This window comes from Kitasatospora sp. NPDC057738 (assembly GCF_042798815.1).
GTDB lineage: Bacteria > Actinomycetota > Actinomycetes > Streptomycetales > Streptomycetaceae > Kitasatospora > Kitasatospora lactacystinica.
Window position 1 is genome coordinate 1 of record NZ_JBHVJT010000086.1, and the last position, 41,697, is coordinate 41,697.

Sequence of the window (41,697 nt, forward strand, 5' to 3'; positions counted from 1 at the left end):
GCCCGGTGGATCCGGATCCACCGGGCCCCGGGGAGCGGCCGCCCCCGGCGTCCCGGACGGGCCGGAGTGCCCACCCGCGGGACGCGGCTCCGGGTCAGCCGGGCGCGTCCGCGAGCAGCGTGGCCGTCCGGGCGACCAGTGGTTCGTCCATCGGGGCCGCCTCGTCCGCCGGCTCGGTGGTCAGCACGGCGAGGAGGACGGGGGCGCCGGCCGGGGTCCAGGCGATGCCAGGCGGGTGACGCGGTCGCCGATCGAGCGGGCGAAGCCGGTGACGGCGGTCGGTCCGCCGAGTTCGCGGAACAGAATCCGGCGACGGTCCTGTCGCGGCGCGAACCGCCTTCCCGATCACCAGGACGCGGCGCGTTCGCCGATGGTTCGTCAACTGTGGTCATCCGTCCGATGGTTCACGGCCGGACGGCCACTGCGGCGTACAGCGAGACCTCCTCGGCGGCCCCGGGCGTCTCGTCCGGTGCGGGCCGCCACTGCGCGATGGGGACGAGCCCCGGGTCGAGGAGCGTCCAGCCGTCGAAGAAGCGGACGATCTCCGACCGGGTGCGGGCCTGGGCTGCGGTGCCGGCGGCCTCGTAGATCCGGGTCAGCCGGGCGATGTCCTCGGGCGCGAACTCGGGACTGACGTGGGTCAGCACCAGGGCGCTGCCGGGGACGAGGGCGGATTTGAGGCGCTCGACCAGCTCGTACGCGCCGTGGGTGTCGGGGACGAAGTGGAGCAGGGCGTTGAGGGAGAGCGCGACCGGGCGGGACAGGTCGAGGGTCTCGCGCAGGCCCGGGGCGGCGAGCAGTCCGAGCGGGTCGGTGACGTCCGCCTCGACGTACGCGGTGCGGCCCTCGGGGGTGCCGGTGAGCAGGGCCTGGGCGTGCGAGAGCACGATCGGATCGTTGTCGGCGTAGACCACGCGGGCGTTCGGCCGGATGCTCTGGGCGACCTCGTGCAGGTTGGGCGAGGTGGGGATGCCGGTGCCGATGTCGATGAACTGGTCGAAGCCGGCCTCGGCGAGCGCCCGGGTCGAGCGCTGCATGAAGGCGCGGTTGACCCGGGCGGCGGCGCGCAGCCACGGTGCGACGGCGAGGGCCTGTCCGGCGGCCTCGCGGTCGGCGGCGAAGTTGGTGAAGCCGCCGAGGAAGTAGTCGTACATCCGGGCCGAGTGCGGCACGTTCAGCCGCAGGTCCACCCCGTCGTAGAGACCCATCGCGCTCTCCCCCGGTTCCGCTCCCGACCGATCATTCCCGACCGATCGCTCCTGACCACGATAGGCGGGACCGGTCGCGTTCCGAACAGCTTCGGAGCATTCCAACCAACCGACGGCGCCCATGAGATGACCATCTGTATTCGGATTGCATCCTGGAGTGACGGGCCTGATGGAATGAGGATGGGCACCGACAGCCCGACCCTCGGGTGGCCGGGTGAGCAGCCGACGGCCACGGAAAGCAGGCTCGATGACGATCGACAGGGGTGCCCCGGCGCGCAGGTTCCGGGGCGGAACGGCCGTGGCGCACATTCACGGAGCGGAGACGGCGCCGGCGGCCGGCTCCGACCGCGCTCCCCGGTCCGACCCCGAACTCCGCCTGGGCCTCGCCTACGCCGCCTTCTGCGAGACGCACGAACCCGCCTGGCACGCGCTCGCGTTGACCCGGATAGGCAACCGGTCCGACGCGGAGCTGGTCGTCGGGGCGGTGAAGTCCGACCTGGCCCGCTGCTGGCCGCAGGTCCTGCGGTTCGAGGAACCGGCCGCCTACGCCTGGCGGTTGGCCAACCGGCACGTGTCGGACTGGGTGGCCGCCGAGGAGCCGGTGGAGGTGGAGGCGGTCACCTTCGCGGCGGTGATCGGAGCCTTCAAGCAGGTGGCGAAGGGGCTGCTGCACAGCGAGGCCGACGAGGTGCGGCTGTACGCGGCGATCCTCGAACTTCCGGACCGGCAGCGGGATGTGGTGATCCTGCGGTACCTGCTCGGCCTGCACGTCAAGGTGATCGCGGCGTACCTGGGGCGGCCGGTGGCGACGGTGCACTCCAACCTCCGGCACGCCCGGGAACGGCTGGCCCGCCGGCTCGGGGTGGGCGAACTCCCGGACGACGAGGGCGAGCTGTGACGGGGAGACCGGAGGGGGGCACCCCGGGCGGCGCGGCACCGGCGGACGGCGGCCCGGCCGGCGCGGCACCAGCGGACGGCGGCCGGACGGTGTTCCGCGTTCCCCGGTCCGAACGCGCCCACGCGGAGCGGGTCGCGGCGCTGCGCCGGGCCAGGCTCACCGCCGCGCCCGCCCACCTGCCGTCGGAGCACGAGCAGGCGGCGTTCGAACTCGGGCTGGTGGTGGCCCTGGTGCTGGGCGCGCCGGACGCCTCGCGCGGACTCGACCTGCTGGTGAACGCGCGCCGGATCGAGCCGGAGGGGGCCGAGGTGTTCGGCGCGCTGCTGTACGCCACCGGCAAGGAGGAGGGCGCCGAGTTCTGGTGGCGCTTCGCGGCGGGCTCGGGCAGCGGGACGGCCGCCTACTGCCTGCACCTTCACCACCTGATGCTCGGCGAGACGGACGACGCCGACTACTGGCGGGCCTGGTCGGACCAGCTGGCGACGGTCGAACGACCGCCCGGGCCGCGGGTGTTGCGGATGAACCGGCCGCTGCTGCCGGACGACGTACGGCGGGACATCCTGTCGCGGGTGCACCGGGGGCTCGCCCCGCAGCTGCCGCCGGCGCTGGTCGCGGTGATCGACCGGCTGCCGGTGCAGGACGGGGACGAGGAGGAGGTGCCGAGCCCGTGGGGGCTCACCTCGGGGGCGACCTCCGGCTGCTCCTGGACGGACCTTCCGTGGGGAGCCGGGGACGATCACGGCGCCCCGTGGGAGTGAGTGTCCCGCGGGCTGCCGTGATCATCCGTTCAGGTGAGCGCCGACAGCCGGGCGACGACGGCCCGGTCGCGCCCGCTCCTGGTCTCGGTGCGCTCCCCCGCCGGCGTGGTGTGCCGGACGACGTACCGGTGCGGTGCCATCGCGGTGTCACGTCCGGCCAGGGCGGCGACCACGGCGCGGTGGGCCTCGGCGGGGCCGAACGAGGGGTCGACGGCGGCCACCTCGGCCACCAGCCTTCCCTCGCTCACCGAGAGCCGGTGGTCCCCGAGCGCGGCGTGCAGGAGTTCGCGGACGGCCGCGAGATCGATCCAGGAGCCGTCGACCAGCCTCCAATCACCGCCCCGGCCGGCCCCCGGCGGCCCGAGCGCCGCGGGCAGGTCGGCCAGCAGCACCGGGCCCTCGGCGGCGGCCGCGAGCACGGCCGGCAGCGCCCGGGCGAAGCTCTCGGCCTCCTCGGGGTCGAGCACCTGGGGACAGGCGATCAGGGCGAAGTCCAGGCTGCCGGTGATCCGCAGGACGGTGAGCATCAGCCGGACCGGCAGCGGCGGGGCGGGCAGCACGGTGAGTTCGGGGTCGGCGGCCGGGGGCGGTTGGACGGCGGCGACGGAGGCCGGGATGGTGAGGCTCAGATCGTTGACGACCACCTGGCGGGCGAACCGGGCGCCGCGCACATGGGCCGCGTCGTCCACCAGCTGCCAGACCTTCTCGGCGTCCAGGGTGCTGTGCCAGTAGGCGCTCAGCGAGGCCGACTTGGCGCGGCCGATCAGCTGGTCGAGGTCGGCCGCGCCGGCGTCGAGCAGGATCAGGGCGTCCTGCGCGAGGGTGCCGACGTGGTCGATCAGGGCGGCGCGCTGACGGTTGGCGGACAGCGCCGAGAACACCAGCTCGGACCGGCCCGCGCGGTGGGCGACCAGCGCGGCGAAGGCGGCGAGCAGGACGACCGAGGGGCTGGCACCGGTGCGCCGGCAGACCGCGGCGAGGTCGTCGGCGGCGGTGCGCGAGCGGACCAGCAGGGCGCTGTGGTCGCGGGGCGGGCCGCTGATCCGCGCGTCGGAGAAGACTCCCACCGGGCCCGCGGTCAGGATCCGGGCCCAGTGCCGCAGGGCGGCCGCCGACCTGCGGCGGCCCTGGGCGCTCTGCTCCGCCACGGCGATCCCCAGCGGGGTCGGCGCGGTGACCGGCGGCAGCTCCTTCCCGGCGGCGAGGGCGCACCAGTCCTCGATCAGCACGGCGGTGGCGGCGCCGTCGGCGCCCGCGTGGCAGACCACGGCGACCAGCCGCAGCAGTCGCTCGCCCGCGGCGATCAGCGTGAACCGGATCCTCGGCGGCAGGTCGAGGCCGACCGGAACGGTGACATCGACCCGGCCCAACTCCTCGGCCATCGCGTTCAGTTCGGCGTCCGAGCGACAGCCGGCCTCGACCACGGAGACGGCGAACCGGCCCTGCCGGTGCACCACCTGGCGGTCCGGGAATCCGTCCGGACCGGGGCCCGCCGGAAAGGAGGTCCGCAACGACTCGTGCCGCTCGACCAGCCGGCGGAGGGCGACCAGCCCGGAGGGGACCGAAGTACCGTCGGGCACCGGCCAGACGGACTCCTTGTTGATCGCCTCGGGGGCACTGGCCCGGATGCAGCGGATCATGTTGTCCTGGCCGCGGGTGAGCGGTCCGGAGCCGCTGTTCTCGGCGGCGTACCGCACGGTGACCCGCCTGGTGGCCGGATTCGCGCCGCACGGTGTCGCGCTGAGTGACGCCGGGTCGTGCGGTGGAGCGCCGAGCAGCGCCGGGTCGTGCGGTGGAGCGCCGAGTGACGCCGGGTCCTGCGGTGGAGCGTCGTGCGGTGCCACGTCGTACACGCCTTTCGGCTTGCCGGGGAGGGCCGGGGAGGGCTCGGCAGGGGGTGTGACCGGGACGCTACCAGCGCGCTCGCCAGCTGGTCCAGACCAAACCGGAGCTGATCGAGCGTTTCGTCAATTCCCGTTCCACTCATGCGAGTTGACATGTATTGGCGATCCTCCGAGGGCGGCGACGGCAGCCCGGAACGGTTCCGCGACGGGGACGTCGCAGAGCCGGGCCGGGCCGTCGCCGAGCGCGCCCGGGTCGGCCACCAGCACCGGCGACGGACCGGCGACGGGCACGCCGAAGGACTGCACGACGCGCCCGCCGTACGCCTTGACGCAGGCCTCCCGGCGGCACCACAGCGCGGTGAACCGCGCCGCCCGCTCGGCCGGTTCCGCGGGCTCGGCGACGAACCACGCCTCCTCGACCGGGAACCAGCGGGCGGCCATCCGCTCGGCCGTCCGCGGGTCGTGGAGCCGTTCGACGTCGACACCGACCGCCCGCCCCTCGGCGAGGGCCAGCACCGCGACGGCGTCCGAGGCCGACCAGCTGACCCGCAGCGCGCCGTCCCCCGCCGGCTCGGGCTTGCCGTTCGGCCCGTACCGCCAGACCACGTCGGCCGGGTGCACGCCGAGCCGGGCGGCGACCAGCTGCCGGACCGCGCCGCGCACCACGGTGAAACGCTCGCGCGCCCAGGGGTCCATCCCGGACGCCCGGGCGCGCTCGCGCTGGTCGAGCAGCTGCCACAGCTCCCCGGCCGGAGCGGCCGGTTGACGCGTGTCGATCAGCCAGAGGTCGATCGCCGTCACGGCAGGGTCAGCGTGCTCAGCACCCCGAGCCGGCGGTCGAACCCGGCCAGCAGCGCGGGCCGGCCTGCCGCCCGCCACTGCGGCAGGTGTTCGGCCAGCTCCGCCCAGAGTCCGGTGAACGGCTGGGCCGACGGGGGCTCCGGCGGGCCGAGGCCGGGACCGAGCAGCAGTGCCGCCTCGGGCCCGAGTTCCCCGGCCGCGGCCCGGACCGACTCGGCCGGGGAGGCCGCGCCCCTGGTCTGCCGGACGGCCAGGCCCTCGCCGGGGGCCTCCTCGCAGACCAGCACCACCACCGCGTGCCGCTCCGGCAGCGGCACCGGTCCGGGCGGCTCGTAGTGCAGCGCGGTCTGTTCGGCCAGCACCACCACGGCCCGGCGGCAGCCGCCGGTGCGCTGGTGGCCGGCGGCCAGCCGCAGTGCGGTGAAGGCCGCCGCGCCGCCCTGGTCGCAGACCGCGAAGGCGAGCGGGCCGCCCGGGACGGACCGGCTGAGCGCCAGCGAGGACGGCGCGCCGGGCCGCACGTCCGGGGTGTCGAAGGCCAGGATCAGCAGGTCGGCCGGCTCGTCCTCGGCGAGCGCCTCGCGGAGCACTCCGGCGGCCAGTTCCTCGTAGGAGTGGCCGACGCCCTCGCCGAGCAGGTCCTCGCGCAGCGGCAGGCCGTAGGGGCGGACGAGGTCGGAGACGAAGACCCGCAGGTCCGGGTCGAGCGAGGTCTCCGAGCGGCCGTCGAACCGGCGGGCCAGCGCCCGGGTGATCCGCAGACCGGTGGGACCGGGGGCCACCCGGTCAGTCCTCGGGGATGACGTGCCCGGCGACGTAGTCGGCCAGCCTGGTGACCGACCGCAGGTCGTCCTCGGTGATCTGCTCGACGTCCACCTGGATGTCGAGCGACTCCTCCAGCTCCAGGATCAGCTCGATGGTGCCGGCCGAGGTGAGGCCGAGGTCGTCGAAGAGGCAGGCGTCCTGCGGGATCTCGGGCAGTTCGCGCTTGAGGACGCGCGGCAGGAGCTCGCCGATGCCGTGCAGGATGCGCTCGCGCAGTTCGGGGTCGGTGGTCTGGACCGCGGCTTCTGACATGGGTGTCCCGTCCCGTCGTACGTGGGATGTGTGCTCCGGGGCTTGCAGGCGCCCCGGGGCTCTGGGTGGTGTGGGAATCCGGCGTCACCGTGCGGACGGCGGCCGGCGGATTCGGCGGCATCGGCGGCCGGTGGCCGGCGGACCGTCAGTACCGCATCGCCATCGCGGAGAAGGTCGCTCCGACACCGGCGGCGGCGATCAGGTAGTGGTCGCCGCGGCGGAGCAGCCCCCGCGTGGTGGCGGTGTGGAGATTGATGAGGCTGTCCGAGGCGAAACTGTGCCCGACCGACCGCACGTTGTCCAGCACGACTTTCTCGACCGGATAGCCGATCCGGCGCGCGATCATCCGCCAGGACGCCTGGTTGACGTTGTGCGGCAGGATCGCGGCCAGGTCGGAGAGGTCCAGACCGGCCTGGTCCAGGGCGGCCTCGATCGCCTCCACCATCACGTTCGGGTACTCGCGCTGGTAGCGGGCGAGCAGGTCCGGGTCCTCGGCCAGCCGGCCGTCGAACTCCGGGCGCTGGCGCACCACGAAGGAGAGCATCCGGTGGCGCTCGCCACCGGCGCTGACCAGGCAGGCGGCGGCGCCCTCGGCGAAGATGCCGGTCTCGGGCACCACCTGGGCGTCCCTGGTGAAGGTCTTCTCGCCGGTCAGCACCAGGGCGAGCGCCGCCGGGTCGGGTTCGTCCGCGAGCAGCCTGCCGGCCAGGTCGATGGCCAGCAGGCCCACCGCGCAGGCGTGGTGGGTCACCGTGAAGGCGTTGGCGTGCGCCAGTCCACGGGCGTCGAGCAGGTCGTGCAGCGGGTTGAGCGGATGGGGCACCGCCACCGGCATGCTGCGGGCGTGGATCACGAAGCGGATGTCGGGTTCGCGTCCACGCAGCTCCGGCAGGTTGTCCAGGGCGGCGTCGAGCAGGTCGGGCAGCGTCCCGGTCGGATCCAGGCGCAGCTGGTCCAGGCCGTGGAAGCGGCGGAAGAGACGGAGTTGACGTGGGGTCAGGCCGATGAGCTCGCCCACAGCCTCGATGGGAACGGCGTGCGGGGGGAGGTGGACGGCCACTGCCTCCAGTGCGGTCACCCGGGCTAGTATTCCGACGCCCGCCGGGTCGCACAAGTGATCTCGGGCCCCCTCCGTCGCCGCCGCTCCCCGGAAGCCGGTCAACTTCCCCCCGGCGCGGCCGCGTTCACCCCCGTGCCGTCGAGCAGGTGGGAGATCTCTCATGTCGAACCCTGAACCCCCCTACCCCGGAGCCCCGTTGAACCAGGATCTGGTGGCCTTGCTGGTCGAGGTGGCCGGTGCGCCGCCCGGCTGGGCGCGTCACGTCACCCCGGAGGCCCGGCTGGACGGCGACCTGCTGCTGGACGAGGACGAACTCGCCGAACTGGCCGACCGGCTGCGCGGGCGCTTCGGCCCGCAGGCCGACCTGGCCGCGCTGCGCGCCGGGCTCGACCTGGCCGCCCTGGAGGCCCTGACCGTCGCCGACGTCCAGCGACTGCTCCCCGAGGAGGGCGCACGATGACCCGGTTCCTCCTGGTGATGCCGCCGTTGACCGGCCACGTCAACCCGGCCGCCGGCATCGCCGCCGAGTTGACCGCACGCGGCCACCAGGTCGCCTGGACCGGCACCGAATCGGTGCTGCGCCCGCTGCTCGGGCCGCAGGCCCGGGTGCTCGGCACCGGTACCCGGGCGTTCCGGGCCCAGGGCGGGCACGGGCTGGCCGCGTTGCGCTCGCTCTGGGAGGGCTTCATCGTCCCGTACACCAGGTTCACGCTGAAGCCGCTGGACGCCGTCGTGCGGGAGTGGCGGCCGGACGTGCTGCTGGTCGACCAGCACACTCCGGCGGGCGCGCTGGTCGCGCACCGGCACGGCCTGCCGTGGGCGTCCTTCGCGCCCGGGGCGATGGAACTGGGGCGCCCCTACCGGGCGTTGCCGCAGGTCGAGGCCTGGATGACCGGGCTGCTGCGGGGGCTGTGGGAACGCGCCGGGCTGCCCGCGGAGGAGTACCTGGACCCGCGCTTCTCCCCCGCCCTGGTCCTGGCGACCACCGGTCCGGCCCTGACCGGCTCGACCCCGCCGCCGGAGCACGCGCTCGTCGGGCCGGTGATCCCGGCGCGGCCGCACGATCCGGACTTCCCGTGGGAGCGGCTGCTGCCCGGTCGGCGCCGGGTGCTGGTCACCATGGGGACCCTGGCCGGCGAGCTGGGCGCGGACTTCCTCGCCCGGTCCGTCCGGGCGCTGGAGCTGTGCGGTGACGAGGTGCAGCCGGTGTTCGCCGCGCCGAGCGAGCTGCTGCCCGAACTCCCCTCCCGGGCCGTCGCGGTGGGGCGGGCGCCGGTGCTGGAGCTGATGGCGCGCGGCGAGCTGGACGCGGTGCTCTGCCACGGCGGGATGAACACCGTGGGCGAGGCCCTGGCGCACGGACTGCCGCTGGTCACCGCACCGATCCGGCACGACCAGCCGATCGTGGCCGGCCAGGTGGCGGCGGCGGGCGCGGGGCTGCGGGTGCCGTTCGCGCGCGTCACCTCGGTGCGGCTGGCGGACGCGCTGCGGGCCGTCCTCGACTCCACGGCCCACCGGGAGCGGGCGGTTCAGGTCGGGAGCCGACTGCTCGCCGGGGGCGGTGCGGTGGCCGCGGCGGACCGGCTGGAGGTGCTCGGCCGAGCGGGCCGGACCGGGCTCGTCCCACCCCCGGACCGCCCCCGATCCACCCCCGGAACCGCCCCGACCCGGCCCGGAACCGCCGCCCCTTAGCAGACCGGCCGAGGGTACGTCCATTGGTCTAGGCCATTGTTTCCGGGGCGGGGTTCGCCCTAGGGTGTCGCAGCGGCACCGCCCTCCGCAGGTGCCGAGCCCCGCCTTTCCAGGTGCCGTGGCAGCCCATCCCCGCACGGGAGTTCCGGTTGATCGAGACCGCGGGACTGCGCAAGTCCTACCGCAAGAAGACCTCCCGCCGCAGCGGCGAGAACCCCACCGTCGACGCCGTCCGCGGCATCGACCTGTCGGTCGCCGCCGGCGAGATCTACGGCTTCCTCGGCCCCAACGGCGCGGGGAAGACCACCACCCTGCGCATGCTGGCCACCCTGATCCGCCCGGACGGAGGACGGGCCACCATCGCCGGGGCCGACCTGTTCACCGACCCCGCCGGGGTCCGCCGCCGGATCGGCTACGTCGCCCAGGGCGGCGGCACCACCGACCACGTCAGCGGCCGCGAGGAGCTGGTCCTCCAGGCCCGGATGTACGGCGCGGCCAAGGCGCAGGCCGTCCAGGCCGCCGCGGACGCGCTCAAGGCCTTCGACCTGGCCGAGTTCGGCGACCGCCCGTGCGCCACCTACTCCGGCGGCCAGCGCCGCCGGGTGGACATCGCGCTCGGGGTGATCCACCAGCCCCGGGTGCTGTTCCTGGACGAGCCCACGGTCGGACTGGACCCGGCCAGCCGGGCGCACGTCTGGGAGGAGATCCGCCGGCTGCGCACCGAGGGCATGACGGTGGTCGTCACCACCCACTACCTGGACGAGGCCGACGCGCTCTGCGACCGGGTCGCCATCGTCGACCACGGCCGGGTCGTGGCCGAGGGCACCCCCGAGGCGCTCAAGCGCGAGATCTCCGGCGACGTCGTCCTGGTCGGGCTGGACGCCGCGGACGCCGCGGAGGCCGCCTTCGAGCGGGCCGCCGAGGTGCTGCGCGCGCAGCCGTACCTGCACCGGCTGGAGCAGAACGGCGACGAGGGGCTGCGGCTGTACCTGGAGGACGGCGCCGCCGCCATTCCCCGGCTGCTGCGCGCCCTGGACGCGGCGGGCGTGACGCCCGGCACCGTGCAGCTCCAACGGCCCAGCCTGGACGACGTGTTCCTGGCCCGCACCGGCCGCTCGCTGCAGCAGTCCTGACCCCGTACCGCCCGGACCCGCACAACCCCCTGGGGAGACCGTGAAGCTCGCCCGCGACACCTGGCTGGTCTTCCAGCGCCAGCTGCTGCTCATGATCCGCACCCCGATCTGGATCGCCGTCGGCATCATCCAGCCCGTGTTCTACCTCCTGCTGTTCGCCCCGCTGCTGAAGAAGGTGCTCACCCCGCAGGGCGCCGGCAGCTACGCCGACGCCTACCAGGTGTACGTGCCGGGCCTGTTGGCGGTGCTGTGCATCTTCGGCGGACTGTTCACCGGCTTCAGCCTGCTCGGCGAGCTCAGGGCCGGCATCATCGAGCGCTCCCGGGTGACCCCGGTGAGCCGGCTGGCGCTGCTGCTGGGACGGGCTCTGCGGGAGATGGTGGCGCTGCTGGTGCAGGCCGTCCTGATCACCCTTATCGCGCTGCCGTTCGGGCTGCGGGTGAACCCGCTGAACCTGCTGCTCGCCTACCTGCTGCTGGGCCTGCTGGCGCTGATGACCTCGGCGATCTCCTACGGCATCGCGCTGATGGTGCCGACCGACGCGGCGATGTCGCCGGTGGTCAACACCATCGCGCAGCCGATCGCGCTGCTGTCGGGGGTGCTGCTGCCGCTCACCCTGGCACCCGGGTGGCTGCAGCAGGCGGCCAGGTGGAACCCCTTCTACTGGGCCGTGGAGGGCATGCGCGCGCTGTTCTCCGGGCACGCCGGGGACAGCGTGGTGTGGCAGGGACTGCTGGTGGTCGTCGTGATGACCGTCCTGGCGGTGTACTGGTCGGCCCGGCTGTTCTCCACCCGGGTGCGCTGACCGGCGAACGGCGGAGGGGGGGGGGGTCCCACCGAACCGGCCCCCCCCCCCCTCCCCCCCTCCCCCGTTCCGCGCCCCCACCGTTCCGCGCGGGCTCTCAGTCCGTCACGAAGGCCGTCACGAAGGCCGCCAGCCTGGCCACGCCGTCGATGATCTGCGCCTGCGTCAGCGAGCTGACGGACAGCCGCAGCCGCTGCTCGCCACCGCCCGCCGGGTAGAACGGCGCCATCGGTGTCCAGAGCACCCCGTGCTCGCGGGCACAGCGCTCCATGGCGGCCTCGTCGGCGACGAACGGCACCGTCAGCACCGCGAAGAAGCCGCCGTCCGGCCGGGTCCAGGAGATGCCCAGCCGGTTCCGCACGGAGGCCGGGAAGTGCCGGTCCAGCTCCCGCAGCAGGGTGTCCAGGCCGGCCGCGTAGTGGGCCGTGGCACGGGCGTTGGCGGCCCGCAGGCGGCAGTCGTGGGTCAGCAGCATGCCGCCGATGACGGCCTGGCTGAGCGCCGGGGTGTTGACCGTCGTCATGCTCTTCAGCTTGGCCAGCTCGTCCGCGAGGAGGCTGCGCCGGCCGTCGGGGCCGGTCACCTCCTGGTCGGCGACCACGTAGCCGAGGCGGGCCCCGGGGAAGCAGGTCTTGGCGAAGGAGCCCAGGTGGACGACCTGGCGGCGGCGGTCCAGCGCCTTGAGGGTGGGCCGCAGCCCCGGGGTGCGGGAGAAGAAGCCGTACGGGTTGTCCTCGACGACGAGCACGCCCTCCTCGGCCGCCGCCTCCAGCAGCCCGGCGCGGGCCGGGACCGGCATGCTGGTGCCGGAGGGGTTGGCGAAGTCCGGGACGACGTAGAAGGCGCGCGGACGGCGTCCCTCGGCCCGCACCGCGCGGGCGGCCTCCCGGAGCGCCGCCGGGTCGGGGCCGCCGTCCGGGCCCTCGGGGACGGGGCGGACGGTCAGGTCGAGCAGCCGGGCGGCGCCGGTGACGCCGACGTAGCAGGGCGAACTGACCAGCAGGACGTCGTCCGGGCCGGCGCACAGGGCGCGCAGCGTCAGCAGCATGCCCTCCTGGGCGCCGACCGTGACCACCACGGCCGCGGGGCCGACGGTCAGGCCCTCGTCGTGGGCCAGCGTGCGGGCGATCAGCTCGTTGATGATGCCCTTGGTCGGACCGTACTGGAACAGCGCGGTGCGCACCGCGTCCCGGTCCAGGCCGCGGTCGGCCAGGTGGGCGAGGTAGGTCTCCAGGTACGCCGGGACGTCCTGGGGCTCGAAGAAGCCCTCGTAGGGGCGGCCGGGGGCGAAGGAGACCGCCTCCGGGTAGCGGGTGGTGACCTCGTTGAGGAAGGTCATCGCGTCCAGCAGCGGATCGGCCAGGGAGGCGTGCAGGTCGCTCAACGGGATCGTCATCGCAGCGCCTCCCGGAGGCGCTCGGCCGCGAAGTCCTGGGCCTCGGCGGCGGCGTCCAGGGTGCCGGTCATGGCGAAGAAGCCGTGCGGCATGCCCTGGTAGCGGCGCAGGTCCACCGGGACCCCGGCGGCGCGCAGCGCCTCGGCGTACTGCTCGCCCTCGTCCCGCAGCGGGTCGTACTCGGCCGTCAGGACGGTCGCGGGCGGCAGGCCGGCCAGGGTGGCGGCGCGCAGCGGGGAGGCGTACGGGCTGGCGCCGTCGCCCTCGTCGGCCAGGTAGTGGCCCCAGTACCAGGCCACCGAGCGGCGGTTGAACAGTGCCGGGTCGTCGTGGGCGCGCAGCGAGGGGGTGTCGGCGCCGTGGTCGGTGTTGGGGTAGACCAGCAGTTGGTGGCGCAGGGCGGGGCCGCCCTCGGCGCGCAGCAGCAGGGTGAGCGCGGCGGTGAGGTTGCCGCCGGCGCTGTCGCCGCCGACCGCGATCCGGTCCGGGTCGATGCCGAACTCCGCCGCCCTTTCGGCGAGTTGCAGCAGTGCGGCGCGGCAGTCGTGCAGCGCCGCGGGAAAGGGGTGTTCGGGGGCGAGCCGGTAGCCGACGGAGGCGGTGACGCAGCCGACGGCGTTGGTGAGCCGGCGGCAGATCGCGTCGCTGGTGTCGGGCGAGCCGAGCGTCCAGCCGCCGCCGAACAGGTAGAGCAGGGCGGGCAGCCGGCGGCCGGGCGGCTCGGGGCGGTAGAGCCGCAGCGCGAGTTCGCCGCCGGGACCGGGGATGCGGTACTCCTCGACGGCGGCGACCGGTTCGGGGGTGCCGGCCGCCGCGCGGATGTCCGCGAGGTCGGCGGCACGGGCCTCGGCGAGGCTGAGGGTGTAGAGCGGCGGGGCACCGCTGCCGGCGCGCCTGGTGCGCAGCGCTTCGGCCTGGGGGTGCAGGGGCATGGGCGGATCCATTCGGTGCGGAGGGCTCAGCGGTCTGCCTCGACGTAGACGGTCTCGTCGGTGCGGAAGGCCGTGTCGAGGTCGGCGACGTCCGGCCGGGTGCCCTGCCGGTAGGCGCACGGGCGAATCCTCCCGGGGTCGAAGCCGGCCCGGGTGAGGACATGCCGCAGTTCGTCCAGGTCGTAGATCCACTGGTGCCCGAAGTGCCGGAAGATCTGGTTCACCAGGAAGGCCGGACGCGCGGGCATCGGCGGGCCGAAGCCGAGGGTGGTCAGCCGGCGCCGGTGCTTGGCGAGGAAGCCGTCGCCGGTGGCGTAGCCGACCAGGTAGCGGGCGAGGTCGGGGGTGGTCAGGCGCAGGACGCCGCCGGGGCGCAGCACCCGGCGGGCCTCGCGCAGCCAGCCGACGGCGACGGGCATGGTGACGTGCTCGATCAGGTGCTCGGCGTACACCCAGTCGACGCTGGCGTCGGCGAAGGGCAGCGGTTCGGCGATGTCGAGCCGGGTGAACCAGCGGTCGCCGTCGACCCGGTAGAGGGTGCCGGGCTCGGTGGCGGTGTCGGGGCTGCGCAGGGTGGCGAGGTCGGTGCCGAGCCCCTGCGGGTGGGCGGTCCGGAAGGCGGCGAACTCGATGCCGGTGATGCCGAGTTCGCTCAGGCCCGCGTGGTCGCGCGGCAGCCCGCCCGGATGCGCTTCGAGCTTCTCGCAGGTGGCGACCTGTTCGCTGAAGGCGTCCAGTCGGGGGGCCAGCCCGTCCGGGTCGTCCCAGTCCCAACCCGGGAATCGCTCGCTCTGCTCGGTCATGTGTCGGACCTCCTGGTGGGAAGAACGCGGTTCGGGGGCGGCGCGGTTCAAGGGCCGCGCGGGTGCGAAGCGGACGAACGACCGCGCGGGTGCGGTGTCAGCCGGCCGGGAAGGGCCAGGGGGCGAGGACCGTGCGGTCCAGGTCGGCGAGCCGGGGGCGGCCCAACAGGGCCATGGTGTGCTCCAGTTCCTCGCGCAGCAGGTCGAGCACCCGGTGCACCCCGGCCTCGCCGCCGGCAGCCAGGCCCCAGAGCGCGGGGCGGCCGATCAGCACGGCGCGGGCGCCGAGGGCGAGGGCGATCGCGAGGTCGGTGCCGCTGCGCACGCCGCCGTCGAACAGCACCGGCAGGTCGGCGGGCACCGCCTCGACCACGTCCGGGAGTGCCGCCAGGGCCGGTACCACCCCGTCGAGTTGGCGTCCGCCGTGGTTGGAGACCAGGAGGACGTCGACGCCGTGCTCGACGGCCAGCCGGGCGTCCTCGGCGGTGAGGACGCCCTTGAGGACCAGCGGCAGCCGGGTGCGTTCGCGCAGCCAGGCCAGATCGGTCCAGCTCAGGGTGGGGTCGAACTGTTCGCGGGCGTGCTCGGCGATGCCCGAACCGCCGCCGGCGGCGCGGTGGCTGGCGGACATCAGGGACCGGTCCAGGTTGACCGCCCGGACGGTGGGCGGGACGGCGAAGCCGTTGCGCAGGTCGCGCAGCCGACGGCCGATCCTGGGGGCGTCCACGGTCAGCACCAGTGCGCGGTAGCCGGCCGCCTCGGCGCGCTCCACCAGGGCGGCGAGGGCGGCGCGTTCGCGCAGCCAGTACAGCTGGAGCCAGAGCGGGCCGGTGGCGGCCGCGGCGATCTCCTCCAGGGTGCGGCTGGCGAACATCGCGGCGACCAGCAGGGCTCCGGCCCGTCCGGCGGCGCGCGCGGTGGCGGTCTCGCCCTCCGGGTCGACCAGCCGGTGGTAGGCCATCGGGGCGATCCCGAGCGGGAGGCGCAGCGGTGCGCCGAGCAGGGTCAGTGCCGGGTCGCAGACGGAGACGTCGACCAGCGTGCGCGGACGCAGCGCATGGCGTCCGAACATCTGCCGGTTGGCCGCCAGGGTGCGTTCCGCATCGCTGCCGCCTTCGATGAAATCCCAGATTTCCGTTGGGAGTCGGTCGCGCGCCGCGCGCTCGATCCCGGCCGACGTGAGAACTCTCACGGGCATTCCTCGTTCCAGGACGGCCACGCGCGGGCCGGTCCTGGTTGGGCAGCGTAGGAGCAACGACCACATTGGTATAGACCTTGATTTGACCAAACGTCTGTGCCATGGTCTGGCCACGGAATTGGCCGTTCTGACTTGTTAACGGCGTTCATGTCAAATCCCCTCACTTGTGTGGAGCCGCGTTGACCGGCTTTTCCCCCTCCGTACTTCCGGCTGCCTTCCTGCCGCACTCCGACGCCCCGGACTCCTGGGTCGACCGGCTGCTGCTGGCCGGCCCCGGCACCGAGGAGTGCCTGCGCCTCGGCGCACCGCTCGACCGGGACGCCCTGCGTGCCCTGGTCGAGGAGCAGTCCGACCGACTGGCGGCCGCCGGACTCGGCCCCGGCGGGACGGCGGCGCTGCGACTGCCGCCCTCGGTGGCGTTCGTCGCGGTGCTGCTGGCATGCTGGCGTCTCGGCGCCCAAGTCGCACTGCTCGACCACCGGTTGACCGACCACGAGATCGACGCGGCGGTGGCGCGGCTGACCCCGCAGGTGCTGGTAGGCTCCGCCCATCGGTCCGCGGCGGCCCTGCGCGGCTTCTCCGAAGTCGAGCCGGTGGCCGTCCCGTTGACGGACGGACGCCCGGCCCGCACCGGGCACGCGTTGATCCAGCTCAGCTCCGGATCCACCGGTCCGGCCAAGGTCATCGCCCGCACGGCGGCCGATCTACTACGCGAACTCGACTGTTACCGAAGGCTGGTGGAGTTCCCCGGCGAGGGCGAGCGGGTCGTCCTGCTCTCCTCGGTGGTGCACGTTCTCGGCCTGGTCGGCGGGCTGCTCAACAGCCTGCACGCCCGGGTCGCGCTCACCGTGCCGGAGCGGATGACGGCGGCGGGCATCCTCGCCGAGGTCGCCGCGAGCGACCGGCCGACCACCGTGATCGGGGTACCCTTCCACGCCGAGCTGCTGGCGGGGACGGTCGCTCCCCCGCCGCTGCCCCGGCTGCGGCGGATGGTCGTGGCGGGCGAGCTCGTCCGCCCGGGACTGCCCGCGCTGTTCACCGAACGCTACGGCGTCCCGCTCGGCACCATGTACGGCATGACCGAGACCGGGGTGATCGCCACCGACCTCTCCGGCACGCTCCACCCCGCCAAGCAACCCGTGCACGGCATGGAACTGCGCCTGGTGAAGGGCGAGTTGCAGATCGGCGCGGCGGCCTCCCCGTACCCCGGGCTGGACGATCCGACCCGCTGGTCGGACGGCTGGCTGCACACCCGGGACGCCGCCGAGCTGACCGCCGACGGTCTGGTCACCGTGCTCGGCCGACTGGACTCCCAGGTCTCGATCGGCGGACTGAAGGTCGACCTCACCGAGGTCGAGCAGACGCTCGCCGCGCTGCCCGAGGTCCGCGAGGCCGTGGTGGTCTTCGACGGCGGCGCGATCGAGGCCTACCTGGCCACCGAACCCGGGACCGACCTCGCCTCCGTCCAGGACGGGCTGGCCCGCCGGCTGGCCGCCTACAAGCGGCCGCGCCGGCTCGCCCCGCTGGACCGGCTCCCCCGCACCGCCACCGGAAAGCTGCTGCGCGACCCGGCCGCCCTGCGCGAGAGCGCGGCCGCCGGCCGGCCCGCCGCAGGCTGACCCCGCCCGCCACCGGGCCGGCCGCACCCGGCCGCACCCCGATCCCTTCGCACCACCACCCCGACAAGGAGCCCACCACCATGCAGGACCGCATCCGCGCCTTCGTCCTGGCGGCACTCGCCGAGATGCAGTACGACGTCTCCGAGGTCACCGGGGACACCGACCTCGGCCCGGCCGGACTGGACCTCGAATCGCTCGCCCTCGCCGACCTGTCGGTGCAGGTCGAGGACGAGTTCGGGATCAAGTTCGACCTGGACGAGATGGAGACCACCGCGCTGATGACGCTGGACGAGTTCACCGCCGACGTCACCCGCCGGGTCGACGCCCTCGCCGCCACCTCCGGCAGCGCCGCGTGACCGGCTCCCCGCTCCCCGGCGCCCTCCCGGACCGGACCGAGGTCCTCACCATGCTGGCGGCGTTCGGGCAGCGCGCCGTCGACGCCGTGCCGGAGGACCTCGGGTCGCTCGAACTCACGTGGCTCGTCGCCGAGTTCGAGCAGCGGTACGGGCTCCAACTGGACCTGGACGACGACCGCTTCGGCGCGGTGCGCACCGTCGACGACGCCGCCGAACTGCTGCGCGAGGCCGTCCTCGCCGACCGCGCGGGCGCACGGCCGTGATCGCCGCCGGGACGGGCACCGGACCACCGGGCCGGACGGCCGGCCACCCGGTGGTCACCGGTGTCGGGGTGCTCAGCGCCGCCGGGCACGGACTCGCCCCGCTCACCGAGGCCGTCACCCACGGCAAGTCCCTGTTCGGCCCGGTCACCCGCTTCGACGTGAGCGCCCGCCGCACCACCCGGGCCGCGCTGTTCCCCGCCACCGTGCCGCTGGCCTGCACCTTTCCGCTGGCCAGGGCCGTGCTCGACGCGATCGGCCAGGCCTGCCGGCAGGCCGGACTGACCGCCGCCGAGGGCGCCGGACCGCCCGTGCTGCTAGCGCTGCACAGCGACGAGCGCACCCGCGCGACCGCCGCCGCGGTGGCCGCCGGGGTCCGCGCCGACTGGGGCGCGCCGGGCGTCACCCGGGTGTACAACGGCGCCTGCGTGGCCGCCGCGACCGCCGTCGCCGACGCGGGCGCCCTGGTGGCCGCCGGACGGCACGAGCGGATCCTGGTCGCCGCCGGACACCTGGTCGAACCGGGCGTCTTCGCGGTCTTCGACGCCGGACGGGCGCTGGCCCGGGACGGCGAGGCGCGCCCGTTCAGCGCCGGCCGCACCGGCACCCTGCTCGCCGACGCGGCCGCGGCCGTCCTGGTCGAGTCCGCCCCGGCCGCCGAACGCCGCGGCGCGCCCACCCTCGCCCGGCTGGCCGGCTGGGGCCGGGCCGGGGACGCCCACCACGTCTGCCGCCCGGAGCCGGAGGGCGGCGGGGCGATCCGGGCGATCGGGGCCGCGCTCACCCGCGCGGGCGCCGACCCGGCCGAGGTCGGCTACGTCAACGCCAACGGCACCGGCTCCGCCCTCGCCGACCGGGCCGAGGCCCACGCCCTGCGGCGGGTGTTCGGCCCGCACACCGACCGCCTGCCGGTCAGCTCCAGCAAATCCGTGCACGGGCACGCCCTGGAGGCCTCCGCGCTGCTCGAACTCGCCGCCACCATCGGCGCGTTGGGCACCGGACTGCTCCCGGTCAACGCCGGCTGGCTCGGCCCGGACCCGGACCTCGCACTGGACCTCGTCCTGGACGGCCCGCGCGCCGCCCGCCCCCCGTACGCCCTCAGCCTCAACTCCGCCTTCGGCGGCGCCAACACCGCGCTGCTGCTGGCCCCGGGATGACAGCCACCGCCATGACCACCCCTGCCGACCACACCCACGGACTGCGGATCCTCGCCGAGGCCCGCCACCCCGCACCGGGCCCGGACGGGCCCCCGCCACCACTGCCCGGCTTCTCCGCCTCCGGCTTCAATCCGCTGGTCGCCGACACCGCCGAACGCTGCCTGCGCGCCCACCACGGCGAGCCGCCCGCACCCGGGCGGACCGCCCTGCTGCTCGCCAGCGCGAGCGGCGACCTCGAAACCGCGCGGGCCATCGAGCGCAGCGCCGAACCCGGGCAGCGGACCGGCCCGCTGCTGTTCTTCCAGTCCAACCCCAACGCCGTCCTCGGACACATCGCCGCGCGCTGGGGCCTGAACGGTCCGGTCGTGGCGATCTGCCCGGCCGAGGCCGAACCCGGCCGCGTCCCCGCCGAGGCGTTCGAACTCGCCGCACTGCTGCTCCAGGACGGCGACGCCGACCGGGTGCTGGCCGTGGCCGCCGAGCAGACGCCCGGCGGGGACCTGGCCGCGGCCGTCCTGCTCGCCGGTCCGGCCACGGAATCCGGACGGGCCGAAACCGAACCGGCCGAAACCGAACGGACCGAACCCGGACGGGCCGAAACCGAACGGACCGAACCCGAACGGGCCGAAACCGAACGGGCCGAACCCGAACGGGCCGAAACCGAACGGACTGAACCGGCCGCCCGCCCCTGGCCGTAGCAATCATCGAGGCCCGGCGCCTGACGCAGCCGCACCCGGCACACCAGCGCCCCCGCCCGTCCCCGCCTCACTCCCGACATCCGCCGCCCGACGACGCGCGGCCGACCGCACCCGCCGCCCGTGCGGCCGCCCCTGCCACCCGATCAGCCGCCCGGGCCGTCCACCGGCCCCGAGGGAGGGATCCACCCCCGTGACCATCCGCAGCCTCCGCACCCAGCTCGCGGACGACCCCGACGTGGGCGCCGGCAACGTCCTGACCGCCCGGATCGCGCTCGGGCTCGACCTGGACGTGCCGTTGCTCAGCTTCGACACCCCGGTGGACGACCACCCCGCCTGGCAGCCCTTCACCCTGCGCGAGCTGGACCGCGCCGTCCGGGCCCGCGCCGCCGCGCTGCACGCGCTGGGCATCACCCGGCGCGACCCCGTCGTGGTGTACGCGAGCGACGCCGCCGACCACGTGCTCTCCTTCCTCGCCCTGGCCCGGCTCGGCGCCGTCCCGGCCCTGCTCAACCCCAACCTGGACGGCGAGCGCGCCGCCCGCTACATCGCCCGCCTCGGCGCGGCCGGCGTCCTCGCCGACCCCGCCCACCTGGCCGCACTGGCCGGCCACGACCCCGGCGCGCCGCTGCTGCCGGAGATCTCCACCCTCGGCGCCGGCGACCCGGTCGCCGCCCCCGAGCCGTACCGGCACTGGTCCGGCGACCCGGTGGCGATCACCCACTCCTCCGGCACCACCGGAATGCCCAAGGCCGTCGTCCACTCGCACGCCAGCCTGTACGCCGCGATCCGCCACCGGCTGCGGCTGCCCCGCCCGCAGGGCCAGGACCGGATGCTCAGCGCACTGCCCGCCCCGCACGCCGCCACCCTGATCGCCCTCAACCTCGCGCTCAGCTCGCACACCGAACTCGCCGTGCTCTCCCGGCAGTCCGGCGACGGCGTGCTGGAGGCCGTCGAGCGGTGGCGGCCCACCGGGGTGATCGGCTTCGCCGCCACCTGGGCCGACCTCGCCCGGCACGACCTCGCCGCCCGCGACCTGAGCTCCGTCGCGCTCTGGTGGAACACCGGCGACTGCGCCCACGAGGTGCACATCCGCCGCCTGATCGCCACCGGCAGCCGGGAGACCGTCACCCGGGCCGGCCGCACCCGGCTGCCCGGCTCGCTGTTCGTGGACGGCCTCGGCTCCACCGAGATGGGCCACTCGCACTTCTTCATCACCCACGGCCCCGGCACCGAGCGCTACGGCCGCTGCGTCGGCCGCCCGCACGCCTTCGTCGACTGCGAGGTGGTCGGCCCGGACGGCGAACCGCTCGGCCCCGGCGAGGTCGGTGAACTCGCCACTGCCTCACCCACCTTGGCGCTCGGCTACTGGAACGACTCGGCCACCACCTTCCGCACCCGGCTGCGCGGCCGCTTCCTCACCGGGGACCTGATGTACCGGGACGAGGAGGGCTACTACTACCACGTGGACCGGGCCGTCGACTCGGTCGAACTCGGCGGCGGCAAGCGGCTGTTCACGGCCATGTCGGAGGAGCGGGTGCTGGCCGCCTGCCCGGACGTGCTGGACTGCACGGTGGTCGCGGTACGGGACGGCGAGCGCGTCGTCACCGACGTGCTGCTGCTCCTCGCCGCGGACGCCGACCCGGCCGCCGACCGCACCGCGGCGGTCGTCGCCGCCCTGGACGAGGCCGTCGGCGCGACCGTCCGCAAGGTGCTGGCGGTCTCCCCCGACGACATCCCGCTCGGCCCGACCGGCAAGGTCCGCAAGGTCCTGCTGCGGGAGATCCACCTCGCGGCGGTGGGCGCATGAGCGAGCGGAGCGAACGCGTCGTCGAGGGGTGCGCGTCGCGCGAGGCGACCGCCGAGCGGAACGGGGTCCGCGCATGAGCCCGCGCCCCGGTGCCGTCGTCACCGGCATCGGCCTGCTCTCCCCGCTCGGCCGCCGACCCGCCGAGGTGTTCGAGGCGCTGGTCACCGGCCGCTCCGGCCTGCGGGCCGTCCCCGAGGACCACCCCGCGCACGGCTGGCTGCCCGCTGCCGGGATCGCCCCCGTCGTCGACGGCCGGGAGGTGCTGCCGCCCACCGAGACCCGCTGCGTGGACCGCTTCGTGCTGCTCGCCCTGGCCGCCGCCGACGACGCACTCGCCGACGCCGGCCTGGCCGTCGGCCGGGACTCCGACCCGCACCGCACCGCCGTGGTACTGGCCACCGGCGGCGGCGGACTGGAGACCTTCGAGCAGCAGTCGCACCGCCGGCTGGAACGCGGCCGACCCGGCGTCAGCCCGTACCTGCTGCCCGGGATGCTCTCCAACATGGCCGCCGCCCGGATCGCCATCAAGCACGGCATCCGGGGCTACAGCTCGGCCGTGGTGACGGCCTGCGCGGCCGGCGCCCAGGCGATCGCCGAGGGGCTGCGGCTGATCCGGGCCGGGGACGCCGACGTGGTGGTGTGCGGCGGCACCGAGTCGTCGCTGCACCCGACCATCGCCGCCGCCTTCACCAACGCCCGCGCCCTGGCGCAGGGTTGGGACGAACCGGAGCAGGCCAGCCGGCCCTTCGACACCCGCCGCAACGGCTTCGTACTGGGCGAGGGCAGCGCCGTCCTGGTCCTGGAGCGGGCCGAGCACGCCGAGGCCCGCGGTGCCGCCGGGTACGCGGACGTCCTCGGCTGGGGCGCCTCCACCGACGCCCACCACCCGACCATGCCCCGCCCCGACGGCACCGGCGCCGCCGACGCGATGCGCGCCGCACTCGCCAACGCGGGCCTGGCCCGGGGTGACGTCGATGATGGAAACGCCAAAGGAACCGGCACAAGGTTGGGGGATGGGGCCGGGACTGCGGCGTGGCGCGCCTTTTTCGGCGCGCAGCCGCCCGCGGTCAGCTCCACCAAGGGCGCCACCGGCCACCTCCTCGGCGCCGCGGGCGCGCTGGAGGCGGCGGTGACCGCCCTGGCGGTGGCGCGGGGGACGCTGCCGCCGACGCTCAACCTGACCGACCCCGACCCGGCCTGCGACCTGGACCACGTCCGGGGCGCCGCCCGATCCGCCCCGGTGCGCGCCGCGCTGAGCAACGCCTTCGCCTTCGGCGGCCACAACCTCAGCCTGATCCTCGGCCCGGCCTCCACCCGGGCCGGCCGGTAGCGGTCGCCCAGTAACGGTCGCCCGACAGACGCCGCCCGACAGTGGCCGCCCGCCGGCGGTGGCCCGAGTGCCGCCGGCCGGGTGCCGCCGCCCGTCGGCGACCGCCCGCCGCCCACCGCCGCGCGGCGGCCCGCGCGCCGATCCCCGATCCACCGTTCCCTCCGGGGGGAGATCCCGTTGTCCATCCAGACCATCACCCACGTCGAGTTCCACTGCGCGGACGCCGACAAGACCGCGGCCGGACTCCGCGCCGACCACGGCTTCACCGTCGACGCCCCGGCCACCGCGCCCGACGGCGCCCGCACCGTCGGGCTGCGCCAGGGCACCATCCGGCTGCGGCTGACCTCCGCCCCCGACCCGGAGCACCCGGTGGCCGAGTACGTCGCCCGGCACGGGGACGGCGTGGCCGTCCTCGCGCTCGGCTGCGCCGACCCGGCCGCCGCGCTGGAACGGGCCGAGCGGCACGGCGCCCGGGTGCTCGACCGGGCCGGCGCCCTGATCGAGGGCTTCGGCGACACCGCACTGCGCCTGGTGCCACTGCCGGACGCCGGGCCCACCCCGGAGCCCCGCCTGCTGGAGGACCTCGACCACGTCGCGATCTGCCTGCCGGCCGGCACGCTCGCGGACGCCGTGCGGTTCTGCGAGACGGCCCTGGGCTTCCGCACGATCTTCGAGGAGTACATCGAGGTCGGCGAGCAGGCGATGGACTCCAAGGTGGTGCAGAGCGCCTCCGGCGGCGTCACCTTCACCCTGATCGAGCCCGACACCACCCGCCGCCCCGGCCAGATCGACGAGTTCCTCGCCGCCCACGGCGGGGCCGGCGTCCAGCACCTCGCCTTCAGCACCCGCGACATCACCGGCGCCGTCCGGACCGCCCGGGAGCGCGGCGTGGAGTTCCTGAGCACCCCGGACGCCTACTTCGACGCCCTGACCGAGCGCTTCGGCGGGACGGCCATCCCGGTGGCGACCCTGCGCGACCTGCACGTCCTGGTCGACCAGGACCACGGCGGCCAGCTGTTCCAGATCTTCGCCCGTTCGACACACCCCCGGCGCACCTTTTTCCTCGAACTGATCGAACGGCAGGGAGCGGGTACCTTCGGCACCGCGAACATCAAGGCCCTCTACGAGGCCGTCGAACGGCACAGTCCCACCGCCGACGACCGGCCCGCAGCCGTCGCCCGGCCCACCGCCGCCGACCGGCCCTCCCCCGCGCATCCGAAGGAGGCCCTCCCGATGGCCGCAGCCTCCGAGTTCCGGCTCACCGAGGCCGAGCTCGCCCTGCTGCCCACCCCCGACGAGGTGGCGCACTACCGCGAGCACGGCTGGTACCTCTCCCGCAGGCTGTTCAGCGACGAGGAACTGGACACCCTCCAGGCCGCCACCGAGCTGTACTACGCCGGCCACCGCGACCGCGAGCTGCCCGCCCGGCCGCCCCGGCTGGCCTCCTGGCGGCCCGAGGACGGGCCGGTCCAGCGGCACAACGACTACGTGCACTACGAGAGCGACGCGATCGGCGCGGTCCTGCGCAAGCCGCTGATCGGCGCGGTGGCCGCGCTGCTCGCCGGAACCGAGGAGATCCGGATCTTCCAGTCGACGCTCATCTACAAGCCCCCGGTGCCCGAGGAGCCCAGCAACCGGGTGCCGTGGCACTTCGACAAGCACTACTGGCAGACCTGCACCTCGGACGAGATGCTCACCGCCTTCATCCCGTTCCACGACTGCCGCGAGGAGAACGGCACCATCACCATGGTCGACGGCAGCCACCGCTGGCGGGAGCTGCCCTCCGGCGAGGACTCCACCCGGCACTTCGCCGACCGCGACGGCTCCGAGCTGGAGGACATCCTGGCCGCCAACGCCGCCCACAACGGGCAGCGGGTGCGGAAGGTGCCGATGCTGATCCCGCGCGGCCACATGTCCTTCCACCACTGCCGCACCTACCACGGCAGCGGCCCCAACCTGGCCTCCCACCCGCGCCGGGCGATCTCGCTGCACCTCCAGGACAGCGCCAACGAGTACCGCCGGCACGACCGGCCGGACGGCGAGCCGGTGGTGTACAACCACGACGTCCTGGTGCGCCGCACGGACGACGACCGGCCGGACTACGCGGACCCGCTGTTCTGCCCGGCGATCTGGCGGGGACGGCCGTGACCGCTCCCGCACGCACGACCGACGAGGGCGCCGGCCCGCCGGAAGGCCCCGGCGCGCAGGCCCTCCCCGACGCACGGGCCCGCCGCGATGTGCGGGCCCGCCCTGGTGCGCAGGCCCGCCCCGGCGCGCAGGCCCGCCCCGCCCCGCTGGACACCCCCGCCGAGCGCTACCGGATGCTGCGGCTGATCCGCGGCTTCGAGGAGCTGGCGCTCGGCCTGGTGAAGTCCGGCGCGATCCCCGGCGGCATCCACCCGTACATCGGGCAGGAGGCCGTCGCGGTGGGCGTCTGTTCGGCGCTCGGCCCCGACGACCGGCTCGCCAGCACCCACCGCGGCCACGGCCACGTGCTCGCCAGGGGCACCGCGCCGCACCGGCTGCTCGCCGAGCTCCTCGGGCGGGTCGACGGATCGAACGGTGGCCGGGGCGGCTCCATGCACGCCGCCGACTTCGCGCTGGGCATCCTCGGCGCCAACGGCATGGTGGGCGCCGGCGCCCCGATCGCCGTCGGCGCCGCCTGGGCGGCCCGGGCCGCTTCCTCCCCCGAACGGTCGGCGGCCGAACGGGTGACAGCCGACGGTCCCGTCGCCGGGCGGCCCGATTCGGGCCGGACCCCGGTCGCGGTGGCCTTCTTCGGCGACGGCGCGCTCAACCAGGGCGTCCTGCTGGAGTCGCTCAACCTCGCCGCGATGTGGCGTCTGCCGGTGCTGTTCGTCTGTGAGGACAACGGCTACGCCACCACCCTGCCCGCCGCCACCGCCGTCGCGGGCAGCGCCACCGGCCGGGCGGCCGCCTTCGGCATCCCCGCCGAGGAGGTGGACGGCATGGACACCGAGGCCGTTCGCACCGCCGCGCTGTGCGCCGTCGAACGGGCCCGCACCGGCCGCGGACCCGGCTTCCTGGTCTGCCGCACCTACCGCTACGAGGGCCACCACACCATGGAACGCCGGATGAAACTGCGCTACCGCTCCCCGGAGGAGGTCGGGGCCTGGCGCGAGCGCGACCCGCTCCCCCGGGCCGCCGCCCTGCTCGACTCCGCGACGGTCGCCGACCTGGACCGCGCGGTGGCCGAACAGCTCTCCGCCGCCGAGGAGTTCGCGCTCGCCTCGGCGCACCCGGACCCGGCGGGGGCGCTGGACCACCTGTACGCCGACGGGCTGCGGCCCCGGGCGGGGGTGACACCGTGACCAGGCTCTCGTACACCAAGGCGCTCAACCGGGCGCTGGCCGACGAACTCGCCGCCGATCCGGCGGTCTGCGTCTTCGGCGAGGACATCGGCGCCGGTCTGGCCGGGCCGACCCTCGGCCTGCTGGACCGCTTCGGGCCGGGGCGGATCGTCGACACCCCACTGTCCGAACAGGCCTTCACCTCGATGGCGGTCGGCGCCGCGCTGGCCGGCCGGCGTCCGGTGCTGGAGTTCCAGATCCCGTCCCTGCTGTTCCTGGTCTTCGAGCAACTCGTGAACCAGGCCCACAAGTTCTCACTGATGACCGGTGGCCAGGCGGCCGTCCCGCTGACCTGCCTGGTGCCCGGCTCGGGCTCCCGGGACGGCTGGGCCGGGCAGCACTCCGACCATCCGTACAGCCTGTTCGCGCACGCCGGGGTGAAGACCGTGGTGCCCGCCACCCCGACCGACGCCTACGGGCTGCTGCGCTCGGCGATCCGCGACCCGGACCCGGTCGTGGTGTTCGCGCCCGCCGCCGCGATGCCGGTGCGCGAGACCGTCACCTGGGACCTCGCGCCCGTCCCGCTGGGCCGGGCCCGGATCCACCGGCCGGGCACCGACGTCACCGTGGTCGCCCTCGGGCACCTGGTGCACGACGCCCTCGCGGTCGCCGAGGAGCTGGCGCCGGACGTCTCGGTGGAGGTCCTCGACCCGCGCACGGTGTACCCCTTCGACTGGCAGGCGCTCGCCGACTCGCTGGAGCGCACCGGGCGCCTGGTCGTCCTGGACGACTCCAACCGCAGCTGCGGCTTCGGCGCCGAGGTGCTGGCCACCGCCGCCGAGGAGATGCGCCTGATCGCCCCGCCCCGCCGGATCACCCGCCCGGACGGCGCCGTGCTGCCCTTCGCCCCGGCCCTGGACCGCGCCGTCCAGCCCGGCCGCGAGCAGCTGCGGCACGCGCTCGGCCTCGTGCTGAAGCACCGCTGACCGCACCCGCCCACGAACTGTTCGGCATCGAATCACAAAGATCACTGACGAGTACGCGCCAGAAACCGTACGATGATCGCGCAAGACCCCCGTAGACCCGTTGACTGTCCAACGAGCCCACCAAGGAGTCGCATTGTCCACGAACCGCTACCACTGGGACCGTTCGCACCCCGGCCTGAGCAGCCTTCAGCAGGCCATCGACCCGCTGCGCCGCGAGGTCGTCGAGCACTCGGTGTACCGCTCGCTCACCGGCATCGAGCGCGTCCGCACCTTCCTCGGCAGCCACGTGTTCGCCGTCTGGGACTTCATGTCGCTGCTCAAGAGCCTCCAGCGCGACCTCACCTGTGTGGACGTGCCGTGGGTCCCGAACGGCCCGACCGCCAGCCGCCGGCTGATCAACGAGATCGTCCTGGTCGAGGAGAGCGACGAGCTCGGCGAGGGCTACACCAGCCACTTCGAGCTGTACGTGGAGGGCATGCGGCTGGCCGGTGCCGACCCGCGCCCGATCGAGGAGTTCCTGGCCCTGCTGGGCGCCGGCAGCACCGTTCCGGAGGCCCTGAAGAAGGCCGAAGTTCCGCAGGCCGCCCTCGACTTCACCTCCACCACCTGGTCGATCGTGGAGAACGCGCCGGTGCACTGCCGGGCCGCCGCCTTCGCCTTCGGCCGCGAGGACCTGATCCCGGACATGTTCGCCCAGGTCATCCGGATCGACGACCCCGAGGACACGCTCACCGTCTTCAAGGACTACCTGGCCCGTCACATCGAGGTCGACGGCGAGCAGCACACCCCGATGGCGATGCAGATGCTGATCGACCTGTGCGGCGACGACCAGGACAAGTGGGACTCCTGCGCCGAGACGGTCCGCACCGCGCTGCGCGCCCGGCTCGGCCTGTGGACGGCGATCGAGCAGTCCTTCCAGTAGTCCTTCACGACAGACCCCGGATCACCTAGATCACCTTGGGCAGGACGGCCGCCGACGCGGGCGGCTGATCCTCCGCCCGCCGGTAGCGGTGCAACGCCGCCCGGCCCTCCGCCCCGCGTACCCGGGCGGCGAGCCGGGCCGGCAGCACCACGGTGGCCAGCCGGCCCTCGCCGCGGAACCCTTCCACCGTCCAACAGACCCAGGGAATCGGATAGTTGGCGGCGGGGCTGAAGAGAACCGGGCACCTCCCCTGGAAGCCCACCGCATAGGCACCGAAGCCGCTCCAGTTGGAGAAGCTGAACCGGCGTGCCGCCGGGTCGAAGCCCAGCGGCACGCAGTCGCGCAGCCGCGCGCGGCCGAGGGTCGCCAGGAACCACAGGTTGGCGCGGAGGTTGAGGTGCACGGCGGGGAACTCCTCCAGCGCCGTGCGCAGCGCGCCCGCCAGCGCCGCAGGCCCGTCCTCCGGCCGGTGCGGCAGATGGACCTCGCTCAGCAGGTTGCCCATCAGCGCGGGCGACAGGCCCAGCCAGCGGCGCACGTTGACCGGCACCGTCAGCATCCGTTCGGCCTCGTCCCCGTCCAGCTCCCGCAGGGTGCTCAGGAGGTGGGCGCAGAGCACGTCCCCGGAGGAGAGCCGGCGCCCGGCCACCGCGCCGAACTCCTCGCACATCCGGGCCAGTTCGGCATCGGTGAAGGCGATCTGGACGAGCCGGTTGGCGCGCGGTCCGGCCGCCACCTCGCGGGCCAGCAGCTCCGCCTCCTCCGCCGAGGGCAGCCGGAAGCCGGGCCGGCCGCAGTCCTCGGCGGGGAGCACCTCGGCCAGCAACTCGTCCTGGTCGTCCACGAGTTCGGCCTCCGGCAGCGGCTCCCCCTCGACCGCCGCGGACCAGGCCCGCAGCAGCAGCATGAAGCTGTGCAGGTCGCCGATCGCGTGGTGCCAGGAGCAGCCGAGCACCGTGCCGCCGTCGGCCGTGCGGGTCACCCGTACGGTGAGCAGCGGTACGCCGCCGTCACGCGCGGCGGGGGCGTCCAGTGGGGCGACCAGTTCGGAGCCGGGCGCCGTCACCCGGCCCATCGCCTCGGCGAGCGTGCCCTCCACGGTGTAGACCTCGAACGGCACGCCGGTGTCGTCGCAGACCGCCTCCAGGACGCCCTCGACGGTGCGCAGGCGTCCGGCGAAGACCGGCACCCGCTCCAGCGCACGGGCCAGCCCGGCGGCGAGCCGGTCGTCGTCCAGCGGGTGCTCGAAGCAGAGCGCGACCGAGACGGCGAGGTCGGCGAGCATGGTGTCCATCAGTCCGCAGCGCAGCACCCGGCCGGTGGCCTGCCCGGCCCGGACGGTCCTGGATCTTCGCAACTGCGGCCAGATGCTCATGGGTTCCGTTCCGAAGCACTCGACGACTTCCGGCGACGCGCGACGCGTTCCGGCGGCGCGCGATCCGCGGGCACGCCGAACGATAGTGGTGCGCGGAGGAAGTGGTCCAGTCCAATCCCGCACTCCGGAAGGGCTCTTCGACCGCCGCGGCGACCGCACCGGCGATAGAATGCGCACCATGGGAAAGCGCCCCGGCGCACCCGCCGCGCCGCCCCCCGCACGGGTCACCGGCACCGGATCGCCCCCGATCGGACCGGCCCGGGCCCACCTCGACGACCCGCCGCCGGCGCTGCGCGAGCAGCGGCCCGCCCGCGGTGCCGCGGCCGCCCGTCCGGGCCGCTCCGGCCGCTCCGGCCGCCCGGCGTCACCGTCCGGCCACCGCCACCGCCCACCCGCCTCCGCCGCCCCGCCAGGAGGGAGCCGTCCGCCATGAACGCCGTGAGCCAGGTCTTCGCCGTGGTCGCCGCGGCGATCCACCTGATCGTGTGGCCGCTGGAGAGCTTCCTGTACGGACACCCACGGGTGCGCCGCGTGCTGACCGGCAGCACGGCGGACGCCCCGGAGGTCCGGCTCTGGCGCGTCAACGTGGGCTTCTACAACCTGTTCCTGGCACTCGGCCTGGTCGCCGGACTGGTCCTGCTGCACGCCGGGCACCCGGGGGCCGGGCGACCGGTGGTGCTCTACGTCGCCGCGTTCATGGTCGCGGGCGGGATCACCCTGTTCACCTCGGAACCGAAGCTGTGGCGCGGCGCACTCGGTCAGGCCGTCCCGGCGGCCATCATCCTTCTGGCCGAGGCTTTCTGACGCCGCACCAGCGGTTTCGAGGCCCTCCGGAAGGGCTACGATCCGCCTACCCCGCGACGGTCGCGGAGGCTGGGGGTGGCAGCAGTGGTCAGGATCCCGATCAGCGACCGGTACGTCGTCAGCCTCGGCTGCCGGGTGAGCGTCGAGCACGGAGCCTCCGTGACGAAGGTCAACTGGAGCATCGCCCACCTGCCGGAGGGCGGCTCGCCCCGGCCCACCGGCGGCGACCGGGAGATCGGCGTCATCTGCCCGCGCTGCCGGCGCTCCTTCTCCGTCCGGGTGGAGACCGCCACCAGGGCGCGGGTCAAGCGGCGGATCCACCGGGCGCTGGGCTGGCTGCTGGTGCTCTCGCTGCTGGTCACCGTCCCTCTGCTGATCCAGCTGGGCGGCCGGACCGTCGAGGAGGGCGACGACCAGGCGGTCGACAACTTCGGCATGCTCTTCGCCCTGGCCGCCGCGGGCGTGATCGTCGGCCCCTCGCTGCTGTTCAGCGCGAGCGTGCACGACGGCATCAAGAAGCTGCGGCTGATCCGGGCCAACGGGCGGAAGACCATGTGGGTGCAGGGCCACCGGCTGTTCTGAGCCGGTCCGCGCAGTCCCTCATCCCGCGCCCCCTCACCTCACCCCGCGCCCCCTCGCCGCCGAGATCGCCGCCCCTCGCTTCCGTGCTCCTCGCCCGGCGCCCCTCACCGCGGATCCGCCGGCAGCTCGCCGCGGTGGCGCACCCGGGTGGCGAGCAGGGCACCGAGCGCACCGGTCAGCAGACCCCAGCCCGCCGCGAGAGGCACCGCCGTCCACAGCACCGGGCGCAGGGTGAGGCTGCCGCCGCCCAGCGCGGCCAGCGGGTTTTCGGCGCCGAGCACGGCGCCCAGCAGGTCGCCCAGACCGCCCTGGCCGAGGCCGACGCCGAGCACGGAGAGCCCGTAGGCGGCGTCCACCCGGCTCCACAGACCCACCAGCAGCACAGTGACAGCGGTGGCGAGCGCGAACCGGACGGCGTGCTGCCGGAGCCGGACGGTGCGCGGCGCACTGCGGGCCGCCAGGAAGGCGGCCGCGAGCAGCAGGACGGCGGCCAGCGGCAGCAGCCACCAGCTGGCGGCACCCTGCTCCGCGAGGGTGCCGAGGTCGACGGTCGCCTGCCCGCCCTCGGGGGCGCGCAGCACGGCGCTGAGCGCCTTGGGCACGGGTAGCCCGAGCGTACCGACCAGCCGACCGTGCCACTCGGCCCCGAGTCCCAGGCCGAAGGCCGGCCAGGCCAGGTTCGGCAGCGCGAGCAGCACCACGGCCAGGGTCTGCCGGGCGTCGCCGTGCACGATCGCGGTCAGCACCCCGGCCACCGCACCGATCGCCAGGTACGCCAGCAGGACCAGCCAGAGCGCCGAGGCGGCCGGGCGGACGGCGAGTTGGTGGCGCACCAGCGCGGGCGGCAGCGGGGCCCGCCGGGACACCGCGAAGGTGAGCGCGAGCACCAGCAGCAGCCAGGCCAGCCCGATGCCGACGGTGGTCGGGCCGTCCGCGTGGAAGCCGACCTCCGGGGTCAGCCCGAGCGCTCCGCCGATCGACTCCGCCAGGTCACCGCCGAGCGGGACGACGAAGCTGTGCCGGGCGCCGAGGGTCAGCAGCACCAGGGCGAGCGCCCAGAGCAGCAGCGTCCGGCCGATCCGCCCGAGCAGTTCACCGCCGCTCGCGACCGCGCGGAAGCGCAGCCCGCGCAGGAACACCTCGGCCATCGCGACCGCTCCGGCCACCGAGACGCTCAGCGGCATCGCGCTGATCCCGGCCCCGACGGCCGCGAAGTCTCCCGCGCCGCCGTCGAGCCGGACGGTTCCCCCGACCGCGAGCGCGAGCGTCGCGGCCAGCACGGCGGGGAAGCCGCCGTCCGGGAGGTCGTCGGCGCCGGCCAGCCAGAGGCCGAGCGCGGCCACCGCCGCCATCGTGACCAGTCCGGCCAGCACGACGGCGAGCGCCTCCAGCCAGCCGCGTACGGCGCCGGGCGGGCCCGCGACCCGGGTGGTGGGCTGCTGCATGTCGCCTCCTCGTCGCTCGCGGGTCGCTCCGGGGCCCGGGACGGGCCTGGGCTCGATCGGCCCGATCGAGCTCCCGGCCGACGCCCGGTGAGGTTTCCAGGGTGACCGACGACCGGCGGGCACGCTCGGCGACGCCCCGCACACCCGCTGTTGCGACGGACGGGGCGGCGGGAGCGGCGAGCGGGGCGGCGGGAGCGGCCGGAAGCCGACGACAGGGCTCGCCGGGCCGGACGCGCCCGGCCCGGCCGCCCGCGAAACGGCGAGCCGACCCGGCGCCCGCCCCGCTCCCCGCCTCCGGCCGCCGCCCGTCCGGTGGCGGCGGCGGCGCACCTCAGGGCAGCAGCACCCTCGTGTCCTCGGGGCCCAGCACCCGGCCGTCCGCCGCGTGCACCTCGACCGGCGCGACGGGCGCACCGGAATCACGGTCCACCAGTCGCGCCCGGGGCTCGCCCTCCTCGAAGAACCACTGGTCGCCCCACTGGCGCAGCGCCGTGATCACCGGGAACAGCGCGCGGCCCTTCTCCGTGAGCACGTACTCCTGGTACGGGCTGCCGTCTGCGGCCGGCGCGAGGTCGAACACCCCGTTGGCGACCAGGTTGGCCAGGCGGGTCGACAGGATGTTCTTGGCCAGGCCGAGGTTCCGCTGGAACTGCCCGAAGCGGCTCAGCCCGTCGAAGGCGTCACGGACGATCAGCAGCGTCCAGCCGTCGCCGACGACGTCGAGCGGACGGGCGACCGGGCAGGCCGATTCCTCGTGCGTGGTGCGTTTCGGCACTTCTCCCACCTCTCAGCCCTCACCGGTCGGCGCCCAGCCTACCGACCAGGACGTGGTTGCTTATTAAAACCAGGCTATGCCATGGTGTCGCGGTAGCACTTTGAAACCACCGTGCCGTTCGAGGGAGCCCCGCCCATGACCTCGCCCGCCCGCACAACCGCCTCCGCCGCCTCCGCCACGGACGCCACCGCCGACCCGTCCGGCATCCCCGGCGGAGCCCCGTCGCGCGGCCTGTCACCCGCCGTCGCCTGGCTGCTGTCCGTCGCCTGCGGCCTCGCCGTGGCCAACGTCTACTACTCGCAGCCACTGCTCGACCTGATCGCCCGGGACTACGGCATCGACCCGGCGACCATCGGCCTGGTCGGCACCCTCACCCAGACGGGCTACGCCCTGGGCCTGCTGCTGCTCGTGCCGCTCGGCGACCTCGTCAACCGCCGCACCCTGATCACCTCCCAGCTCGGCCTGTCCGTCCTCGCCCTCCTCGCCGTCGCACTCGCCCCCTCCGCTCCGCTGCTGCTCGCCGCGATGGCCGCCGTCGGCGTCCTCGCGGTCGTCGCCCAGGTGGTCGTCGCCCACTCCGCCCAACTCGCCGCCCCGGCCGACCAGGGCCGCGTGGTCGGCACCGTGACCAGCGGCATCGTGATCGGCATCCTGCTCGCCCGAACCGTCGCCGGAACCATCGGCGACCTGGCCGGCTGGCGGGCCGTCTACCTCGTCTCCGCCGTCGCGACCGCCGCCATGGCCCTCGCCGTCGCGGCCGCCGTCCCCTCCGAACGGCACCGCACGGCCGAGCGGATCGGCTACCCGCGCCTGGTCGGCTCGGTGTTCGCGCTCTTCGCCCAGGAGCGCGTGCTCCGCACCCGGGCCGTCCTCGCCCTGCTCGGCTTCACCTCCGTCACCGTGCTGCTCACCCCGATGGTGCTCCCGCTCGCCGCACCGCCGTTCAACCTCAGCCACACCCAGATCGGGCTCTTCGGCCTCGCCGGCGCCGCCGGAGCGCTCGGAGCCGGGTACGCCGGCCGTCAGGCCGACCGCGGCCGGGCCGAACGCACCGCCGGAATCGGCCTGGTGGCCATGCTGGTCGGCTGGCTCCCGGCCGCACTGCTGCCGCACTCGGTCTGGTGGCTGGTGCTCGCCATGGTGGTGATCGACTACGGCCTGCAGTCCCTCCACGTCGCCAACCAGCACCTGCTCTACCAGCTCCGCCCCGAGGCGCGGAGCCGCCTGACCGCCGGCTACATGCTGCTCTACTCCGCCGGGTGCGGCGCGGGCGCGATCCTGTCCACCGTCGTCTACGACCACGGCGGCTGGACGGCCGTCTGCCTGCTCGGCGCCGCCACCAGCCTCACCGCGCTCGGCTACTGGTGGACGGCGGCCCGCACGTGACGGCCGATCGCCCCGGGCCCGCTCAGCTCCCGGCCACCGGCGCGTCCGCCGACACCGCCGCGGCCAGGACCGCCCGCAGCTCCAGGATGCCCTCGCGCCAGGCCGGACCGCTCTCCGTCTCGTCCCACAGCTCCGCGAGCTCCGACTCCGCCGCCACCACCCGGTCGAGCGCCGCCACCGCGAGCGGGCGCAGCTCGGCGGCGAGCGGCGGTATCGGCTCCTTGGGCCCGTAGGCCGTGGTCACCGCCGTCCCGCCCGGGCACTGCGCCGCCACCAGCGCGGCGGCGGCGACCGCCTCCACCGCCTCGTCGGAGTCCAGGAACTCCTCCGACCCGACGGCGCACAGCAGCGCGGACCGGAGCAGCGCCTCGCGCTCGCCCGGCGCCGCGTCGTCCAGACCGCCGCCGAAGTCCGCCGCCGAGTCGTTGTCGAAGTGCCCGATGTCCCAGGTGCCCATGCCGATCCCCTCACGCCTCTCGTGTTCGTGTGCGTCGCATGCTTGCACGCCCCACTGACAATCCGCCGGGCCGCCGGATAATCGCTGGTCACCACGGGTGGGGGTGGGGCAGAGTGCCCCCATGACCACCACTCAGGGACTGGACCGGGACGGCTGCATCGCACGGGAGGGCTCGCTGGACCGCGTGCCGCCCGCGTTCGCGCCGGTGGTCGCCGCCGCCCGCGAGCGGATCGCCGCGGCCTTCGGCCCCGACCGGCTGCACAGCGCCTACCTCTACGGCAGCGTCCCGCGCGGCACCGCGACCCCCGGCGTCTCCGACCTCGACCTGCTGCTCGCCCTGCACCACGAGCCCACCGCCGCGGACCGGGCCGGGGCGGACGCCCTCGAAGCCGCGCTCGACGGCGAGTTCGCGCAGGTGAACGGGGTCGGCGTGGTGCTCGCCGGCACGGACACCCTGCTGAGCGAGCTCGAACGCCACGACCTCGGCTGGTTCGTCGCCTGTCTCTGCACCCCGCTGCTCGGCGAGGACCTCGCCGCCCGGCTCCCCCGCTACCGCCCCACCCCGCTGCTCGCCCGGGAGACCAACGGCGACCTCGCCCTGTTCCTGCCGCGCTGGCGCGAACGCCTGGCCGCCGCCGACACCGCCGCCGACCCCGAGGCCGAACTGCGCCGCCTCGCCCGCGCCGTCTCCCGCCATCTCGTCCGCAGCTGCCTCACCCTGGTCATGCCCCGCTGGGGCGGCTGGACCAGCGACCTCGCCGCCTCCGCCGAGGTCTTCGCCGGCTACTACCCCGAGCGGGCCGCCCAGGCGCGCCTGGCCGTCACCGTCGCCCGCACCGCCGCCACCACTGCCGACCGGGCCGCCCTCACCGAGCTGGTCGACGACCTGGGCCCCTGGCTCGCCGCCGAGTACGCCGCCGTCCACGGCGTGAAGGCGCCCCGCCCGTGACGGCGCCGCAGCACCCGCTGCTCCGCGAGGTCTTCCCGGACCTGCTCGACGAACTGGTCGACCTCCTGGAGGAGGAGGGCGAGCACGAACCGGCCGTCGCCGCCCGGGGCCTGCGGCTGGTCGCCGAGTGCGGCTGCGGTGACGGCTTCTGCCAGAGCTTCAGGACGGAACCGCGCCCGGACGGTCGGCCCTACGGCCCGGACCACCGGTGCGTCCCGCTCTCGCCGGCCCACGGCATGCTCGTCCTGGACGTCGTCGGCGGGCGGATCGTGTACGTCGAGGTCCTCGACCGGGAGCCGCTCCGGGACACCCGCCCCGGCCGGGGCTGAACTCCCCGCCGCCGGCCGGGCCTCAGTCCACGCACGGGATCCCGCCCGCCTTCACCGCCGGCCCCTGCATCGGCAGCCCCGCCGCCGGGTCGGCGGAGGGATCGCCGGCCGCGGCGGCCGAGGGGACGGCCGTCGGCGCGGGGGTGCGGGAGACGGCGAGGGTGAGCAGGATGCGCCCCGCGGGGACGGCCGACGAGAAGAAGGCGTTCACCCCGTAGCGGGCGGCGAGGTGCTGTGCGTCGGCCTTGGCCCCCGACCCGTACGCGACGGTGGTGGCCCGGGTCCTGGCCGGGGCGTCGCCGATCCGGCCCGCCTGGTAGCCGAGTTCGGCCAGCGCCCTGGACTCGTCGGCCGCCGCGCCCGCCCCCGCGGCCGCGTTGACGTCGACCAGCGCCTTGGGCGCCGTGCTCGGGGTGGCGGAGGGCGACGGGGCCGGTTCGCCCGGCCCGTCCCCGGGCGGCGCGGCGGCCGGCGGGGCCGGCGCCGGCTCGTGGTTGAAGAGCTGCCGGACGATCTTCCTGATCAGGTCCGGGTTGACGGTGTTGACCTCCTGCCCGCCGACCGTCCTGAAGCCGCTGATCGGCAGGGTGTTGAACTCCACGTTGCCGCCGGTCAGGTTGGGCGCCTGCTGGGCGAAGTCGAGGATGTTCCACTCGTTGTCGATGACCACGTCCTTCTTCACCACCGCGAACAGCTTCTGCATCTGCCCGAGGTCGTTCAGGATGCCCTGCTGCTTGAGCTTGTACTCGACGGAGGAGAGGAACGCCTGCTGCCGGTGGGTGCGGTCGAGGTCGCCGTTGGTGAGGTGGTGGCGCTGGCGGACGAAGGAGAGTGCCTGCGCGGCCTTGAGGGAGCTGATCCCGGCCGGGAGCCTGAGGCCGGTGCCGCCGCCCTCGTGGGTGGCGGTCCGGGCGATGATCGGGTCGTCCACCGGGTGGTTGAGGCAGACCTGGATCGGCTCGACCGCCTTGGCGATGTCGTAGAAGCCGATCAGGTTCACCTCCGCGAAGTGGTCGATCGGGACGTCCAGGAGGCTCTGCACGGTCTGGATGGTGGCCGAGCGGCCGGCCTCGCGGCTCTGCCGCTCCAGCAGCGCCTTGGAGAGCCCCTTGCCGGCCAGCTTCTGCTCGGCGGCCTCCTTGGCGATGCCGTACGCCTCCTTGATCTTGTGCATCCTCCCGTCCGCGCCGACGGTCTGCACGTAGTCGTCGCGCGGGACGGAGAGCGCGGTGACCTTGCCGCCGTTGGCCGGGATGTGCAGCACGATCAGGGCGTTGGTGTTGTACCCGCCGATCCCGCTGGAGCCGGCGTGCAGTTCGTCCTCGACGAACTGCTTGGGCAGGTCGTTGCCGTCCATGTCCTTGCGGCTGTCCAGGCCGATCAGCAGCAGGTTGACGGACTTGTCGAGGTGCGGCGGGGCGTTCTTCTTGGCCTCGCTCAGCGCGGAGGACTTGACCATGCCGTCGTCCAGGCTGCGGTACTCGTACCAGGTGAAGCCGCTGGCGCCGAGCACGGCGACCGAGACGGTGCAGGCCAGGGTGCGCCCGGCGACGGTCAGCGGGGCGGCGGCGCGGCGCGCGGCCTGCCCGCGCTGACCGCGCTGACCGCGCTGACCGCGGCCGCCGGTACGGCTGCTGCCGCGCTCAGCCACGGCGGCCCCTTCCGACCGGGGCGGCCGTCCGGCCGGTTCGTCGGCGCTGCGGCACCACCCGGCGGCGGGTCGGCACGGCGCGGACCGCGACCACGGCGAACGCCACCGCGACGGCCGCGGCCATCACCGGGAAGGCTCCGACCACCCAGCGCAGCGCGCCGGTGCCGAGGTTCTTCCCCTGGTACGTCCCGGGGTGCGCGAGGTACTCGACGCCCGAGGCGGTGAGCAGCACCACGACCGGCGCGGCCGTCACCACCCACCACCGGCCCGCCCGGCTGCACAGCAGTGCGGCGGCCGCCGTCCCGAGCACCGAGCCCACCGCGAAGAGGAGGCTGATGCCCGGTCCGTCGACCTCGTCCGCGACCGCCCCGAGCAGCGGCAGCCCGACCGCCGAGAGCACGGCCGCCGTCGCGCCGCGACGACGCGCCTGCTGGCGGCGGCGGGCCGCCCCGGGGCGCGGTGTCCGGGCCGCCCCGGGCGCCGCGGGGCTCCCGGGACCGCCCGCACCGGCCGCCCGGGAGCGCTGCGCGGGCAGGGCGCGGTCCTCGGTGCGCGGTCCCGCGTCCTGGTACGGCGTTCTCGCCCGCTGACCGGCCATGCGCACTTCCCTCGATCGTTGCGGCCGCGGCGGAGCGATCGCGCCGCCGCGCGTGCCGGGACGCCTTCGGTCCTGGTGGCGTCCTGGCGGGGACCCCACCCTCTACATCGCTGTAGAAGATGGCCTGAGCATACGAACCCATTTCAGCAAAGTCATCCGCCGTCACCCGGCGGCGACGAACCGCCTGGTGGGCCGTCGTTAGGATGGTCACGATCCCCGCCACGTCGGCACACCATCAGGAACGCATCAGAGGAGCAGAGCGTCACCATGTTTGAGAGTCTGAAGAACCTCGCGGACAAGGCCACCGACCTCGCCCGCGAGCACGGCGACGTGATCGGGCAGGGCCTGGACAAGGTCGGCGACGCGATCGACGACCGCACGGACGGCAAGTACAGCGGGCAGATCGACACCGGCGTCGAGAAGGCGAAGGACTTCCTGCGCAACCTCGACGGCGACCAGAAGCCCGCCGAGTAACCTGCCGCAGGGAGCGATCAGCCGCACGGCGCTCGAACGGGCGCACGAGCGAACGGGGAGGGGCGGCAGCGGTGAGCGAGGAGAAGAAGGGGTCCGGCCGGGGACGCTGGCTGGTGATCGGCGTCGTGGTGGTGGCCGGACTGGGTCTCGTCCGCGGCAACGGCCACGACGGCGCGGCCTCCGCCGACCCCTCCCCGACCGCCGCCTCCGGCCCCTCCCCGGGCACCGCACCGTCGGCCGGCTCCTCCGCTCCGCCGTCGAAACCCTCGAAGCCCTCGGGCCGCTACGACCCGGCCGACTACGCGGCACCGGTCCGCCAGTACGCCGCCGAGGCCGGGGTCAACCCGCAGCTGCTGATGGCGATCCTCTACAACGAGGCGTACAAGCCGCACGACCCCGAACTCGAACGGGCCTGGCAGCGCGGCAAGCCGGACGCCTCGTTCGGCATCGCCAACATGCACCGGGCCGCCTTCGACGACACCAAGCCCGGCCGCCCGTTCGCCTCCCGGCAGTGGGAGGAGCTCCCGGACGACCGGAACCTGGCCGTCCAGGCGGCCGCCTGGCACCTGCACGACCTCGCCGCGCAGCTGCCCGCCCGCCCGGGCGTGCCGCTCACCCGGGACGAGCTGGTCGCCCTCGGCTACAACGCGGGCGCGGGCAACATGCTGGCCTTCGCCCGGGGCGTCAAGATCGGCTCCCAGGCGCAGTCCTACCTCGACCGGCTGCGCGACAACTGGTCGAAGTCCGGCGAGGCCGTGGCCTGACAGCCTCCGGCGGTCAGCTGACGCCGATCCGGGCGGACCAGACCCTCCGCCAGGCCAGCGCGTCGGCGACCCCCTCGGCGATGCCGCGCCGCGGCTGCCAGCCGAGCAGGTCCCGTGCGGTGTCCACGACGGCGTAGCAGCCGATCACGTCCCCGGGCCGCGGGCCCGCCTCCCGCACCTCCAGGCCGGTGCCGACGGCCTGTTCGAAGGCGGCGATCAGTTCCCGCACGGTGGTCCCGTCCCCGGTGCCGACGTTGATCACCCGGTAGCGGTCCGCCACGCCCGGGGCGATCACCTCGTCGAACCGGAGCAGCGCCGCGACGTGCGCCTCGGCGAGGTCCTGGACGTGGACGTAGTCGCGGATGCCGGAGCCGTCGCGGGTCGCCCAGTCGGTGCCGGTCACGGTGAACGGGGTGCCCGTGGTGTGCGCCTCGATCAGCTTGCCGAGGGCGTGGGTGGGCCGGAGGTCCTGGAGGCCGGTGCGCAGCTGCGGGTCGGCGCCGATCGGGTTGAAGTAGCGCAGGGCGATGACCCGCTGGCGCTCGGCGCCCTCGCCCCGGGTCCAGTCCTGGAGGACCTGCTCCATCATCTGCTTGGTGCGCGCGTACGGGCTCCCGGCGTCGACCGGGCTGCTCTCGTCGACCCGGGCGTCGGGGGTGGGGGCGTAGATCGAGGCGGAGCTGCTGAAGACGACCCGGGTGCAGCCGTGGCGCTGGAGGGCCTCCAGGAGTTCGACGGTCTTGGCGACGTTCTCCCGGTAGTAGTACAGCGGCTTGGCCACCGACTCCGGTACGACGATCTTCGCGGCGCAGTGCACGGTGGCGTCGATGTCGGGGTGCTCGGCGAAGATCCGGTCGAGCAGGGCCGCGTCGGCGATGTCGCCCCGGTAGAAGACCCGGTCCGCGACGAACTCGGTCCGGCCCCGGGACAGGTCGTCCAGCACGACCGGGGTGATCCCCCGGTCGAGCAGGGCGGAGGCGACGGTGCTGCCGATGAAACCCGCGCCGCCGGTGATCAGGACCTTCTTCATGCGCGGACGCTCCCTTGCGGTCGTCCGGGCGCCCGGTGGCGCCCGGTGACCGGAAGGGACGTCGGTTCGCACCCGGCCGGTTCCACGGCGGGTGCGTCCCCGTTCCCGGGGCGGGCGGCTTCCGGGCGGCTCAGCCGCGGTGACGGCGCAGCCAGAGCCCGGTGGCGACCAGGACGACGGCCGCGCAGGCGGTGCCGATGGCCGCCCAGGCGGTGGCGTCGGAGGTGGTCGCGTGGGCGGGGCCGGGCGAGGCCTCCCGGGCGGAGACGGGGGCGGCGGTGGTCCCCGTCGTGCCGGTGCTCTCCCGGAGCGGGGCGGGGGTCACCCCGGCGGACCGCGGCGAGGTTTCGGACAGCGCCGTGGGGGGCGCCGGGTCGGCGATCTCGACGGTGTCGACGTCGAGCTCGCGCTCGCCGTGCCCGAGGGCGGGGAAGGCGCAGTCCACCGTCACCCGCCAGTGCCCGACCGGGAGGACCTCCCGGGTGGTGTACGTCCCCGGGCGGCCGGGGACGGTGACCAGGCGCCAGGGCCCGACGGTGCGGCCGTCGGAGGCCGTCGCCAGGAGCGTGCCGGCGAACTCCCCGGTCACCGGGTCGTGGTCGTTCTCCCAGGTGGCGACGGTGCTGACACGGCCGTTCTGCTGGCCGGTGACGTCCAGGTGGACGCTGTCGCCGTGGGCGGCGGCGGGTACGGCCGCGGACAGCAGGGCCGCGGCGGTGAGGGCGAGGGCGGCGAGGTGGGGGCGGGTTCGCATACGGGAGGGTCCTCGGGGCGGTGTGGGGGGCAGGGACGCTGGGAACGGCCGGCCCCGGGAACGGCTGCCGCTGGGTGGGCGGCGGCCGCTCCCGGCGCGACGGACCTGCCGGCCTGCGGGCCTCGCGGCGCGCGCGGGCGTCGGCGGCTCGGGTCGAAGGGTCGGCCGGCGTACGGGCCGACCGGTTTTACGGGCTCACGGGAACAGCCTTACCCCGAACGGCTCACGAGGTCTTCGACAGCGACCAGTTCTGGTAAGGGCTGCCGCTTCGAC

43 protein-coding genes are annotated in these 41,697 nt (G+C 74.9%); 25 read left to right on the plus strand and 18 right to left on the minus strand.

The window, feature by feature from the left end:
- Positions 1–404: 404 nt before the first annotated feature.
- A complete protein-coding gene (locus tag ACFVGO_RS33710; RefSeq protein ID WP_380635913.1) occupies positions 405–1,208 on the minus strand; it encodes an SAM-dependent methyltransferase in 804 nt (267 codons plus the stop codon).
- A 298-nt stretch (positions 1,209–1,506) separates the two neighbouring features.
- Here ACFVGO_RS33710 and ACFVGO_RS33715 point away from each other — a divergent pair, with 298 nt between their 5' ends.
- Entirely contained in the window at positions 1,507–2,106 is a 600-nt protein-coding gene (locus ACFVGO_RS33715) for a sigma-70 family RNA polymerase sigma factor (RefSeq protein WP_359902517.1), read from the plus strand.
- The gene (locus ACFVGO_RS33720; protein WP_380635915.1) at positions 2,103–2,864 is read left to right on the plus strand and encodes a hypothetical protein; all 762 of its coding nucleotides are present in this window, start codon (positions 2,103–2,105) and stop codon (positions 2,862–2,864) included. The genes ACFVGO_RS33715 and ACFVGO_RS33720 overlap by 4 nt, the downstream gene beginning before the upstream one ends.
- 29 nt (positions 2,865–2,893) lie before the next feature.
- Here the strand turns inward: ACFVGO_RS33720 and ACFVGO_RS33725 are convergent, their stop codons facing one another.
- The 5 genes from ACFVGO_RS33725 to ACFVGO_RS33745 form a co-directional block, all read right to left on the minus strand.
- A complete protein-coding gene (locus ACFVGO_RS33725) occupies positions 2,894–4,561 on the minus strand; it encodes a condensation domain-containing protein (protein ID WP_380635917.1) in 1,668 nt (555 codons plus the stop codon).
- A 270-nt stretch (positions 4,562–4,831) separates the two neighbouring features.
- A complete protein-coding gene (locus ACFVGO_RS33730; RefSeq protein WP_359902525.1) occupies positions 4,832–5,509 on the minus strand; it encodes a 4'-phosphopantetheinyl transferase superfamily protein in 678 nt (225 codons plus the stop codon).
- Positions 5,506–6,291, minus strand: coding sequence for a hypothetical protein (locus ACFVGO_RS33735; RefSeq protein WP_359902528.1), 786 nt, complete (start codon positions 6,289–6,291; stop codon positions 5,506–5,508). The genes ACFVGO_RS33730 and ACFVGO_RS33735 overlap by 4 nt, the downstream gene beginning before the upstream one ends.
- Before the next feature lie 4 nt (positions 6,292–6,295).
- Positions 6,296–6,586, minus strand: coding sequence for a phosphopantetheine-binding protein (locus tag ACFVGO_RS33740; RefSeq protein WP_049653836.1), 291 nt, complete (start codon positions 6,584–6,586; stop codon positions 6,296–6,298).
- Positions 6,587–6,731: 145 nt separating this feature from the next.
- On the minus strand, positions 6,732–7,664 hold the full coding sequence (locus tag ACFVGO_RS33745) for a 3-oxoacyl-[acyl-carrier-protein] synthase III C-terminal domain-containing protein (protein ID WP_359902531.1): 933 nt from the start codon (positions 7,662–7,664) through the stop codon (positions 6,732–6,734).
- A gap of 178 nt (positions 7,665–7,842) precedes the next feature.
- Here ACFVGO_RS33745 and ACFVGO_RS33750 point away from each other — a divergent pair, with 178 nt between their 5' ends.
- The 4 genes from ACFVGO_RS33750 to ACFVGO_RS33765 all read left to right on the plus strand — a co-directional run bounded on the left by ACFVGO_RS33750 (position 7,843) and on the right by ACFVGO_RS33765 (position 11,276).
- Entirely contained in the window at positions 7,843–8,106 is a 264-nt protein-coding gene (locus tag ACFVGO_RS33750) for a hypothetical protein (protein WP_359902534.1), read from the plus strand.
- Complete coding sequence (locus ACFVGO_RS33755; RefSeq protein WP_380635920.1) at positions 8,103–9,338, plus strand: glycosyltransferase; 1,236 nt, start codon at positions 8,103–8,105, stop codon at positions 9,336–9,338. Before ACFVGO_RS33750 ends, ACFVGO_RS33755 begins: the two co-directional genes overlap by 4 nt.
- A gap of 149 nt (positions 9,339–9,487) precedes the next feature.
- Positions 9,488–10,471 carry an ATP-binding cassette domain-containing protein gene (locus tag ACFVGO_RS33760; RefSeq protein ID WP_380635922.1) on the plus strand — a complete coding sequence of 328 codons (984 nt, stop codon included), beginning with the start codon at positions 9,488–9,490 and terminating at the stop codon, positions 10,469–10,471.
- A gap of 40 nt (positions 10,472–10,511) precedes the next feature.
- Entirely contained in the window at positions 10,512–11,276 is a 765-nt protein-coding gene (locus tag ACFVGO_RS33765) for an ABC transporter permease (protein ID WP_359902542.1), read from the plus strand.
- Positions 11,277–11,373: 97 nt separating this feature from the next.
- Here the strand turns inward: ACFVGO_RS33765 and ACFVGO_RS33770 are convergent, their stop codons facing one another.
- The 4 genes from ACFVGO_RS33770 to ACFVGO_RS33785 form a co-directional block, all read right to left on the minus strand.
- Entirely contained in the window at positions 11,374–12,672 is a 1,299-nt protein-coding gene (locus ACFVGO_RS33770) for a PLP-dependent aminotransferase family protein (protein WP_380635925.1), read from the minus strand.
- The gene (locus ACFVGO_RS33775; protein ID WP_380635927.1) at positions 12,669–13,604 is read right to left on the minus strand and encodes an alpha/beta hydrolase; all 936 of its coding nucleotides are present in this window, start codon (positions 13,602–13,604) and stop codon (positions 12,669–12,671) included. Before ACFVGO_RS33775 ends, ACFVGO_RS33770 begins: the two co-directional genes overlap by 4 nt.
- 26 nt (positions 13,605–13,630) lie before the next feature.
- Complete coding sequence (locus tag ACFVGO_RS33780; RefSeq protein ID WP_359902548.1) at positions 13,631–14,407, minus strand: methyltransferase domain-containing protein; 777 nt, start codon at positions 14,405–14,407, stop codon at positions 13,631–13,633.
- 97 nt (positions 14,408–14,504) lie between these two features.
- Positions 14,505–15,605 (minus strand): alpha-hydroxy acid oxidase, encoded by a 1,101-nt coding sequence (locus tag ACFVGO_RS33785; protein WP_380635929.1) that lies wholly within the window; start codon positions 15,603–15,605, stop codon positions 14,505–14,507.
- Positions 15,606–15,784: 179 nt separating this feature from the next.
- On the opposite strand from ACFVGO_RS33785, the gene ACFVGO_RS33790 reads away from it, so the two are divergent.
- From ACFVGO_RS33790 to ACFVGO_RS33840, 11 genes are all read left to right on the plus strand, one after another.
- Positions 15,785–17,224, plus strand: coding sequence for a class I adenylate-forming enzyme family protein (locus tag ACFVGO_RS33790; protein ID WP_380635931.1), 1,440 nt, complete (start codon positions 15,785–15,787; stop codon positions 17,222–17,224).
- An 80-nt stretch (positions 17,225–17,304) separates the two neighbouring features.
- Complete coding sequence (locus ACFVGO_RS33795) at positions 17,305–17,580, plus strand: phosphopantetheine-binding protein (protein ID WP_359902554.1); 276 nt, start codon at positions 17,305–17,307, stop codon at positions 17,578–17,580.
- Entirely contained in the window at positions 17,577–17,843 is a 267-nt protein-coding gene (locus tag ACFVGO_RS33800) for an acyl carrier protein (protein WP_380351328.1), read from the plus strand. The genes ACFVGO_RS33795 and ACFVGO_RS33800 overlap by 4 nt, the downstream gene beginning before the upstream one ends.
- The gene (locus tag ACFVGO_RS33805) at positions 17,840–18,997 is read left to right on the plus strand and encodes a beta-ketoacyl synthase N-terminal-like domain-containing protein (protein WP_380635934.1); all 1,158 of its coding nucleotides are present in this window, start codon (positions 17,840–17,842) and stop codon (positions 18,995–18,997) included. Before ACFVGO_RS33800 ends, ACFVGO_RS33805 begins: the two co-directional genes overlap by 4 nt.
- Before the next feature lie 11 nt (positions 18,998–19,008).
- Positions 19,009–19,695, plus strand: a complete 687-nt coding sequence (locus tag ACFVGO_RS33810) for a hypothetical protein (protein WP_380635936.1) — start codon at positions 19,009–19,011, stop codon at positions 19,693–19,695.
- 190 nt (positions 19,696–19,885) lie between these two features.
- Positions 19,886–21,502, plus strand: coding sequence for a class I adenylate-forming enzyme family protein (locus ACFVGO_RS33815; RefSeq protein WP_380635938.1), 1,617 nt, complete (start codon positions 19,886–19,888; stop codon positions 21,500–21,502).
- A gap of 73 nt (positions 21,503–21,575) precedes the next feature.
- A complete protein-coding gene (locus ACFVGO_RS33820) occupies positions 21,576–22,832 on the plus strand; it encodes a beta-ketoacyl-[acyl-carrier-protein] synthase family protein (RefSeq protein WP_380635940.1) in 1,257 nt (418 codons plus the stop codon).
- 177 nt (positions 22,833–23,009) lie between these two features.
- The gene (hppD, locus tag ACFVGO_RS33825) at positions 23,010–24,980 is read left to right on the plus strand and encodes a 4-hydroxyphenylpyruvate dioxygenase (protein WP_359902566.1); all 1,971 of its coding nucleotides are present in this window, start codon (positions 23,010–23,012) and stop codon (positions 24,978–24,980) included.
- Complete coding sequence (locus ACFVGO_RS33830; protein ID WP_380635942.1) at positions 24,977–26,164, plus strand: thiamine pyrophosphate-dependent dehydrogenase E1 component subunit alpha; 1,188 nt, start codon at positions 24,977–24,979, stop codon at positions 26,162–26,164. The genes hppD and ACFVGO_RS33830 overlap by 4 nt, the downstream gene beginning before the upstream one ends.
- Positions 26,161–27,129, plus strand: a complete 969-nt coding sequence (locus ACFVGO_RS33835; protein ID WP_380635944.1) for an alpha-ketoacid dehydrogenase subunit beta — start codon at positions 26,161–26,163, stop codon at positions 27,127–27,129. The genes ACFVGO_RS33830 and ACFVGO_RS33835 overlap by 4 nt, the downstream gene beginning before the upstream one ends.
- A 133-nt stretch (positions 27,130–27,262) precedes the next feature.
- A complete protein-coding gene (locus tag ACFVGO_RS33840) occupies positions 27,263–28,051 on the plus strand; it encodes a DUF3050 domain-containing protein (protein WP_380351337.1) in 789 nt (262 codons plus the stop codon).
- A gap of 25 nt (positions 28,052–28,076) precedes the next feature.
- On the opposite strand, the gene ACFVGO_RS33845 is transcribed toward ACFVGO_RS33840, so the two are convergent.
- Positions 28,077–29,426, minus strand: coding sequence for an acyltransferase (locus tag ACFVGO_RS33845; protein ID WP_380635946.1), 1,350 nt, complete (start codon positions 29,424–29,426; stop codon positions 28,077–28,079).
- Positions 29,427–29,604: 178 nt separating this feature from the next.
- Here ACFVGO_RS33845 and ACFVGO_RS33850 point away from each other — a divergent pair, with 178 nt between their 5' ends.
- The 3 genes from ACFVGO_RS33850 (at position 29,605) to ACFVGO_RS33860 (ending at position 30,812) form a co-directional block, all read left to right on the plus strand.
- Positions 29,605–29,859 (plus strand): hypothetical protein, encoded by a 255-nt coding sequence (locus tag ACFVGO_RS33850; RefSeq protein WP_380635948.1) that lies wholly within the window; start codon positions 29,605–29,607, stop codon positions 29,857–29,859.
- Positions 29,856–30,230 (plus strand): DUF1304 domain-containing protein, encoded by a 375-nt coding sequence (locus tag ACFVGO_RS33855; protein WP_359902582.1) that lies wholly within the window; start codon positions 29,856–29,858, stop codon positions 30,228–30,230. The genes ACFVGO_RS33850 and ACFVGO_RS33855 overlap by 4 nt, the downstream gene beginning before the upstream one ends.
- 75 nt (positions 30,231–30,305) lie before the next feature.
- Entirely contained in the window at positions 30,306–30,812 is a 507-nt protein-coding gene (locus ACFVGO_RS33860) for a hypothetical protein (protein ID WP_359902585.1), read from the plus strand.
- 104 nt (positions 30,813–30,916) lie between these two features.
- Here the strand turns inward: ACFVGO_RS33860 and ACFVGO_RS33865 are convergent, their stop codons facing one another.
- Positions 30,917–32,257 (minus strand): streptophobe family protein, encoded by a 1,341-nt coding sequence (locus ACFVGO_RS33865; protein ID WP_380635951.1) that lies wholly within the window; start codon positions 32,255–32,257, stop codon positions 30,917–30,919.
- Between the two features lie 331 nt (positions 32,258–32,588).
- A complete protein-coding gene (locus ACFVGO_RS33870; protein ID WP_380552351.1) occupies positions 32,589–33,032 on the minus strand; it encodes a winged helix-turn-helix transcriptional regulator in 444 nt (147 codons plus the stop codon).
- Between the two features lie 135 nt (positions 33,033–33,167).
- On the opposite strand from ACFVGO_RS33870, the gene ACFVGO_RS33875 reads away from it, so the two are divergent.
- Entirely contained in the window at positions 33,168–34,418 is a 1,251-nt protein-coding gene (locus ACFVGO_RS33875) for an MFS transporter (RefSeq protein ID WP_380635953.1), read from the plus strand.
- A gap of 22 nt (positions 34,419–34,440) precedes the next feature.
- On the opposite strand, the gene ACFVGO_RS33880 is transcribed toward ACFVGO_RS33875, so the two are convergent.
- Positions 34,441–34,875, minus strand: coding sequence for a DUF4259 domain-containing protein (locus ACFVGO_RS33880; protein ID WP_380351344.1), 435 nt, complete (start codon positions 34,873–34,875; stop codon positions 34,441–34,443).
- A gap of 121 nt (positions 34,876–34,996) precedes the next feature.
- On the opposite strand from ACFVGO_RS33880, the gene ACFVGO_RS33885 reads away from it, so the two are divergent.
- Positions 34,997–35,824, plus strand: a complete 828-nt coding sequence (locus tag ACFVGO_RS33885; protein WP_380635956.1) for a nucleotidyltransferase domain-containing protein — start codon at positions 34,997–34,999, stop codon at positions 35,822–35,824.
- Positions 35,821–36,153: a hypothetical protein gene (locus ACFVGO_RS33890; protein WP_359902602.1), complete on the plus strand. Its 333-nt coding sequence runs from the start codon at positions 35,821–35,823 to the stop codon at positions 36,151–36,153. The genes ACFVGO_RS33885 and ACFVGO_RS33890 overlap by 4 nt, the downstream gene beginning before the upstream one ends.
- A gap of 22 nt (positions 36,154–36,175) precedes the next feature.
- Here ACFVGO_RS33890 and ACFVGO_RS33895 read toward each other — a convergent pair whose 3' ends face one another.
- Positions 36,176–37,804, minus strand: coding sequence for an LCP family protein (locus ACFVGO_RS33895; RefSeq protein WP_359902605.1), 1,629 nt, complete (start codon positions 37,802–37,804; stop codon positions 36,176–36,178).
- Positions 37,797–38,402, minus strand: a complete 606-nt coding sequence (locus ACFVGO_RS33900) for a DUF6542 domain-containing protein (RefSeq protein WP_359902608.1) — start codon at positions 38,400–38,402, stop codon at positions 37,797–37,799. Before ACFVGO_RS33900 ends, ACFVGO_RS33895 begins: the two co-directional genes overlap by 8 nt.
- A gap of 267 nt (positions 38,403–38,669) precedes the next feature.
- Here ACFVGO_RS33900 and ACFVGO_RS33905 point away from each other — a divergent pair, with 267 nt between their 5' ends.
- A complete protein-coding gene (locus ACFVGO_RS33905) occupies positions 38,670–38,876 on the plus strand; it encodes an antitoxin (RefSeq protein WP_359902610.1) in 207 nt (68 codons plus the stop codon).
- A gap of 71 nt (positions 38,877–38,947) precedes the next feature.
- Positions 38,948–39,640 (plus strand): lytic transglycosylase domain-containing protein, encoded by a 693-nt coding sequence (locus ACFVGO_RS33910; protein WP_380351349.1) that lies wholly within the window; start codon positions 38,948–38,950, stop codon positions 39,638–39,640.
- 13 nt (positions 39,641–39,653) lie between these two features.
- On the opposite strand, the gene galE is transcribed toward ACFVGO_RS33910, so the two are convergent.
- Together galE and ACFVGO_RS33920 are read right to left on the minus strand one after the other, a co-directional pair.
- Positions 39,654–40,670 carry a UDP-glucose 4-epimerase GalE gene (gene galE / locus ACFVGO_RS33915; RefSeq protein WP_359902616.1) on the minus strand — a complete coding sequence of 339 codons (1,017 nt, stop codon included), beginning with the start codon at positions 40,668–40,670 and terminating at the stop codon, positions 39,654–39,656.
- A 130-nt stretch (positions 40,671–40,800) separates the two neighbouring features.
- Complete coding sequence (locus tag ACFVGO_RS33920) at positions 40,801–41,424, minus strand: hypothetical protein (protein ID WP_380635960.1); 624 nt, start codon at positions 41,422–41,424, stop codon at positions 40,801–40,803.
- Between the last annotated feature and the right edge of the window lie 273 nt (positions 41,425–41,697).

Bases quoted from the DNA above. Each gene is read 5' to 3' on its own strand.
- ACFVGO_RS33845 (WP_380635946.1), bottom strand. From the start codon at position 29,426: ATGAGCATCTGGCCGCAGTTGCGAAGATCCAGGACCGTCCGGGCCGGG.
- ACFVGO_RS33810 (WP_380635936.1), top strand. From the start codon at position 19,009: ATGACCACCCCTGCCGACCACACCCACGGACTGCGGATCCTCGCCGAG.
- ACFVGO_RS33795 (WP_359902554.1), top strand. From the start codon at position 17,305: ATGCAGGACCGCATCCGCGCCTTCGTCCTGGCGGCACTCGCCGAGATG.
- ACFVGO_RS33855 (WP_359902582.1), top strand. From the start codon at position 29,856: ATGAACGCCGTGAGCCAGGTCTTCGCCGTGGTCGCCGCGGCGATCCAC.
- ACFVGO_RS33820 (WP_380635940.1), top strand. From the start codon at position 21,576: ATGAGCCCGCGCCCCGGTGCCGTCGTCACCGGCATCGGCCTGCTCTCC.
- ACFVGO_RS33740 (WP_049653836.1), bottom strand. From the start codon at position 6,586: ATGTCAGAAGCCGCGGTCCAGACCACCGACCCCGAACTGCGCGAGCGC.
- ACFVGO_RS33755 (WP_380635920.1), top strand. From the start codon at position 8,103: ATGACCCGGTTCCTCCTGGTGATGCCGCCGTTGACCGGCCACGTCAAC.
- ACFVGO_RS33770 (WP_380635925.1), bottom strand. From the start codon at position 12,672: ATGACGATCCCGTTGAGCGACCTGCACGCCTCCCTGGCCGATCCGCTG.
- ACFVGO_RS33865 (WP_380635951.1), bottom strand. From the start codon at position 32,257: ATGCAGCAGCCCACCACCCGGGTCGCGGGCCCGCCCGGCGCCGTACGC.
- ACFVGO_RS33875 (WP_380635953.1), top strand. From the start codon at position 33,168: ATGACCTCGCCCGCCCGCACAACCGCCTCCGCCGCCTCCGCCACGGAC.
- ACFVGO_RS33780 (WP_359902548.1), bottom strand. From the start codon at position 14,407: ATGACCGAGCAGAGCGAGCGATTCCCGGGTTGGGACTGGGACGACCCG.
- ACFVGO_RS33880 (WP_380351344.1), bottom strand. From the start codon at position 34,875: ATGGGCACCTGGGACATCGGGCACTTCGACAACGACTCGGCGGCGGAC.
- ACFVGO_RS33920 (WP_380635960.1), bottom strand. From the start codon at position 41,424: ATGCGAACCCGCCCCCACCTCGCCGCCCTCGCCCTCACCGCCGCGGCC.
- galE (WP_359902616.1), bottom strand. From the start codon at position 40,670: ATGAAGAAGGTCCTGATCACCGGCGGCGCGGGTTTCATCGGCAGCACC.
- ACFVGO_RS33885 (WP_380635956.1), top strand. From the start codon at position 34,997: ATGACCACCACTCAGGGACTGGACCGGGACGGCTGCATCGCACGGGAG.
- ACFVGO_RS33785 (WP_380635929.1), bottom strand. From the start codon at position 15,605: ATGCCCGTGAGAGTTCTCACGTCGGCCGGGATCGAGCGCGCGGCGCGC.
- ACFVGO_RS33850 (WP_380635948.1), top strand. From the start codon at position 29,605: ATGGGAAAGCGCCCCGGCGCACCCGCCGCGCCGCCCCCCGCACGGGTC.
- ACFVGO_RS33905 (WP_359902610.1), top strand. From the start codon at position 38,670: ATGTTTGAGAGTCTGAAGAACCTCGCGGACAAGGCCACCGACCTCGCC.
- ACFVGO_RS33900 (WP_359902608.1), bottom strand. From the start codon at position 38,402: ATGGCCGGTCAGCGGGCGAGAACGCCGTACCAGGACGCGGGACCGCGC.
- ACFVGO_RS33710 (WP_380635913.1), bottom strand. From the start codon at position 1,208: ATGGGTCTCTACGACGGGGTGGACCTGCGGCTGAACGTGCCGCACTCG.
- ACFVGO_RS33775 (WP_380635927.1), bottom strand. From the start codon at position 13,604: ATGCCCCTGCACCCCCAGGCCGAAGCGCTGCGCACCAGGCGCGCCGGC.